This window comes from Streptomyces sp. SID12488 (genome assembly GCF_010548275.1).
In the GTDB taxonomy this organism is placed as follows: domain Bacteria; phylum Actinomycetota; class Actinomycetes; order Streptomycetales; family Streptomycetaceae; genus Streptomyces.
Genome location: NZ_JAAGLT010000037.1, coordinates 1 through 57,671 on the forward strand (window position 1 = coordinate 1; position 57,671 = coordinate 57,671).

Consider the following 57,671-nt stretch of genomic DNA (forward strand, 5'->3'; position numbering starts at 1 on the left):
CATGAGCTGGAAGTATGCGGCCCGCTCGCGGGTCAGCTTGCCGGCCCCCGGCTTCTTGTTCTTGCGGATCTCGAAGTCCATCGCACCCCTTGAACTGGGGTGTTGCAACGACCACTAGAACTCAAGCAGCTGGAGGGCCTCGGCGTATCTGTCGACAGCCCGTTCGGGGTGTCCCGTGTCGCGCGCTCCACGTGCCTGCGCGTACAGCTCACGGAAGTGCAGGAGGTCCAGTGAACGGGCGTCGACGTCGATGCGGTACCCGCCGCCGTCACCCAGCAGCCACTGTCCGGGCGCCATACGGGGCAGGCCCGGCTCGATCATCCGGCGCACCGAACCGATATGGCGCCGGATGACGTTCGCGGCGGTGGGAGGCGCGCTGCCGCCCCATAGGAGGCTCACCATCTCGTGCAGCGGCATGGGCAGGCCGGCGCTCGCCAACAGCACGGCGAGCAGGGCCTGTTGCTGCGGGGGGCCGGTGTGCAGTTCGGTGCCGGCCCGCCAGGCCCGTACCGTACCGAGTACGGCGAACCGCACCTCGGGTGCCTCGTTCTCCGCCGGTAAGAGGGGAACGGGCGGGTACGAACCGCCGCCCTCCCGTCCTGGCGTAGGCCGGCCGCTTCCTCGAACCACGTCTCCCCCATCACGCGAGCTGCCGGATGCAGGCGCGCACCGCGCCTCACCGTATCGAGTGAGACGCGTACTGGGCGTGGCAGTTGTGTTTCCCGGGCGGCGGGCGGGCCGCTCACAGACTTCTGGTCATACCCCCGTCGATGATGAAATCGGCCCCGGTCACGTTCCCCGCCCGGTCGCCGGCGAGGAGGAGAACCAGGTCGGCCACCTCCCCCGGCAGTGTGAACCGCCCTGTCACCGAGTCCCCGGCGGCCTGCTTCACCACAGCGTCCTGTGCTGTCTCCCCCGCGTGGGCGAGTGTCGCCGCGACTCCGTCCGGACCGAGCCACAGCTCCGTGGCGACCGGTCCCGGGCTCACCGTGTTGACGCGGATGCCGCGCGGGCCGACCTCTTTGGACAGTGACTTGGAGAAACTGGCCAGGGCGGCCTTGGCGGCGCTGTAGTCGATGACCAGCGGGTCGGGCAGCGAGGCGTTCACCGAGGTGACGGTCACGATGGTGCCGGCGCCGCGGTCGAGGAGGTAGGGAAGTGCCTCTCGGGTGACGCGGACTGCCGTGAGGAAGTTGATCGTCAGGGTGGTGGTCCAGTCGTCGTCGGTGACGGACAGGAATCCGCCCGTACGCGGGCGGACCGCGCCCACGTTGTTGACCAGGATGTCCAGGCCGCCGAAGCCGGCTGCGGCCCGGATGAGTTCGGCCGGGCCGGAAGGCGTGGTCAGGTCGACCTCGACCGCGCGGACCCGGCCACCGGCGGCCAGTTCGGACAGTTCGGGGCTGATGTGACGGGCACCGGCCGCCACATACACACCCTCGGCCACCAACGCCTGCGTGACGGCCAGTCCGATGCCCTTGCTCGCGCCGGTGACGACGGCGACCTTGTCGGTCAGATGCAGATCCATGGTGCTCTCCTTTGTCGGCGCGCGCGGCCCGGGGTCACGCGGTGAGGAAGGCGAGAAGGGTGTCGGTGAGTTCGTCCGACCGCTCTTCCCAGATCCAGTGGCCAGAGTTCTGGATCACCTTTCCGGTGACGTGGGTGGCGTACTTGCGCACCTGGTCGGGGACGGCCTCACCGAGGCTGTACCGGGCTCCGAGGGCCAGGACCGGCATGGTGAGCTTCGTACGGCCGTTGATCCTGTTGTCGGCCACGTCCTGGTCGAGGGTGCGGAACCACTCGAAGCTCGCGCGCAGGTGGGCGTCGTCCTTGAGGTAGTGGCCGTAGAGGACGGCGTCCTCCTGGGTGACACCGGCCTTGTTGTACTCCAGCAGGTCGGTGAAGCCCGCGACCCACTGGGTTTCACGGCCGTCGACGGCCTGTTCCGGCAGGCCGTTCTCCACGGAGAAGAAGCCGAAGTTCCAGAAACCCGGCCCCTGGGCGGTCAGGGACGGGAACTTGTAGAGGCTCTTGTCGGGGATGGGCGCTTCGCTCAGGACGAGCTTCCTGACGTCGCGGGGGTGCGCCGCCGCGTAGGCGTAGGCGACCATCGTGCCGATGTCGTGACCGACCATCCGTACGTCCTTGTCCCTGCCCAGTTGGGTCAGGAGGCCGTGGATGTCGGCGGCGAGGGTCTTCTTGTCGTAGCCGGTGGCGGGGGCATCGCTCTTGCCGGCGCCGCGCAGGTCCGGCGCGATGACGCGGTAGTGCTTGGCCAGCTCGGGCAGTTGGGCGCGCCACTCGTACCAGGTCTGGGGGTAGCCGTGCAGCAGCACGAGGGTTTTCCCCCGGCCGCCCTCGACGAAGTTGATGTCGACGTCACCGACCTTGAGTCTGCGTTCGGTGAAACCGGCGGGGATGCGCTCGCCGGGGGGCGCGGTGTGGTTCTTCACTGTCTTCGCCGTGTTGGCCGCGTTGACGACCGGTGCTGCGGGGGCCGGGGTGTCGACGACGAACACGGTGAGGGCTACGGCGGCGGCGACGGCCGTTGTGGACGCCAGCATGGACAGCAGGGCTTTCCTCATGGGGCTTCCTTCTCTGCGCGGGGACGGACTCCCGCCCGACGACGAGCGCCGCCTGACGACAAGCGTTTCGCGGCGGGAGTCGTCGTGGGCGTGGGGTTACGGGCGGGTGCTGAAGGGACCGAGCTCCCCGGCGTCGATGCGCAGCGATTCGAGCATCGCGAAGGCGTTGTCAGGGGTGAAGACGTCCACGGCGGCGAGTACGCCGGTGTACTTGGCCACGACAGGGGCCGCCGCCCGCTGTGCCACCGCGTCGAGATACGTCTTGAAGACGGCCCAGGAGTTGCCCGAGGGTCCGTACTTCTGGAAGAAGGGCGCCGGGTCTACCGCGGCCATCGCCGCACGGGTGCCGGCTTCGAGGTCGGCGACGTACCGCTGCTGGAGATCGCCGTCCGCACGGACCCCGAGGCGGCCGAGGTGCCCGCCGACGAGGGTCCGCCACGGGTACTCCATGGCCACGTCGTGCGCCTTGATCCAGGCGGGAATGTCCTGGGAGACCGCGAGGCCCTTGAACGGGACCCAGCCCGGGTAGAGCACGTCCACGACCATGAGGGTGGCCTGGCGCGGTGCGTAGACGAAGATGTTGTCGGGCGAGTGGTTCGGGCCGTGGTGGGCGAGTTCGAGCACCTCGCCGCCCACCCGCAGGACGTAGCGGTCGTCGAAGGTCTCCGAGGGCGCGGGGCGGTTCGGGTCGGCGGCGATGCGCAGCAGGCGCCGCGTCTCGGTGTGGCCGATGCGCACCACGTTCCTGCCGAAGATGGAGGAGGCCCCGATGTGGTCGGCGTGGGAGTGGGAGTAGACCAGGTGGGTCACTTTGCCCGGCCGTCCGTTCGCCCTGGTGACCTCTTCGATGGCCCGCAGCAGGTTGTGCCCGATCGTTGGCGGTGCGTCGACGAGGACTACGCCGTCACGCGTGGTCAGGAACATGGCCTGGTAGAAGGAGTCGGTGACCCAGTACAGGTTGCCCTTGATCCGGCCGACGAAGTAGCCGTCCTCGTTCGGCTTGGGGCCGACCGACGCCGCGGGGATCGCCGCGTAGTCGGGAAGGCCGTCGGGCTCGGCCGCCACCGCGATGCCGGGTAACGCCGTACCGAGAACGGCGCCGGCGCTGGGCAACGCTGCCGCGACCGCCATCCGTTTGAGGAACATACGTCGGTCGCGCGCGACCGCGTCCGTGAATCCACCAGATTGATCGGATTCAGCTGATTCGGCGGATTCACCGGATTCGACTGTCATGGAATTGCCTTTCGGAGCGAGGAACCCGAGGTTTCCGAGGTTTCCGAGGTTTCCGAGGCCGTGGAGTGCTCAGTTGCCGGTGGAGCGGGCCGCGGCGACGATCAGGTCGGTGGTGGCGTCCGGGTGCGAGAGCATGACCACGTGCGAGGAGCTCTTGACCTCGACGGTGTGGGACTTCGCTCGGGTCGCCATGAAGCGCTGGGCGGCGGCCGGGATGGCCTGGTCGGCGCCGGCGACCAGGTACCACGAGGGCAGGGTCTTCCAGGCGGGCGGGCCACTGGGTTCGCCCAGGGCGGCCAGGCTCGCGGGACGCTGGGTAGCGGCCATCAACTCGGTTTCCCGGGCGGGCAGATCTGCGGCGAAGGCCGTACGGAACTTGCGGGCATCGATGTAGGCGTCCGTGCCGGTGCCGCCACCGGGCAAGGGGAACTCGCGGGTGAGCAGACTCGTGGGCAGCAGACTGCCCGGGTACTTGCCGGTCAGGTCGAGGCCCGACTCGCCCTGCTCCGGCGCGAATCCGGCGACGAAGACCATTGCCTTGACGTTTGGGTGACCGACCGCGGCGTTCGAGATGACCTCGCCGCCGTAGGAGTGTCCGACCAGGACGACCGGCCCCGGGATGGTGGACACGACGCTGGAGATGTAGGCGGAGTCGCCGGTCAGGTCGCGCAGCGGATTCGCCGGGGCGATCACCGGATACCCGGCGCGCTGGAGCTTTGCGACGACCTTGTTCCAGCTCGACGAGTCGGCGAACGCGCCGTGCACCAGGACCACGGTCGGCTTCACCGCGTGACGGTCCTCGGCCGACGTCGACGCGGCGGTGGCGGCCTGCGAACCGGTCACGATCAGCAGGGCAAGGGCCGCCAGGGCTACGGGGGTCCTGCGCCCGCGCTTGCGCCCCGTGCCCATGCCCGTGGACGTGGTCGCAGGGCTCTCGGGTATCGCGGAGGTCGGGAATTCGGACATGGAGAATCTCCTCGGGGCGAAAGGGGTGAGATGTGCGCGAGGGAAGGGCATCGGTGCTGCCCTGTCGTCCTGCTGCCCTGCCGGTCTGCCGGTCTGTCGGGCGAGGAGGTCGGCAGGGCGGTCTCGGGGCCGACGGTGGGGAACGGCGTGATGCTGTTCCCCCAGCCGTGCCCCGGTCTGTCGCCGGTGTGGTGTGGTGTCAGAGGGACTGTTTGTCGAGCCAGGCCAGGACGGTGTCGGCGACGTCGCGCCAGCCGCTGTCGATGGTCAGCGAGTGCGCCCGGTCCGGGAACCGGAGGATCTCGGTGATCGCCTCGGAATGCCGGTACTGCTTGAGGGTCGCCCGTGTGACGGCCTCCGGCACGGTGTGGTCCTGGCCGCCCGAGATCAGCAGCAGCGGGCCGCGCGAGGTGTTGCCGGTGTCGACCTTCGCCGGCGAGTGGGGGTTGAAGTTGGCGGCGGCGGCCTCGAAGAGAGGCTTGCCGGGCGCCGGGACGGTCCACCGCTCGTAGAGCTGTTGCGACTCCTCTTCGGAGACGGCGTTGCCGAACGCGTAGCGGAACTGTTCACTGGTCAGCGAGATCGCCCGGTGCCTGTTGGCGGGGTTCTTGAACACCGGCAACGTGGCCCGCAGCGCCGACAGCGGCAAGGGCAGTACGCCCTTGATCTGCGCGGCGTCGATCGCCACCGCGGCGGCGGCCAGATCCTGGCCGAGCAGCTTCTGCGCGATCATTCCGCCGAAGGAATGCCCGACCAGGATCGGCTTGGTGTCGAGGCCGCGGATGATCGCCGCGTAGTGCTCGACGACGTCGTCGATGCCATGGTCGGCGAGGCGCTCGGGATTCGCCCGGGCCTCCTGGACGGTGTCCGGATCGCCGGGCCAGCCCGGCGCCGCGGCGTCGTATCCGCGGTCGCTGAAGAGCTCGATCCACGGTGCCCAGGACGTGGCGTGGAGCCACAGGCCGTGGATGAACAGCACGGAAGTCGAGGTGCTCATGTGGGATCCCTCTCGGGTAGCGCAGTGTTCCGGGTCATCGGAAACCTCCGTGTCCCTCAGCGGAGGCCGTGTGAACCGGGCGCCCCGCCGCAGCTCACGGTAGGTGCGGCCGCCCGGTCGCCGCCCCACGCGAACGCGTAGTCGTCGCCGGGTCCGCCGTGCGGCTGCGCCCCGAGCGAGGATGGGGGAACCTCTGGACAATCGCAATGGACCAACTCACGGTGATCCCACCACCGGCCACGCCGCCCCGGCGTCCGGTCGCCCACCTTGCCGTCATCCCACGCAGAAGCCCCGCCGCTTCCGGCGGGGCTTCTCACTTTCCATCCCGTGCCCGTCAAGGCCTACGGCCCGACCCACGACCGCACCCTACGACGGCGACCTCGACGCCCGAGGTCACCCGGTGAACCTCATCGTCTACGCCACCGTGAACGGACGCTCGTTTCACGACGACATGGATGCATCTCCATCGATGGCGACAACCACCGATCCCGACCCCTCGGCCAGATAGTCGTGTTCCGGAAAGTAGTCCACATGAAGGTGGTCGTCCCCATCCGCATCCGAAGCGAAGCCTTCGATGTTGTCGGCGAGGAGAGCCAAAGCCTCCGGTCCACCTCTGATATCGAGAGATTCACTGTCTCCGGACGACGAGATCAGGATCTTCCCGCTGACCAGTTGAAATGTCATCCACGACAACGACCTGCTGTAGGGGAACGGATCAGAGACCTTCTCGAAGGAGATCTCTCCCTGCCCACTCCGCAACTCCCGTCCCAGGGCGAGTAGTTCGGAGCGAGTTCCGGAGAGCTCCAACTCCCCGGTCGAGTCACCGCGCAAGACCTTCACTATGACGCCTCCGATTGCCATTTACGGCCAGTAGTCGCCGGGCCGAATCGTGGATGGATCGATGCCAGTGTGCGGATCCTTGAGCGGGCCGCTGGTAACCGTCTTTCCGTTGACCTGGGTCTCCAGGTTCAGATGCGGCCCCAGTTTCTGTACGTGACCGCTTCCGGGAGAGGCTGTATGTGAAGCGGGGAGCGGGCCCTTGGCCGCACTGTGGGGGGGCGGTTGCACGGGTGAGCGTCTTTTCCCTGCCTAATACTCCAGCTGTAGATCGTGATTTCGCTGGTGGGAGCCTGTGCGGGGATAGGCGCGGCCACCGCCGATCATCGTGAGTTGTGTGGACTGACGATGAGACGGTGGCCGCAGGTCACAGCATAGATCCGGCTCGATGGCGGGAGGCTTTCGAGGGCCTGATGGGACGCATAGCGGGTCGCTTCGCGAGGGTTGAAACTCGACGCAGGGCTGGGCGGTTGGTCCTGGGGCTGCTGGCGGAGCTGCCGCGCAAGAACTGCTGGACGATCGCCGAGTGGGCCGGGGAGAAGACCCCGCACGGGATGCAACACTTGTTGTGTCGGGCCTCCTGGGATGCCGACGCGGTACGTGACGATGTCCGCGACTACGTCGTGGAACATCTGCATAACGAGGACGCGGTGCTGGTCGTCGACGAGACCGGGGACGTGAAGAAGGGCGTCCACACCGCCGGTGTCCAACGTCAGTACACCGGCACCGCCGAGAGGATTGAGAATTCCCAGGTCGCGGTCTACCTCGTCTACGCGAGCCGGTGCGGACACGCTGCAGTCGACCGGGAGTTGTACATCCCGCGCTCATGGACGAACGATCCGGACCGCTGTCGGGCCGCCGGCATCCCCGAACCGGCCGTGTTCGCGACCAAGCCGGACCTTGCACGGCGCATGATCGAACGGTTCCTGGACGCGGGGCATCATGCCGCCTGGATCGCCGGGGACGAGGTCTACGGCGGCAACCCGACGCTGCGGACATCGCTGGAAGCACGCGGCATGAGCTACGTACTGGCCATCGCCTGCTCGGCCGAAGTTGCCACCGGCGCAGGCCGCATCCGGGCAGACAGCCTGGCCAAACGGCTGCCCAAGCGAGCCTGGCAGAAGCTGTCCGCCGCGGCGGGTGCCAAGGGGCACCGCTTCTACGACTGGGCCCTCATCGACCTCGCCGAACCAGGCCCGGGCCGTCACCAGATGCTGATCCGCCGCAACCGCACCACCGGCCAACATGCCTACTACCGCTGTTTCTCACCCGAACCGGTGCCTTTGGCCGAGTTGGTGCGGGTCGCCGGATCCAGATGGCGGGTGGAGGAGACCTTCCAGAGCGGGAAAGGGCTGGCCGGGCTCGATGAACACCAGGTCCGCCGTTATCCCTCCTGGGCCCGCTGGGCCACCCTTGCGATGCTCGCCCACGCCTTCCTCGCCAGCGTCCGCGCCGAGGAACACGCCCGCCGGCCCGCGCCCGATGGGCTGTTGCCGCTGTCCTGCAACGAGATCCAGCGCCTGTTCATCGCACTCATCGTCCGTCCCGTCCACGATGCGGCCCACCGACTCGACTGGTCCGACTGGCGGCGCCGCCATCAAGCCCGAGCCCGCGCCGGCCATTACCGTCGGCAGGAGACCGGTGGCCGAGTACGGCCGGCACCGTTGTCGGCCACTGTGTGATTGCAGTGCCGGATGGCTGCTACCTGGGGGACATGACTTCGTAGAGGTTCCCCGCGTCATCGGTGAAGTACAGGCCACGAGGACACAACGGGTGGTCGATCCGACCGTTGTCGGGCTCGCTGGGATCGTTGCCATAGGACACCCCGGCGGTTCGGAGCCGGTCGAGGATCGCGTCGAAGGACGACGGATCCACGTCGAAGGCCAGGTGATGGCCGACCGGATTCTCGACGGACATGAAGTCCAGCGTCAGAGAATCGTTGACCTGCACCGGCGCGAAATGCCGATCTGCACCTCGATAGTCCAGCCCCATGACGGAGGCGAAGAAGCGTGCTGCCGCCTCGTTGTCGACGGCTGGGACGATGGTGTGGTTCAGCGTGATGGACATGCTCTGCCTCTCAGTTCTCGACCGGCTGGGACAGGACGCCGTGCAGGAAGACGTCGATGAGGTCGTGCACTCCCAGCTGTGTCGACGAATCCGCTGACTCGCCTCCTACCGGCGGCCTGCCATTCCCGACGAACAGCAGACCCAGGAAGATCAGTGCTGCCTGCTCGGGAGGCAACCGCAGCGACTCCCGCTCAGGTTCGAAGAGTTCGGCCAGTGCCTCTCGCACGGGCAGGGAACCGGCCGCACGATCAGGCGGCGCCTCTGAGCTGCTGGGACGGCCACTTCGTCCCCGCCCTCCCGTCGCATGAAGCGCACCAACCACCGCGCCGACCCGGTCCAAGTGGGCATGCAGCGCAGAGGCAGCCTCGGTCAGCCGGGCAACGAGCGGCTGCTCCATGGACACCAAAGCGAGTTCATCGAGGGCATGGGCCGGGCTGAGAGCCTCCGTCACGCATGCGTCCAGGAGCTCCTCCTTGTCCGCGAAGACGCGGAAGATCGTGCCCTCCCCGATGCCTGCGGCCCGAGCGATCTGGCGCGTCGTTACCGCGCTGCCGTGCTCGATCACGAGGGGAAGCGCAGCACGAACGATCATTTCCCGGCGGCTGTCGGGGTCCATTGCCGGCGCTCTTCGCCGACTTGGTGTCGTCGTCATGGCCACAAGTATCGGAGTGAGCACTCACTCCGGTCAAGGAGTCGCCGAACGGGAGGGTGAGCTGCCCGCCCCGGCCGCCCTGCCCGACGTCTGAAGATCACGATCTACAGCTGGAGTACTAAGAGCCAGGAGTGACCCTGCTCGTGAGGCCCGGCTTGTCTTTTCAAGCCGGGCCTCACGTCGTGACGAGGGCCGTGTCGGCGGGGCGGATTCAGCACCAGCGGATGGGCTCAGCGTCGCCGCCGACACACACAGGACACGGGCTGTTTCTCGGTGCACTCGCAGAGCCGACAGCCACCGAACCCGCAGCAGCCTTCACACCAGATGGCCCGATGCCCGGCGCACAGTCCGCACGTGGCGGCAACCAAGTGCGGCAGTCGGGGTGGGGCAACCGGCCACCAGCGCGTGACCTACCACCCCGCCGACAACTTCCGGGCCCTGCAGTGGGCCGAGAAGCGCAGTGCCTCCTGAACAGTCGTCCGTGCCTGCTGCGCCGGCGTCAGCGCGCAGGCGCACACGAAGGGGGACGCCGACGGGCCAGGCAGGCGTTGGCCGCGCTGGGCTTGGCGGGCGCACAACGCGTACCGGGGGTGCGATCAGGGCCGGCCCAATGCGCGGTACTCCCACCCTGCGGCGCGCCACTGTGCGGGGTCGAGGGCGTGCCGACCGTCGACGATCCGGCGCTGGGCCACGACCGCGCCCATGGCATGCGGGTCGATCTCCCGGAACTCGGCCCACTCGGTGAGCAGCACCACCACATCGGCCCCGGCGGCTGCGGAAAGAACGTCCGTGCCGTAGTGCAGCTCCGGGTACGCGCGCCGGGCGTTCTCGATGGCCGCCGGATCGATGACGGTCACCTGTGCACCGGATTGGTGCAGGGTTCTGGCCACATCCAGGGCCGGAGCGTCACGTATGTCGTCGGAGTTGGGCTTGAACGCCGCACCCAACGCGGTCACCCGGACGCCGGCCAGTTCTCCGCCTGCCAGTTCGCGGACCAGGTCCACCGTGCGTGCCCGGCGCCGCTGGTTGATGGCGTCGACCTCGCGCAGGAAGGAAACGGCCTGGCCGACGCCCAGTTCCTCGGCGCGGTGGCTGAAGGCCCTGATGTCCTTGGGCAGGCAGCCGCCGCCGAAGCCGAGGCCGGGCTTGAGGAACCGGCCGCCGATCCTGTCGTCGTAGGCCAGCGCCTGTGCGAGACCGGTGACGTCGGCTCCGGTCGCCTCGCAGACCTCCGCCATGGCGTTGATGTAGGAGATCTTGGTGGCGAGGAAGGAGTTGGCGGCGACCTTGACCAGTTCGGCGGTGGGCAGGTCGGTGACAACCACCGGGGTGCCCTGGGCGATCACCGGGGCGAAGGCGGCGCGCAACTGCTCCTCGGCCCACTCCGATGCGATGCCGAAGACCAGCCGGTCGGGCCGCAGGGTGTCGTCGACGGCGTAGCCCTCACGCAGGAACTCCGGGTTCCAGGCGAGTTCGACGTCCGCTCCGGCGGGTGCCGTCCGCTGGACGATCTCCGTCAGCCGGGCGGCGGTACCCACCGGGACGGTGGACTTGCCGACGACCAGCGTGCGTCTGCGCAGGTGCTGGGCGAGTTCTCCCACCGCGCTGTCGACATGGCTCAGGTCCGCCGCGTACGAGTCCCGCTGCTGGGGCGTGCCCACGCAGACGAAGTGGATGTCACCGAATTCCCCGGCCTCGGCAAAGCTCGTGGAGAACCGCAGCCGGCCGGTGTCGAGGGCCTTCGCGAGCAGTTCGGGGAGGCCGGGCTCGAAGAACGGCACCTCGCCCGAGTTCAGCCGCTCGATCTTGACCGGGTCGACGTCCACGCCCAGGACGTCGAAGCCCAGGACGGCCATGCAGATGGCATGGGTCGCGCCGAGGTAGCCGGTGCCTATGACGGTCAGGCGGGGCGCGCTTCTGTGTGTGGCGTCCGAAGTGGTCACGGTGGTCTCCTGTGGTGTGTCCGGGCATGTCGGCCCACCGCACAAGCCGGTGGTGGCCTGCGGAAGCGAGGGAAAGCGTGTTGTCAGGAGGTGCAGTCGACGTTGGCGAGACCCTCGGCCACGCCGTCCGCCTTGTTGTCGCAGGTGACTGTGTTTCCGTCGGACGTGAGGTGGAAGCCGTAGCCGGGTCCGTCGACGTTCGCGGTGTTGCCCTTGAAGGTGTTGCCGGTGCCCCAGCCCTTGACGATCTGGTGGGTCTGGAAACCGTCCTCAGGGGAGTGGCTCCCCGTGTTGCCCTGGATCAGCCAGCCGTTGCCCTTCACATCGACCCAGGAGTCGTTGTTGTGGGAGCCGCTCAGCTTCGATCCGTCGAAGGTGTTGTCGATGACCTTGCCGCCGCTGGTGCCCTCCTTGATGTCGATGGACTCGGCGGTGGTGCCGCTGATGTGGTTGCCGAGCACAACGTTGCGGTCGCTCGTGTCCTTCTTGCAGTCGGTCACGGTGCACCAGTTGGATTCGGCCGTGCCGATGTAGATGCCTTCGCCGTACTTCTCGCGGCGCAGCCCGGTGGTGCGGATGGTGTTGTCCCGGACCATGTTGTCCGAGCTGAAGTTGCGCAGGTGTACGGCCTCGTCACCGATCTGTTCGACGGTGAGGCCCTGGATGACGGTGCCCACCACGCCGTCCGCCATCACGCCCTTCTGCGCGTTGCGGACGGTGAAGCCGACCAACCGCCAGTAGCTGACGCCGTTCAGGTGGAAGGCGTAGCCGTCCTCTGTGTCGCCGCCGTCGATGACCGCTCCGGAACCACCGCACAGGAAGATCGGCTTCTCAGCGGTTCCGGAGAGTTTGGTGGTGAAGTTGCCCGCGTAGGTGCCGTTGGCCAGGGAGATGCTGTCGCCGGGTTGTGCCTGGGCGAGGGCCTGTTCAAGCGTGGCGGCGTCACTCACCTTGACGGAGGCGGCCGGGCAGGTGACCGCGGAGTCGGGCACCGAGCCGCTGGTGGCCTGCGAGGCCTGAGCCTTGCCGGTGGCTGACCGGGTCGGCAGGGCTGAGGGGGCGGCTTCGGTCGGGGGCGGCTCGGTCGTCGAGGCCCTGGGCTCGGCGGTGGTGGCCCCGGCCGTCGCCTTCGGTTCCGCCCCGCCGCCACCCGCCATCGCCACGATGAGCGCGGTCAGGGCGAGCAGGAACGCGCCCGCGGCCAACCAGACGGCCGGCTGCCGGAAGCTGCTGCCCCCAGGGGCGGGCGGCGGGGTCGACGGCATGATCTGGGTGGAAGACATGGGCGGTTACTCCGGTCAGTCCGGTCGGGCAGTCGGCAAGGGGGTGCGAGGGCCAGAAGTCAGCCGGGCGGGCTGCCTGCCGGGGCGGACTGGGGAGTCAGGGCGCGCAGGGTGGTGGCCTCCTCGTCGTCCTTCGTGAACCAGCCGAGCTGAGGTGCCTGACCGACGGGGACCTCTCTGACGGCGCCGGCCAGCGACCTCTTGTCGTCGTAGGGGTGGGCGCCCAGGATTCTTCGTCCGGCACGACTGCGCCCACTGCGGGTCTGGCGTCGGCCCAGCACCGCCGAGAACAGGATGAGCAGCAGCATGCCCGCCCAGAGCATCGTCATGGGACTGGCATAGTGCCGGAACTTGACCCAGAAGGAACTGGTGTCGTGCCAGGCGAACGTCTGGTTCTGCTTGACGGTGATGCTGCCGTGGGCGCGGGTGGTGTCCACGGCGCTCGGGCCCACACCCGAGATGACGTTGTACGAGACGAGGGACTCGTCGACCGCCCCGACGAGACTGATCCCGTGATTGGCGCCGTCCTGGACGGTGTTGCCACGTATCTCGCCGACCGAGTCACGTACGTAGATGCCGGTGTCGGTGCTTTCGACGATGTTGCCGGTGATCGTCGCGGCGGTCACACCGTCACGCACCGAGATGCCCTGTCTCGACTGGCCGCTGAGGTGGTTTCCGGTGATGGCTACCTTGGTGGCGTCCTTCCGGGCCACGATGCCCATGTCGCCGCCCACGACACGGTTGTTCTGCACGCCGACGTCCATGCCACCGAAGATCTCGATGCCGTAGCGGCCGTTGTCCTTGGCCGTGCTGTCGGACACGGAGTTGGAGCCGTAACTGCTGATGGACTCACCCGAAGCCGAGGGGCCGCTGGCAAGCGGCCGGCCACTGAGCGTGAAGCCGTTGCCGCCGTTGCCCGTGGCCGTGGAGCCACTGATCCGGACCTGCTCGGTGGCACGGGCCAGCACGAACCCGTCGCCGCCGTTGTCCTTGGAGACGGTCCGCTCGACGACCGCGTTGGTGACGAACCGGTGCAGAACCACGCCGTGTTCCAGACTCCCCTGCACCGTGCTGCTGTTGAGGCTGACCCCGTTGGCACCGGAGATGAACAGGCCGTATGCGTTGCCCGTGAGGGTGGCGTGCCCGATCTCCGCCGAGACGTACGAGAGGCTGGGCACCGAGAACCGGGTGTCCGGCGTGGTCAGCGATCCGGAGGGCTGGGCCACCACGCCACCGCTGCCCGCGTCCGAGTCCGAGTCCGAGGACACCGGCGAGTCCTTGACGTTGCCGGTGTCGGGGCGGTCGGTTCCGGTGAGGCTCAGGCCGCCGGTGCGACCGCTCCAGAACCCGAGGTCACTGACCTTGGCGTACGTCATGGAGAACTGGCCGCCGATGGCACGGATGTAGGCCCGGCCGTCCCTCACGTCCGTATCCGGCTTGTTCTTCCTGCCGTCCCAGCTGACGATCCGCATGGGCGCCTGCGGGGTGCCCTCCAGGGTGAGCCGGCCGCCGAAGGACACAATGCTCACGAAACCCTTGTTGCTGCTGGCCATCCGCAAGGTCAGCCCACCGGGGTTGGAAAGCTTCAGCTTGGCGCCGGCGTTGAGATAGATGTTCTCGGTCAGCAGGTAGGAACCGTCCCGCTCGCGAACGAACGTCTGCGGGGCCAGTTGCAGCAGGTCCGAGACGGTGTAGGTGTTGCGGCGCTGGGTCAGGACCAGGGTGTAGCCGCTGCCGGTGTCCAGCCGGTACGGCGCCTTCCACTGGCCGCCCTTCAGGGGGGCGACGGCGGCCACCGCGCGGACCTGGTCCAGGCGGTGGTCCTCCGCGGCCACGAGCGCGGCCTCGTTCTCCGCGTCCGCGACGTTGACCTGTGGCTTGTCGTCTCCGTCGGCAGCCGGGGCGCCGGCCGCCGAGGCGAAGAGCAGACCGGCGGCGAGGGACAGCACTGTCGCGCCGCCCCGAAGCATCCGCAGCACGGAACCGCCGGACGAAAGGTGATGACGCGTCATGACTGCTGCACCTCCGGCCACGCGGCCGTGGCGGTCCGCGTCACGCCGCCGAGGGACGCCGAGTTCTGTCCCTCTCCGCCGATGCTGTTGCTGGTGCGGGTAAGCCAGCCCTGCTTGTTCATGGTGACGAAGGCGAACAGCTTGATCGGCAACGAGATCATGATGACGACGAGGGCCAGCACCGGCAGCAACAACACCTCCTGCGGATGTCTGCGCAGATGGGAGTATCCACGGATGCCGCGTCCCACGAGCAGCCAGATCAACACGAGGACCACGCCCCGGCCGGTCAGTTCCAGGCGGCTGAAGACCAGATACCCGAGCGCCATGCCCATCGTCACCGGCGTCAGCAGGATCTGCAGCACGGTGATCTTGGTGACCAGGGGGACACGCCAGAGCCAGCCCTTGTACAGAGCGGTCAGATAGCAGCGGTAGGAGTTCCGGCTCCAGCGCACCCGCTGCTTGACGAAGGCGCGGAACGAGGAAGGGAACATCGACATCGCCTGCGCGGAGGACTGGTGCACGGTCTTGTAACCGGATGCCAGCACCAGCCAGGTCAGCCGTCCGTCGTCGCCGGCGACACAACGCCGGCCCAGGAAGAACTCGTTCTCCAGGTTCTCCAGCACGGGCTCGATCGCGGCCCGCCGATAGCCCGCCGTACGACCGGACAGGCAGGCCACGGCGCCGGCGCGACCCATGGCCGGGACGTAGTCGTAGTAGCGAAGGTTGACCAGCCAGTCGGCGATGCGCCGCCAGATGCTGGTCCGGCGCTGGTACACGTTCTGCTGGGTGCCGACGCCGCCGACCGTGGGGTCGACGAACGGCATCTGGACTGCGGCCAGCAGGCCCGGCTCCCAGCGGGTGTCCGAGTCCACCAGCACCACGAGTTCGCTCGTCGCGGCGCGGATGCCCACACCCAGCGCCGACCGCTTGCCGCGGTGCTCGAACGCCAGCACCCGAACCCGGGGATCCTGCACCTGCGCCAGCCTGTGCAGGACCTCCTTGTCCTCCACGTCGGGCACGATGATGACCTCGGTGGGGTTCTGCGCCAGCCAGGTGTCCAGGCAGTCCACCAGGATGTCCGCGTCCTCGCGGTACGCCGGAACCACCACCGACACCGTGGTCCGGTAGTTGTTCACCACGGGCTTGGCGAACCGGGAGAGCACGGCCCGATAAAGCCACAGCGCCCATACGAATATGCCGGCGATGCCCAGCGGCATCACCTCGCGCCATGACGTCTCGGCGGTCACCGTGACTATCCATGACCAGAAATCGTCGAAGAAGCTCGACACGAACCCAGACCCCCAGCCGGAGCGTTGCCCAACACGTGGGCGAAATGCGCGATGTTCGCGGTCCAACACGGTGAAATCTAGGGCCGAAACGATCCCTCTCGGCACACGGGAAACACAAAGTTCACCTGCCACACCCACGCGACGTTCACAAGATGAGCACCCTTCAGCGAACAGACCGCCGCCGCATCGCGCGCATCAAGCCACCGCCCAGCGATCTGACTCATCGTCAAATATGCTCTGTGGTACGGAACTTACACTCACCCGGGTGAACGTCGCCCCCCTCCGCCACTTCCCACAGCCAAGCCCTCCACAGTCTTCGCGGAAGCAAATTCAATGTGATGCGCATCACATTCTCTGAACCTGAGCTGGTGAACGCATGTCACATACAGCTCACCAAACCGCCATCCCGCGCATGGATCCTGGGAAGGCCAGGAACCGAAACCCGGAACCGACGGCCGCGCCGAGCGGGAAGAGCGGCCACGGCACCGATTCGGTAGGGCATGCAATTCGCCCCAGGGCAGCGGGCGTTCGGAAGCCGAGGGTGGCCGCGCGGTCGCCGTGGTCGATCCCCACGGGAGAATGCCGCGCGCTGCCCCGGCCTTCCGCACGCATCCGCGCCACCACGGGCCGCGACTTCCAACGGGCTTCCTGAGCCGAGCGAAGAGCCCTGTCAGATCGGATCGCCGCGTGCACGACGCCCAGCTCAGCGAGCTCTGCCCGCACACCGACGACAACCGCGAAGCAGGAGACGTGACCTTCGTGACTGATACCGGCATATGCGAGGTCATCGTCATCGGCTCCGGCCCCGTCGGATGCACCGCCACTCTCTACACCCCCCGCGCCGAACTCAAGCCGCTGGCTCGCCCTGGTCGCCGTCGCCACGCGACTACGGGCGCTCCTCGGCCGACCGAAGTTCCGTCACCGCTGGGAACTGACGACAGGGTGGCTGTTCATCGGCATCGGCATCGGCGTCGGCACAATCGCCTGACACACAGGTTGTCGATCTTCTGTGTAGTGGCAACGGAGTTCACCGGAAACGCGACTGCAAGAGATCCCCGCCTTTCCTCCGGGACCCGGGACCTCATGACCCGCATCAGCGGCCTCCGGGCTCACTGCTGGAGTCCGATTCCCATACAGGCCGTTCGTCTCGACATGGCCCTCGATCAAGGCGCCATCCCCCCCCTCGCAAGGGGGATGGCGCGGTGCTGCTTCCGCTTGATGAGACCCGCGTCCGTGACATCGCCGACCTGGAAGGCAGCGAGTACGGCGGGAGCGCCATATGGCCACAGGCGCCACGGACGTGGCCCTCGTGGCCGTCCGCCCTGTCTCTTCGGCCGCCCCGGTGTCCACGCTGGTCAGCGGGGCGGTACCGAGATGCCGTCCTCACCGTCGGACGGCTTGGTGATGTCGTACAGGATGCCGACCGCGGTGCGGGCCTGCGTGGCGCGGTGTCAGTCTTCGACCCTGGTCGAATCACGCACCCAAGGCCTCGACGCCGGCATGACCCGCCTGCGTCAGTACGCCACCGCCCCACCAACACCTCCCCCTGCCCCGACTCACCCACGTCGACCCGGCCCCGTCCCGTGCAAGCCATCTACTCCAGCCGCGTGCCCTACTCCCGGTCAGTGGCAGGCAGCGTCTCGGCTCCCGCATGAACTGCTCCGGCAAGGGCCGGTCCGCCATGAAAGGCGGACCGATTAGGCGGGGGGTGGTCAGCGGTTGAGGTAGAAGCGGATGGTCGTGCCGTCCTGGGTGGTGTGGATGCGTACGAGGTCGGCGATGTAGTGGACGAGCATCAAGCCTCGGCCGCCCAACTGGTCGCGCGCTGGTGGCCGACGGCCGGCCAGCGGGTCGGTCAGCAGGCCGCGGTCGTGGACCTCGCAGGCGATCTGCTCACTCTCCGCCCAGATCCGCAGCGTCCCCGATCCACCGCCGTGCACCACGCTGTTGGTGGTCAGCTCCGCCACCGCCAGCATCAGATCCTGTAGCCGGCCGCCGGCAAGGCCCAGTTGGCCGGCTTCCTGGACCGCGAAAGAGCGGGCCTGCGGAAGTGCATCCGCGTCGAACGCCAGGTATCCCGCTCCGGGCGGGTACGGGAGTGGCTGGTTGTAGCGGGCGACAACCAGCTCGGGATCGTAGGCGTCGCTGGTGAGTTCGACGCCGTTGTCGATGACGACGGGATGGGTGGCGTAGGCGTCGGCGAGCACCTCCGGCTCCAGGCCGTCAGCGTCGTACGGGCACAGGATCGTCACGTCACGGCCGTGGAAGGCCGCGTTGATGAGAGCCTCGTGCTGGACGCACGCCGGGTACTCCTCGGCTGAACGACCGGCCCAGATCGGTTCCCCGATGATCCTCACCCGGCCAACCGGGTGAGCGTCGGCGAAGGCACGCAGCACACCGGGGATGATCCGCCCCGGATTGCGGCCCGCCTCGGTCATGTCGAGGAACGTGACCTCGGCGGCGCTCGCTCCCATCCCGGCCTTGATCAGCTCGAGGTTGGGGCCGGGAACTGCGACCGCGATGGCCTCTCCGGCGGCCAGACCTTCCACGAGGAACGGCACCGTGCCCGCCGTGTACTGCTCCTTGCCCCGGTAGAACAGCGCAGGGTGCACGAAGGGTTCACTGCTGGTGGCCGTACTCATCGCCCCGCCACCTCAATCATCGATATACCAGGCCAGAACATGTCCAGGATGCGCTCCAGCTCCGGCGGCGGACGGTCCACGACAATGCGGCCGACATCCAGCCGCTGCGCGGTGACCGCCAGCGCCGCCGCGCCGCCCACATCGATGAACATCAGGCCGGACAGTTCCACGAAGGAGACGTCCGTGTGGGCGTTCGCCAGTTCCTCCAGGGCCTGTTGCCAGGAGGAACGGGTGATCACGTTGATCTCTCCGGCGGCACGAATACCGGGGCGGCCGGACAACGGGCGGATCTCCAGCACCGGGCCACCAAGCACCGGCGCCCCTCTGTCCACGCCGTGGGAGGCATCCACCGTTCTCTCCCCTGCCTCAGGTGCCGCAGAACGGCGCTCCCCGATCTCTGCCCTTACCGTACTTAGAGAACGGCGGGCCACAGACGCATCATCGTATAGCCTGCCCGGACCCCGGGTGCCGGAGACCAGAAGGGAAGGCATCTGGCTCTCCTATGTCCGGGAGGGCACCCCGCCTGCGTGCCCAAGCACTCGGATCACGGCATTGCACGAGACTCAACCCGGCACCCGCCTGAGGATCCCCCCACAAACCGGAATCTGTGCGTATGAAAGCGGTGCGGTGGGGTAGGCGGCCCCGCATCGGCTGGCGACGGGCCAGGGCCGACCGGCAAGGGAGGGAAGCACCGATGACGGCGACCACGAGCGTCCCGACGAGGATCGACCACGCTACCGCTCAGCTACCGGAGATCGCCGATCCGCTGAAGGTGGCGCCCAAGGACGCGCGGTCGCTGTCGAAGCTGTTCTTCGAACAGCTGGCCATCCTGGAAGAGGGCACTCCCGAGTATCAGTACGCGCGCAACACGCTGATCGAGATGAACATGACCCTCGTCCGCTACGCGGCCGGCCGGTTCCGCAACCGGGGCTCCGGCGAGATGGAGGACGTCGTTCAGGTCGGCATGATCGGACTGATCAAGGCGATCGACCGGTTCGAACTTTCGCGTGAGGTGGAGTTCACTTCCTTCGCCGTCCCCTACATCGTCGGAGAGATCAAGCGGTTCTTCCGCGACACCTCGTGGGCCGTGCACGTCCCCCGGCGCCTGCAGGAAGCCCGCGTCGAACTCGCCCGCGCCACCGAAGAACTCCGCAGCCGACTGGGCCGCACCCCGACGGTCGGGGAACTGGCCGAGCTGATGAACCTGTCACAGGACGAGGTCATCGAAGCGCGCCTGGCCGCCAACGGCTACAACTCCTCCTCCCTCGATGCCGCCATCAACAGCGACGAGACCGGGGAAGCGGCGCTGGCAGACTTCATCGGCACCGAAGACGCCGCCATGGAACTGATCGAGGACTTCCACGCCCTGGCACCGCTCCTCGCCGAACTCGACGAACGCGACCGGCAGATCATCCACATGCGGTTCGTCGAAGAGCTCACCCAGGCCCAGATCGGCGAACACCTCGGCTGCTCCCAGATGCATGTCTCCCGCCTGCTCTCACGAACCCTGGCCCGCCTGCGCGAGGGCATGCTCACCACTAACTGAGCCCGACGGCAACTGCCGCTCCGCTCCCACCACTACAGGCGCACGCAGGAACGGGCCAGGTGCTGGCCCGGTTCCGATCCTCCCCATGCCGGCCTGGCCGGGCGCCCCTTCTCACGTCCGCCGAGTGCGCGGCGGTGTACGCGCCTGCGTAGTAGCGGCCCGCGGCAGGCCGGTGCGGCACGCCCGGGAGGTGCGGAAGCGGTCGAAGCCGAGGCGCAGACGACCAGCACCAGGCTGCGCACTTGGCGAGGCCGGAAGTTCAGGGTCGGCCACGAGACCATGGCGGTGCCACCCGCCGTTGCCGCCATCGCATCCGCCCAGGCTCGGCGTGACCACGGCTTGCCCGTCGGCCGCCAGCAGTTCTTTCAGCGGGGCAGCCGCGCGGACACCGAGGGAATACGCGACGCCGCCCCCTGTGGCCGGGCCGCACACAGCGGGTCAAGTGTGAGCGGAACCGCCGAACTCCCCATCGCCGCAGCCCCTCACTGAACCTGCCCACGCTGCGGTCCGAGGCCGGTTCCTGCTGGAAGTGCTGGGGTTCCCTTGCCGGCACAGGCATCGGCTCCGGACCTGACCGGACGCGTACCCGCGTAGAGACCTCTCGAGACAACCAGCCGTATGTACAGAGCGTGACACATTCCCGGACATGCTGGTGGGGGCGCACCGGCGATCAGTGCACCCCCACCCACATCTGGCGTCCTGTCGACGCGTTCTACCAGCGATACCAGCGGCCACGCTTCCCGCCCGCTCCGGTGGAGCGGGCGAGGAATCCGACCAGCCAGATCACCAGGACGATCACGGCGATCCACCACAGGGCCTTCAGGGCGAACCCGGCGCCGAAGAGGATCAGGGCGAGCAGCAGAACCAGTATCAGGGGAACCATAGTTATCAACCTCCGTCCCGCCGTGTGCCCGGACCTGATCTCTGTACACGCAGGAATTTATCTGTTTCTTATCTGCCGCTCGGGGCATCCGGTGGACTGCCCGCTCCGTGCTGCCGTGCGCGTTCCGTTACGCACCCGGGGAAGCCCGGCGGATTCTGCTGTGGCCGTCCCAGCCCACCAGCCTCAAGCTGCGGGTCATTGCCGAGACGCTGGTCGCCACGCCCGCGGGTGAGCAAGTGCCCGAGCACCTGCGGGAGCCGGCCGAGGGCGCGGATACGGTCACCGAAAGGTCGTGCACCTGCCGGCATTGGACGAGCTTTAGCGGGTAGACGCCCCACGTTGACGAGTAGGCGGCGCGATGCCTGGGGAGGTCCGACGCCGCCTCCTCGTCTCTGCGGTGAGGATCACGGTGCGCATGCGGGCGCGAACAACTCACCGGAGGCCGAAGCGCATTCGAGGAGTCCGCCGCGCAACCTGTCCAGCGGGACGACGGCGGGCGTCCCACGATGACGGCGCACCATCGGAGCCACTCCGGGATTCCTCTCGTCTCCGCCCCCTGCGCCCATCTCCTGGCGGATACGCAGAGGCGCGATGGTCAGCTCCGAGGTCCGCGCGCCCTCCGGGATCCGCTGGTCACTCTCCAAGGACCCGCTCGGATCGAAGCGGACCGTGAACGGGATGGCGTCATGCTTCTGGGCGGGTCGCGGCGCCGTGCCATGCATCGTCAGGGCTGCTCCAACAAACCGCTGCGCGCAGGGCTCTTCAGCTCAGTGCCGGGCGGTGCCGTTGACCGGGTATGTCGGAGAGGGCGATGCGGGCCGTGATGCGTTTGCCGACCGGTTCCCGCTCGATGAGCAGGTCCTCGGTGACGGCCTTGACGATCTCCAGGCCATGCTGGCCGATCCTCGCGGGATCGGTGGCCCGGGCGGCGGGCACGGCGGGGTCGCTGTCCCACACGACGACATCCACGGCATGGGCGCCGATGCGCAGCTCCATCAGGACGGGGCCGGGAGCGTACTTGAGGGCGTTGGTGACAAGCTCGCTGACCACCAGCTGGGTGAAATCCCTCGCACGATCGGACACCGGCAAGTGATGGTCGGTGCAGGCCCGGTCGAGGAAGGCGATGGCGTGACGGCGGGCGTCGGCGATGCAGCCGTCCTCTCCGTCCAGGGCGTAACCGGCGCGCATCACGGGCTCGTCATTCGGCCCGGTAGAGCCCTCACCGTCGGCATGAGATCCCACGTGTCGCCCTCACTCCCCCGTTCACGCACGCCGCCAGTACCCGCGACAACATCATCCATGCCATGAGGAATGCCGTCCGGCACCGGGTGCATCCCCACTATGACGGTGGGGCAGAATCTCCGCGTACATGCGCCCCGCCCGGGCAAGCCCTAGCACAGTTGTGAGGAGACGGTGGCTGACAACCAGAAGGCCCACCGGCCTGACCGGCTCTCCGTCGAGCGCAAAGTGGTCGACGGCGTCCGTGTCGTGACCGTGCGGGGCGAGATCGACCACGACGTCAAGGACGTCTTCAGCGAGGCCCTGCTGTCCCAGGACGGCTCGGTGGCGCCGGAGCGGATCGTGGTGGACCTCAGCGGTGTGACCTTCATGGACTCCAGCGGCATCAACGTCTTCGTCGCCGCCCACCGGCAGACGAGTGATGCGCAAGGGTGGCTGCGTATTGCCGGCGCCCAGGATCCCGTCCTGCACGTCCTGCAACTGGTCGGCCTCGGCACCGTCATCCCCTGTCACCCCACCGTCGAGCAGGCTCTGGACACCTGAACCCTTACCCGGGCCGGTCCGTGGCGGTCTGTTGACGCGAACGTCGGCGGGCCGCGTCTGGACCTGGTCGTGGGACGGTGGAAAAGTTCACAACGCTGTGCTTCGCACGGCCTGGGCTGGGTGATGTGCCGGGCGCTCGCGCGGTTCACGAGACCGATGAGGAGGGACGGCGTCATGGGCCCCCGGTGGATGTGGAGATCAGCCTGGACCGCGATGTGTTTCTGCGGACGTTGGTGCGGGAGCTGGCGACATCGTTGAAGTCGGTGATCGGTCTGGAGGAGGCATCCGGCTACATCAGTCTGGTGGGGCAGGCGGTGGGGACCGAGATCGATGAGATGTACCTCAAGGCGCTCGGCGTGGACCGGCTCTCCTCGGAGCAGGTCTCGGAGGCCCTGGTGGATCTCAAGCGGCGGATCAAGGGCGATTTCTACGTCATCGAGCAGGACGACACGAAGATCGTGCTGGGCAACCGGGCCTGTCCGTTCGCGGAGAAGGTGTTGGGTCGTGAGTCGATGTGCACGATGACCTCGAACGTCTTCGGGACGATCGCCGCTCGTAATCTCGGTTACGCCGACGTCGAGCTGCAGGAGACCATCGCCCGCGGTGACGCCGGCTGCCGCGTGGTCGTGCACCTGGTCCCCGGCGCCGGCCCGCAGAGCGGGCGCGAGTACTTCGGCGATGCCGAGCTGCCCGTCGGCGTCCCGGGCACCGGTACGGTACCTGCGTGAGCCTTAGCCTGTTCGAGGCCGTCGTCAAAACCCTGCCCGACCCCGTCATCCTGTGCGCGGGAGACAGCACGATCCTGGCAGCCAATCCGGCCGCCCGCGCCTCGATCCCTCAGCTGTGCGCGGCGCGAGCCTGTATGCCCTCACCGGGACGACGCCAGTGCCTTGCGGAGGCATCTGAACAACTGGCTGCGCAGCGGCAACCCGCTGCCGGGCGCACTTGTCCTCAAGGACACCGACGGCAACCCGGCGCGTTTCCGCTGCCACGGCGTGCGCGCCACCTGGTGGCAAGGGCCGAAGCCGGTGGTGCAGCTCAGCCTGCGCCGTCTCGACCACGCCGACCGGTTCGCTGTCCTCAGCCGGCAGGTCACTGCACTGAACCGGGAAATCGCCATCCGGCGCACCGCGGAAGCCCAGCCTTCACCCGGGCAAGGTGTCCGACCTCTTCGAGCGTCTGGTGGAGGCCGCCGGGCTACCGCCCATCCGGCTGCACGACCTTCGCCACGTCGCCGCCACGCTCATGCTCGCTGCCGGGGTCGACATCAAGATCGTCTCCGAGACCCTCGGCCACTCGGACACCCGGGTAACCCGCGATATCTACCAGGCCGTCCTGGACGACCTCGCCCGAGACGCCGCAGAAAAGGTCGTACAGCTCGTGCCTCGGGCACGGAAGCCCCTCACGGTGGTCAAAGACGCCGAGGCTGCCTCTGACCGCCCGAGGATGTCCCCTCCCCGAAAGGCCAAGGAGTCGACCGAGGAACGCTCTGCCTGAGTAAGCGATGGCGAGGAGCCACGGTCAGCGGCAATCTGACGCTATTGGTTATTCCGGGGCCTGACGTGACGTCGGCTTCAAGGCCCAGTTGTGGTCTTGAAGGCCGACGTTGTCATACGGGGTGGGTCTCAGCTCGGCACAGCGTCATGCGCGGCGCGGCTCGAATGCCGCCGGGCTCCTTCGAGCAGTTCCGTCTGCGGCAGAGCCAGAAGCTCGGCGAGTTCCGCGAGTTCTTCCCGTGTGGGGTGAACGGGCCCAGTGGCCCCGTCTTGGAGGAAGGCCCTGATGCGAGGAGTGCGAATGCCTGTGGCGTGGGCCACGGCTTCGGTACTCACGTGCTTTCGGTTCATCGCGTCTTGCAGCAGGTGGGCCAGATCGTGCATGAGTGACTCTCCTTGCCCGCGGGTGGGTCAGATCGGTGCCGGTGAGTGCCTGCCACGTGGGCCTGCCGGACCAGCGTCAGGTGCCGGCCTGTGTCGTCTTCCCTTTCTGCGTGGGTGTATGGCCCATTGCTGTCCGCACGGCGTGCCTGTCGACTGTTGATCCACATCTGCAGCGGGTACATGGATCGGCATGGCTGAAGTGGTGCAGGCTGGACTGTGGGGGTTGGTGGCGGGCTCAGCGCTGCTGCTCGGTGCCGGGCTGGGGTACGGGCTACGGGTGCCGCAGAAGGTGATCGCGAGCGTGATGGCCTTCGGGGCCGGGGTGCTGATCTCGGCGGTGTCCTTCGAGCTGGTGGGGGAGGCGTACGACCAGGCGGGGCTTGCTCCCACGGTCGTCGGCACCCTCATCGGCGCCTTCGCCTACACCGGGGGCAACGTGTGGCTGGCCCGTCGGGGAGCGCGCCACCGCAAACGCTCCGGTCACGAATGGGCTCAGGCGCAGCCCTCGGAGTCCGAGCAGGGCGGATCCGGGAGCGCGCTCGCGCTCGGCGCGCTGCTCGACGGTGTGCCGGAGTCCGCGGTCATCGGCGTCAGCCTGCTGGACGGCGGGGCGGTCAGTCTGGTGACGGTGGCGGCGGTGTTCATCAGCAACGTTCCCGAGGGGTTGTCCAGTTCGGCGGGGATGAGGAAGGCCGGCCGCAGCCGGGGCTACGTCTTCGGTGTCTGGGCCGCGATCGCCGCCGCGAGCACGGTGTCGGCCGTCCTCGGTTACACGGTGGTCGGCTCTTTCTCCCCCGCCGTGATCGCCGCGGTGACGGCAGTGGCGGCCGGGGCGATCCTCGCCATGATCGCCGACACCATGATCCCCGAGGCGTTCAACGACGCCCACCTGGCCATCGGACTGATCACCGTCAGCGGCTTCCTCGTCTCCTTCGCCCTCTCCCACACCTGACCGCTGGGGCCGAAATCCGGTAGACCGTGCGTGGTGCCGTGTGTGGCAGACGGTCCCCGAATCCCGCCCGAGGCTCTGGCCGCTGGGCGTGCGCGAGGCTCGTGAGGGTGCTCACAGGGGTGCATCTGTCGTCGCTGGTGTGGCAGTTGCTGTCCATGGAGTGGATGGGGTGGGCGACAGGGGCATTTCGACGTCATGGCGGGGCTGCCGTGCGGGCTGTGCGGCGGGCGTGGAGGGAGCCGGGCCGTGAACGCGATCTGATGGTGCAGGTCGGCAAGGCGGCGCTGGCGGCCTGTGTGGCGTGGGCGGTGGCGGGGTGGTGGTTGCAGGCGCCGATGGCGTTCGTCGCGCCATGGGTGGCGGTGGTGCTGGTGGAGTCGACGGTGTACCGGTCGCTCGCGCACGGTCTGCAGCAGGTGGCGGCGATCGCGGTGGGCACGGTGGTGGCGACGTGTGTCGCGTTGGTGCTGCCCAGCACGATGGTTGCGATGGTGGTGGTGCTTCCGGCGGTGCTGTTATTGGCGCAGTGGCGGCGGCTGGGCAGTCAGGGCATCTACGCCGCCACCGGCGCGCTGTTCGTCCTGACCAACGGGGAGGTCTCCCTGGCGACGTCGGGCGCGCGCGTCGCGGAGGCGGTGTTCGGGGCGGTGGTCGGCATCACGGTCAACGCGTTGATCCGGCCCCCGGTGTACCTGCGTGACACCCGTGCCGCTCTGACGGACGCCGCCCGCGAGGCGCAGGAGATCCTGGAGGCGGTGGCCGACGGGCTGGACGACGGTGAGTGGGACACTCACGCGGCTGGGGAGTGGCACGAGCGCGCGCTGCGCCTGGGACATCTGGTCGATCAGGCCCGTTCCGCGATCGGCTGGAGCCGCGAAAGCCTGCGGGGCAATCACCGCCGACGCGGTACTACGGAGGCCGTCTGCCCGCCGGGCAAGGCGTACGACGATGCACTGGCCGTACTGGACCATGTCGCCGTGCACACCGCAGGTGTGACCCGCACCGTGCTGGAGATCGTGAGCGACGACGGAAAGGCCGCCCGCCCCGGCCCGCGGATCGCCGGACCCTACGCCGACTTCCTGCGCCACACCGCCCGCGCGATCAATCTCTACGGCCAGACCCGCTTGGCAGGAACCGACACTGAGCAGCCCGCCGACGGGGCCCTGCGCGAGGCGGTCGAGGAACTGCATCGCAGCCTTGACGAGCTCCACCGGCGGCTGCCCGGCGCTGTGGCAGGCGATTCCGATGCGCTGGCGACGCACGGCGCGCTGCTGGCCCAGGCCCGCCGTCTGGCCGGCCAGCTCGTCCGGGACTGACATTTCCTTGTGAAGGCGGCAACGGCAGTGGTGTCGCCCCACCGCTGTCGGCCGAAGGAGGCGCCCGTTCACAGCCAGCCGTGGCGGCGGAAACTCCGGTGTAGCAGGGCGGCGGTGCCGACCATCACGGCGATGGCGAGCGGGTATCCGTACGTCCAGCTCAGTTCCGGCATTTGGATTTCGCCGCTTCGATCGTCTCCGGCGGGGTCAGTGTCGTGCCGGTGAGCACGGTCAGCACTGTGGCGGGATGTCATCCACCATCGGGCCAGCAACACTGCGGCGGTGATGGCCGCAGCGGCGAAGGCCGCCGACGGTGCGCACCATGCCGGGGGGATGCCCTGAGCCCAGGGGGACTGCGCCAGCAGGTCGGCACCGGCGAGGTTCGGCCTGCCGGTGTGCCTCACGAATGTGTTCGATCGCCTCGGTGTGGTCCGGCATGGCCCGTCCCACATGCGTCCCGGACAGCCGTCTGTCGCGCGTCACGCTGAAATGCGCCGTGCAAGGTCCACACGCGCGGCGCGCAGAGCGCGAAGCCGAAGGTGTAGGGGGTTCCCTCATGCTTCGGCCGGTCCGACACGGAACGCTGATCCGGGCAACCGGCTGCCGTGGCGGCGAACAGAACAGAAGGACACCCATGAGACGTCTCTCCATAATCCGCAACGCAGGGCGCGCAGTGCTCGCGTCAGTCATCGTCGCGGCGCCGTTGTCAGGCGGCGTCGCGCATGCCACGAATGCCGAACCGGGGCCGGCAGGCACGGCACCGATCAGCAACTCCGCCAGCGGGCCGTCGATCTCCGCCGACGGCCGCTACGTGGCTTTCGCTTCGCTGGCAAGGGATCTGGTGGCAGGCGACACCAACGGAGCGGACGACATCTTCGTGCGCGACCGGCAGACCGGCGTCATCACCAGGGTCAGCGTCGACTCCGCGGGCAACCAGGTCAACAACGTGAGCCGGAATCCGTCGATCTCCGCCGACGGCCGCTACGTCGCGTTCGAATCCACCGCGTCGAACCTGGTGGCCGGTGACACCAACCGCTACCGCGACGTATTCGTGCACGACCTGCAGACCGGTGAGACGACCAGGGTCAGCGTCGGCAGAAGCGGCGAGCAGAGCGACAGTGAGAGTTTCCATCCGTCGGTCTCCGCCGACGGCCGATTCGTCGCGTTCGACTCTTTCGCGTCGAACCTGGTGTTCGGCGACACCAACAACATCCACGACGTCTTCGTACGGGACCGGCAGACCGGTGAGACCAGCAGGGTCAGCGTCGACTCCAACGGTCGCCAGGGCGACGGCATCAGCCAACTGCCGTCGATCTCGGCGGACGGGCGTCAGGTCGCCTTCTCCTCCGGGGCGAAGACACTGTCCTTGTTCCCCGACAACAACCGCTCGGACGACGTGTTCGTGCACGATCGACTGACCGGGCGCACCGACCGGATCAGCGTCGGTCCCGGCGGCGACGAAGGCAACTCCGCCAGTCGCACGGCGAGCATCTCGGCCGACGGCCAGTACGTCGCGTTCGAATCCACCGCGTCGAACCTGGTGGCCGGCGACACCGGCGGTCCGATCGACACCGACATCTTCCTGTACGACCGGGTCACCCGGACGACGACGCAGGTGAACCTTGGCCCCGATGGCCTGGGCGACAGCAGGACCCCCAGCCAGGAGCGGACGACGCTCTCCGCCGACGGCCGCTACATCGCCTTCGTGTCCGGCGAGGACAAGCTGGTGACCGGCGACACCAACTCTAGCTGGGACGTGTTCGTGCGGGACCGGGTGACCGCCACCACGACCAGGGTCAGCGTCGCCGATGACGGCTCGCAGAGCGATGGCTACAGCTCCAGCCCCTCGATCTCGGCCGACGGCCACCACGTGGCTTTCACGACCAGCGCAACGAACCTGGGCGGTGACGGCACCAGCCGGAGGTTCAACCTGTACGTACGCGACCTCGGCAACTGAGTCGTCGGCCGCCGTGGAGGCCTCAATCACGCGCCGCGGCGGCCCACACGCCGGCCAGAGCGGTACGACCGGAGACGCCGACCTTTGTGTAGACCCGGCCCAGATGGACTTCGACGGTCTTGGGACTCAGGTTCAGCCGGAGGCCGATGTCCCGGTTGGTCAGGCCGTCCGAGGCCAGGTTGGCCATCTCGACCTCACGGGCGGTCAGATCGAATCGCTCGACGCCGCTCTCGGGCCGGGGGCCGCGCGCATTCAGGCGCCGCTCCTCGCGCGCGACCTGCGGCAGGAACAGTCGCGCGTCACACCGGGTGAACAACGCGCGGGCGGACATGAGGTGTGCACGGGCCTGGTCGATCGCCCCGCTGCCGCCGAACGCCGTCGCGGCGAGCAAGTGCGCCCGCCCGGCCTCCACGGCCACCCCGATCCGACCGAACGTGCCCGCGGCGGCGACAGCGAGCGGTGCGGCCGCCGCCGGATCCGTCGGCAGCGTGGCGATCGCGCGGGCCTGCTGTGCCATGGCGGTACGCAGCGGAAGATCGAGCCGGCCGGCCGCGACCTCCGCCCGGTCCGCCCATGCCGTGGCCGCGGCGATCCGACCGGCCGCGACCTCCGCCTCCGTGAGCATCAGGTACACCAATGGCCTGGTACGGACACCCACTGCGGGCAGCTCGGCCCCACCGCCATGGGTGAGCAGCAGGTCTATGCAGGCGTGCGGATCACCCGAGTGCAGCATCGCCTGCGCCAGCATCGCCTCGGCCTGGCCACTGCGCCAGGAACTCATGGCCGTCGCTTGGTCGTCGGCGACGATAGCCTCCTTGCCCAGGCGGATCGCCTCGGCAAGGTCGCCGCGCCAGGTGGTGATCCAGCACCCGAAGATCAACGCCATGACGCGCTGTTCCTCGCTTCCGGTGAGTTCCGCCGACTCCAGGCTGTCGTCGAAGCAGGTCGTCGCCGCCGCCAGCTCACCGAGGTAGGCATGCACCATGCCGCGGATCGCGGTCAGCAGTGCGATCTTGTGGGACTGTCTGCTCTCGCGGGCCAGTCGCAGGCCACGGCTCACGTGCCGGCTCGCCGCCGTGAGCCGGTCGGCGGAGATCTCCGACCAGCCGAGCCAGAACGCCGCGTCGATGTCACAGACCAGGTCGCTGTCGGGCAGCGCGTCCAGCAGTGCGGCCGCCTCGTCCAGCCGGTCCGCCTGCCGGTCGATGAGCGTCGCGGCCGACAACGCCGTCGCCAGCAGCATCGGATCCCCGACTTCCCGCGCGGCGGCGATCGCCTCGGCCACCCGGTCCTGTCCGTGCTCGCGCTCGACACTCTCACCGGCGACGAGCGCGACGAGCAGGACGGCCGCCGAGCGGGCGTCCACGCCTTCGACGCGTTTCCACTCGCTGTGCAGCATCGCCCTGGCCTCGGTGTAGTGCCCGAGCATCTGCTCCACCGTCGCACAGGCCCGCGCTGTCTGTGCCCGGATCTGGGTGAGTTCGGCGGGCAGGAGCCGTAGCACCTCGTACATGGTCTCCCTGGCCTGCCGCAGGTCGCCCGTCGCGCCGAGTGCCTGTGCCAGCCGGCCGAGCAGGATCAGGCGCTGTGGCGTGGCCGTCTCCGAGTCGGGAAGCAGCCGGATGGCCGCCCGCAGGAAGTGCCCGGCGGTCATCGGCGTGGTGTGCATCGTCGCCTCGGCCGCCTCGGTGAGCGCCGCGACCGCGTCGAGGTCACCGCGGACGGCGGATCGCTCCACGTGCCGGGCGAACTCGGCCGGCGGCGCGCCCCGGCTCCGGAGTGCCGACGCGGCCCGGCCGTGTGCCTGAAGCCGCCAGCCGGGACCGGCGTCCTGGTAGGCGATGCTGCGCACCAGCGGATGCCGGTACCGGAACCGGCCGGTCGCGCCGTCGAGCCGCACCAGGTCACGCTCGGCGAGCCGGTCGAGCACGGCGAGCACGGAACCTGGGTCCATTGCGGCCGTTTCAGCGAGCGAATCGGCCTCGAAGTCGTCGCCCACGACCGCGGCGGCGTGCGCGACGACTCGCTCCTGCGGGGTCAACGCGGCCAGCTCGGCGGCGAGCACCGCGCGGACCGCCACCGGGATCGCCCCGTCGGGGTGGAGCGCCGCGTCACCGACGGGTATCCCCCGCTCACCGGCCCGCACCAGGGCTTCCAGGTAGAACGGGTTTCCGCCACTGGCCTGGTAAAGCTCTTCCCGCCGGGAACGGCCCAGCCTTTCCGGCATGAGGCAGCCGGCATCGGCCTGGCTCAGCGGCGCGAGTTCCAGCAGCTCGGCCACCCCGTCGGTCGCGGCGCGGGACAGCGCGTGCCACAGCCGCAGCGACGTCTGCCGGGGCCTGCCCGCCAGTGCCAGGACCAGCCGCGCCTGGGGCGGGTGGCGCAGAAGGTGGTCGAGCAACTCGACCGAACCCTCGTCCGCCCAGTGCAGATCGTCGAAGACGAGCACCAGCCCGGACGGCTCGGCGAGCAGCTCCAGCAACGCCCGCACCGCCCGGTGCAGCCGGTACCGCTCCGCGTCGACCAGGTCGGTGGGGCCGGAGGCGGGAAGCGCCGGAAACATGGTCGCGAGAAGTGCGAGCTGCTGTTGCCCGAGGGCGGCCAGACGCTCCGTGCCCAGCTCGGCGAGCTGGTCGTCGAGCGCGTTGACGAACACACCGAACGGGATGCGGGACTCGAACTCCGCCGCGCGCCCGCTGCGGACCGTCCATCCTGCTGTGTCCGCGAGCTTCCCGAGCTCCGTCAGCAGCCGGCTCTTGCCGATCCCCGGTTCGCCGGTGACCGCGACGCACCAGGTGTCACTCTCGCCCGCCAGCACCGCGCGCAGGATCGCGACTTCTCGCGCCCGGCCGGGTAGTCCGCCGACGGGCTTCCCTCTCGCTTCGTCAGTCATTGCTGGCGTCGACTCTTTCCGTCCGCGACCAGTCGATCGTATCGACGCTCACGCGCCTTCGGAAGGCGGCCGAGCCGATCACCTCGGTCCACGCAAAGCCTCAAGAAGCCCTCAGCACACACATTCCAAGGTCAAGAAAACAAAGAAACCCCAGGTCACGGCGAGTGAGTCCTGGGGTTTCTCGGAGCCGCCTTCGGGATTCGAACCCGAGAGCTACGCATTACGAGCTCGCCAGACCGTACCCCTGGGCTGCCCTGACCATCCCTCATTTCACCGTTCTAGCAGGTCAAGCCGGGTGATGTTGGCTGAGGATCGCGGATCATTCACGGGGTTTACCGGTCCTTCCGTTCCCACCACGTTCCCAACGGCAGGCCACCGGCGGCATCCTGACGCGGAAGCAGAGGATGCTGCAGGCCACGCCGTCGCGCGATTGCCGCTCCGACGCATCACCCTTGCGACGCGAAGAGGCCCTACCCCGCTGGGGGTAGGGCCTCCGGCCGTCTACGCGCGCCCCTGTCCAGGCCGCTGCCCACAGGTTAGCGGCCCGGGCTTATCTGCGGAGCCAGTCCGTACAGGACGCTCGGCCGGATTTCGGGCTGGCCGACATAGCGGCACTCGTGCGGACAGCTGGGTGGGGTGTTCACGGGTACTACTGACGTGCAGCACCACGGCTTCCTGAAGATCTTCTCCCGGAGAACCGCCATCGCGTCCTTCGCCACTCGTCGTCTGTCTGTGTGGGGCCGTTCCGATCGAGCAGTGTCAGACGTGCCCGTTAGGGTCCCAGGCGATGGCGCCGGTCGTGGTTGGAGGCAGCATGGCAAGACAGATGCGTGAAGAAACGTTCCGCGTAGAGCAGAAGCAGCGGCGTTACGCTCCCCATGTCCGTCCGATCAACGAGATGGTCGACATCTTGCGCGATCAGGACGAGCGTGGCTGGATGCCGCATGTCGCACCCTGGCACGGGGGCGCGGAGGCTCGCGTCCTGTCCATTCTGCGGGACCCGGGCCCCAAGACGCAGGAAGGCGCCGGCTCGGGATTCCTGTGTGTGGAAAACGATGAGGCGGACGGGTTGTGGGCCGGCGGTGGCAGCGCCGTCCGGGATGGCGGGGCCGTGGATAGCGCGGAGTCCGGCGAAGCGTGCCAGTTCGTCCGTAGAAGCCCACGGCTTCCTCGGTGGGCGTGGCCAGGTCATCGAGCGGTACCGTGCGGTGCAGTTGCAGCAGCGGAGGCTCGACGGATTCGGCGACTACCCCCTTCGGGCTGCCGAGCAGCCGCACCAGGTGTGGCAACGATTCCGCCCACGGGTGTGGGTGTTGCCGCACGCAGGCCAGCCCGGACACGACGGCGCTCCGCGTGCCGGTGCGGAGGTCGCAACGGCACGCGGAGCTGGTTTCGGAGATCGTGACCCGAGCCGCTTCGTCAGCTGACGGAGAACTGGCTGAAGTTCGCGGTGCCGATGGTTCCGGCGTGGGCCGTGGAGAACATGCCCGCGTCGAGGGTGGTGTTCGCGCCGGTCAGTGTCGCGGTGCCGACGGTGGTCCAGGTGGTGCCGTCGGCCGAGTAGGAGCCGGTGACCGACGTACCGCTCCTGACCAGGCGGAGCCAGACCGGGGCGACGGCGGCGGTTCCGGTCTTGAGGACGTTGGTGTCGAGGTAGCCGTCGCTGTTGGAGTCGTACGACAGGGCGATTCCGCTGGCGGGGGTGGCGGCGAGGACGAGGTACCCGGTGGACGAGCCGGCGGAGGCGATGTTGTTGCGCAGCATCAGGCCGGCTTTGGCCCAGCCGTTGGTCGTGTCCTGGCTGTCGACGTGGACGGTGACGGTCGAGGACGTTACAGCTGCCCCCGTCCGGTAGGCGGCGGAATACTCGTCGTCGTACTGCGCGCCGGAGCGCCACACGTCGATGCCCGCACTGGTCAGGGAGGTCACTCCGCCGCTTTGGCTGACGGCCGCCGGAATCGAGCTGTAGGCCTTGTAGGGAGAGGTGACGATCTGCAGGTTGCTGAAGGTCGCGCTGCCGGGGGTGGTGCTGTGGGCGGTGTGGATGACGCCGGCGTCCTGGGTGGTCGCCATGGACGGCAGGGTGACCGTCGAGCCGACCTGGGTGAAGGTGGAGCCGTCGGTGGAGTAGTAGGCGGACACCGTGGTGGCGGTACGGGTGAGCCGCACCCAGACCGGCGCCTTGACGGTGGAAGCCGTGGAGGTGAGCTGGTCGAGGTAGCCGTCGGCGTTGGAGTCCCATTGGAAGCTGACGCCGTTGCTCGGGGTCGCCGTCGCGACCGCGTATCCGGCGGAGGAGCCGTTGCCCGTGAGGTCGTTGCGCAGGACGACGCCGGCCTTGGCCCAGCCGTTGGTGTTGTCCACGTTGTCGACCCGGGCGGTCACCGAGGTGCCGTTGACGGCCGAATCGGCCTGGTAGACGGTGCCGTAGGCGTCGTCGTGCTGTCCGCCGGTGCCCCAGATGTCCGCGCCCGCGTCGGTGATGGTGAATCGGCCGCCGCCCTGGCCGGTGTTGGCCGGGGTGGAGGAGTAGGCGCTGTAGGGGGAGCTGACGGGGTCGGTGGTCAGCGGACGGTACAGCGGCTGGATGCCGGCACTGTCCATGACCGCCTTGGCGCCCGACGGCCAGTTGCCGTTGCTGACGACGACGGTGCCGCTGACGACGTCACCGCGGCCGTTGGTGTTGGTGATGTCCGCGGAGTTGTTGTTCGTCCAGTTGTCGGTGAGGGTCAGGGCGCCGGTGTTGTTGGTCGAGCTGCTGTTCTCGTGGCCCCATTCGCCGGTGTTGCGGAAGACGTTGTTGGTGTCCGTGAAGTTCCGGGAGCCCTCGTCGTGGTAGAAGCCGAAGTAACCGGCGTTGCTGTGGCAGTAGTTGCGTTCGAAGGTGCTGCCCGGTGACGCCGACAGGGTGTACATGCAGCCACCGTCGTTCATCTGCTGCATGAGGTCGTGGATGTAGTTGTCGGTGACGTGGTTGTTGGCGGCGGTGGTCGCGGTCGTGTAGGTGGGCTGGTAGTTGTACAGGCCCCGGTTGACGTAGTCCTGGCTGCCGCCGATGTCGTTGGTCCCCCAGCCGTAGCCGATGGTGAGGCCGGAGTAGGGCAGGTTGTACACCTCGTTGTGCGAGACGGTCGCACCGTTCACGTAGGTGACGAGGATGGCCGACATGTCGCGGTATTCCAGCGCCACGTCATGGATGAGGTTGTTGCTCAGCGTGATGTTCCGGTTGGTCATCCGGCTGTCGCTCGGGTGATGCGCGTCCGCCTGAACGCCGCCGACGACTATGCCGCCGCCCGCGTCCTGGGTGAAGACGTTGCCGGTCGCGGTGACGGTGTCGGCGCCGAGTCCCACTCCGGTGGTGTGGGCGTTGGCGTCGTTGCCGATGCCGAGGCCGCTCTGTCCGAGCTGGGTGAACCGGTTACCGGTGAACGTGATGTGGTCGGCGGCCGAGACCTGGACGGCGGAGGGCATCTGGTCCCAGTGCGGGCGTGTCGCCTCGAAGAGCGGGCAGCCGCTCTGGCAGGAGGTCAGCGCGTCCGACGGGCGGTTCCAGGTACCGGAGATGTAGGCGCCGGTCTGCTGGCTGGCGTAGCCGCCGGTGGTGGGGTCCAGCCAGCTGGTGCCCGAGAACTGCAGTCCTGAGAAGGCGATGTGGGTGGCCGGGGACGAGTACGTCCCTCCCACGCCGATGAGCGACTCCAGCTTCGGAACCTCGACGTCGGCCGTCCTCATGTCCTGCCCGGAGAGCGGCTTGTAGTACAGGGTTCCGGTAGCGGTGTCGAGGTACCACTCACCGGCCGTGTCGAGGAACTCGTAGGCGTTCTCGATGTAGAGGGGGCCGGACCGGTAGGGGTTGGTCAGGGTGTCGTAGCCGAACGTGTTGTTGTTCCACGAGGGCTGGTCCATCGTGATGGTGCCGCTGCTGATACCGGTCACCGGGGCGTAGCGGTCGGTGAAGGATCCGATGCCGTGGATCTCGGTCCGGCCGGGCTGCGCGAGGCTGTTGAGGTAGCTCAGCGAGCTGCTGGTGAACGTGTAACCGCTGGTGGTCGCGGTCAGGTCCGAGCGGGTGAGCGCGGTGCGGGCCCTGGTGGCCAGGACACCGTCGACGGACAACTGGCGCGTGTCGAAGCCGGTGCCGACGTTGCTCTTCCAGATGTTCTTGGCCGAGTCCTGCACCGCCCAGCCGGTCGCCTTCTGTGCTCCGGTGATGACCGGGTGGGCGCCGAGCGCAGCCTTCCAGGTCACTGTGAAGCTGCCTGTGCCGGAGTCGGCGGAGGTGAAGCTGAGCGGTGCCGTCAGCCGGTAGGTGCCGTCGGCGAGCTCGACGGTGATGTCGGCCGTCATGGAGCTGTTCAGCGCCCGCACGTTGGTCTTGGCCTGAGTGATGGAGCACGGCTGGCTCGCGGAGCACGTGGTGCCGGAGCCGCTCGGCGAGACATACAGCGTCGTGCCGGCCGCGAAGGCGGGCCCGGCCTGGACAAGGACCGTGGCCGTCGAGGCGGCGAGTACGGCTGCTGTGGCCAGCCATGATCTGAGCCGGCGGGGAACCGAGGGACGAATGCGGGTTGTTCGCACGTGACACCTTCCGGGTGGTTCAGGGAGCCTGCGGTGCCCGTCTCGGGCAGGAAGAGCCCAGAGGCACAGGAGGGGAAGGGAAATTTGGCTGTAACATTAGACGTCATATGAATTTCGTCAATAGATCCCGCGCATGGACTTGACCGGAGTCCGCCGGAGTCGCCCCGGGCATGCGAACGCCCCCGGCCTGATCGGCTCGGGGGCGGGGTCGGTGCGGGTGCTCTCAGGAGGCGGGCCGGCCCAGGAGCCGAAGGGCTCAGGAGGAAGCGGGGGAGCTCACGTTCGGCAGGCGGCGGCGGCTCCACGCGGTCTGGATATGTGCCGCCATGGCCCGCGCGGCCCCGTCGGGGTCCCGGGCCAGCAGACACTCGGCGACTTCGCGGTGCTCCTCGTTGGCCCGCTCACACGCGGTCGCGTCCGGTGTGCCGTTGTACAGGAACGTCGTACGCGCCTGGGCGTGCAGAATCCGGATGATGGAACGGCCGAGCCTGTTGTGGGACGCCTGAAGGATCCGGTCATGGAAGGCCACATCCGTCTCGATGAAGCGTGCCGGGACGGCGGTCTCCTCGTCGAGCCGGGCGAGCAGCAGCCCGATGGCCCGCAGGTCGTCGTCGGTGGCCAGCTCCGCCGCCTGGGCCGTCATCTGGGCCTCAAGCGTCGACCGGATGTCGACCAACTGGTCGAGAACGACGAGCTGGTCGTCGTGCCGGACGGTCGCGGCGAGCACCACGGGGTCGAGCAGGTTCCATTCCTCGGGCGGGGTGACGCTGGTGCCGTAGCCCTGCCGAGCGAGGACCAGACCTTTGGCCTCCAGGGACTTGACCGCCTCACGGATGGTGATGCGGCTGACACCGAACGTCTCGCAGAGCTCGGGTTCCACCGGCAGGGTCGAGCCCGGAGGAATGACGCCCGACACGATCGAGTCGGTCAGGCTCTCCATGACGGCCTGCGCCAGCCGGGCCGGACGCTTGGGCCAGGGCTTGAGAACGGGCGGCTCACCTGCTCTGCCGGCGCTGTCCTTGGCCATGCGTGTCCCCCTTGCTGATGCGGATGACGGCGAGTCTACTGCTCGGGACTTCTTGACAGCATTCGTATGACGACTTATGTTACACGAAAATTTCGCAGCAGTACTTCCCGCTCCAAGGGGTGCAAGCCGTGCGCATTACCGAAGTCGAGTGCCATCCGGTCCGGGTGCCGGGAGCCAGTCCGCCCTTCGTCTGGCGGGACGGACTCCTCGGCAGCCCGTCCGAGGGCGAGGCCTCGGTGCTGCGTATCTGTACGGACGAAGGCGTCGAGGGAGTCGCGATGGCCCCCCGCCGGGGCAGCGGGGTCATCCTGGCGGACCTGCTCGACCGCGTGCTGCGCAAGGAGCTGGTGGGGCAGGATCCCCTCCAGCGGGAATGGCTCTGGCACCGCATGTGGGAGCTGGACCGCACGGAAGAGCTACCGCTCTACCTGCTCGGTCTGGTCGACACAGCACTGTGGGACCTGGCCGGACGGCTCGCCGACCGGCCCACCTGGCAGCTGCTAGGCGGATACCGCACCTCGATACCCGCCTACGCCTCCACCGTCACCTACTCCTCGGTCGAGGAGTACCTGGACATCGCCGACCAGGCCCTGGAGCTCGGCTACCCCGCCATCAAGCTCCACGCCTGGGGTGACGCCCGCCGCGACGCCCGCCTGTCGGTGGCTCTGCGCGAACACGTCGGGGACGACATCCCGCTGATGTTCGACGGGTCGGCGGGCTTCGACCTCCCCGACGCCATCCACCTCGGGCACGCCCTCTCGGACGCCGGCTACCTCTGGTACGAGGAGCCGATGAGGGAGTTCAGCATCACCGCGTACAAGCGTCTCGCCGACGCGGTGGCCGTTCCCCTCCTCGTGGCCGAGACCTCCGACGGGGCACACATGAACTCGGCCGACTTCATCCAGGCCGGCGCCGCCACCTTCGGAGTTCGCGCCTCCACCCAGCTGCGCGGCGGCTTCACCGGCGCGATGCGCACCGCCCACCTCGCCGACGCCTACCGGCTGCGCGCCGAGGTGCACGGACCGGAGATCCCCAACCGGCACCTGTGCATGGCCATCTCGAACACCACTTACTACGAGTCCCTGGTCATGGGCAACCCCATCAGCCGCGAAAGTGGCATCGACGCCCAGGGTCTCGTCCACGCACCGACCGGTCCGGGCGTCGCCCTCCCCGCGGGCCTGGACTACCCCACCGTCCTTCAGGAATTCGTCGACAAGGAGACCGTCACCCCACCCCGGGCCTGATGTCCGGAACCCCAGGCCCGACCGCCTGTCCCGAACACCCCGAGCACCACGAGCACCACGAACGCGGCGCCACTCACCGCTGTGCGCCATTTCCCAAGATCCGAGGTCAGTCATGAACAACGACGTTCCGGTTTCCTCCCGCCGCCCGCTCAGACACACAGCCGTCGCCGCCCTGGGCGCCGTCTCCCTGCTCGCCCTCGCCGCCTGCGGCAGTGCGGACCCCACCCCCGCGGCATCCTCCTCCCCGGCGGCCTTCAAGCCCGTGACCCAGGAGAAGGACAGTGAGATCACTGTCTGGGCCGACGCCGGCCGCGTGCCCGGCGTGGAGGCCTACCAGAAGGCGCACCCGGACGTGAAGATCAAGATCGTCACGTACAGCGGCGACGCCAACGGCGCCAACGACCTGCAGACCAAGGTCCAGCTGTTCGACCGGACCGGCAGCGGCTGGCCCGACGTGGCCTTCAGCGCCAACGTCAACGACGGCAGCTGGGCCGCCCAGGGCAAGACGCCCTACGCCGCGCCCCTCGACAAGGGCCTGGTCCCGGCGTCGACCCTGAACGGCTTCGCGTCCGGCGCCCTGAACCCCTGCACGTTCAGCGGCGGCACCCACTGCCTGCGCAACGACCTTGCCCAGAACGTGCTCTGGTACAACAAGAAGCTCATGGACAAGTGGGGCTACACCGCCCCGACCACCTGGGAGGAGTACCAGGCGCTCGGCGAGAAGGTCGCCAAGGAGCACCCCGGATACCTGGTCGGAACCGCCGGGGACGCCTGGACCCCTGAGGTGTACTTCTGGGCGAGCCAGTGCACCGCCAGCACCACGACCGGTGCCAGGAAGGTCACGGTGGACCTCCAGGACGCCAAGTGCACCCGGATGGCCAAGCTGCTCGACACCCTGATCGCCAAGGGCTCGGTCTCCAAGGACACCGTCTTCAGCGCCGGGTTCATCAAGAACCAGGCGGCCAAGGTCCTCATGCTCCCCGGCCCGTCCTGGTACGGACAGGTGCTCTTCAACTCCACGTTCAAGATCCCCAAGGGGCAGATCGCCGCCGCCGCACCGCTGAAGTTCGAGGGCGACGACAAGAACTACACCGGCAACGTCGGCGGTGGCCTGTGGTTCGTCTCCTCCCACAGCAAGAACCTCAAGGCCTCCTCCGACCTGGTCACCTGGATGACGACCTCGAACGACTACCAGGCCACCGCGGGCACCTACCCCGCGTACAAGCCCGCGGCCACCAAGTGGCTCGCCGGCCAGCTGGACACCGGCTACTTCGCCAACGACATCGGGCCCGCCTTCGAGGAAGCCGCGGAACTGATCTGGCCCGGCTGGTCCGCCACCCAGTACAGCCAGGAGGCGATCTACTCCTCCACCGTGATCCCGGCCCTGAACTCGGGCAAGACACTCACCGACACCCTGGGCACCTGGCAGACGGCCATCACCGACAAGGCCAAGTCCCTCGGATACACCGTCAACTAGCGAAGCGGACCGATGACCACCCACCTCGCACCGGAGCGGAGCGGCCGCCGCGGCGGCCGCTCGGCCCGCAACCCGGCCGGACGCGCCGGATATGTCTTCGTCTCCGGCTACGTCCTCCTCCTGCTCGCCTTCGGCGTCCTGCCCACCGGTTACGCGGTGTGGCTGGCACTGTCCAACTCCCAGAACCAGCTCGTCGGGATCGGCAACTTCACCCGGACGTTCAGTGACTACCGCTTCGGGCCGGCCTTCCTCCACATCGGCCTTTACCTGGTGATCTGGCTGGCCAGCCTGATGATCCTGGTGGTGCTGCTCTCCCTGATGCTGCACGGCCGTATGCGCAGGGCCTCCACCACCCTGCGGTTCCTGTTCTACCTGCCGGGCGCCCTCGCCGGGGTGGCGAGCGTCCTGCTCTTCCTGATCCTCCTCGACCCGGCCGCCAGCCCCGTCGGCTGGCTGCTCAAGGCCTTCGGCTGGGAAACCCTCGCCCAAGTCAACGCGCCCGGCCACCTCCCCGTACTCTTCACCGTCATCGCCTTCTGGACCGGGGCCGGCGGCTGGATCGTGGTCATGTACGGCGCGCTCAACAGCATCCCGGACGAGATCCTGGAGGCCGCCCGCATCGACGGCGCCAGCACGCTCCAGATCGCCCTGCGCATCCAGATCCCGATGATCACCAAGTGGATCGCGTACATGCTGATCCTGGCCTTCGCGGCCGGTACCCAGCTCTTCGTCGAGCCACAACTGGTCTCCCTCGCCAGCTGGGGCATGATCCCCGACAGCTGGTCACCGAACCAGCTCTCCTACCAGTACGCCTTCCAGGCAGGCGACTTCAACGGCGCGGCGGCGCTCTCCGTCGACCTCCTCATCCTGGGCCTCGCCTGCGCGGCGCTCGTCGTCTTCCGTACCGGCCTGTTCGACAGGGACGAAGAATGACCACGGCCCCCACGACCCCGGCTCCCACGACCAGAGCCCGCCGAACCCCGCCGCGCCACAGCGCCGGCGACCGCACCAGCCCGAGGAAGCCCATGCGCCGGACGCGCCGCCCACGCTCACTGGCCGCCCGGCTGGCCTGGCTCATCGTCATGGGCGTGGCCGTACTGTTCTTCTGCGTGCCGGTGGTGTGGCTGCTGCTGGCCACGACCAAGACCGACGGCCAGATCGTCCGGGACAACCCGTTCTCCTTCGGCTCCCTCACCGCGATCGCCGACGCCTGGCACCATCTGTACGCCTTCCAGGACGGCGCGATCCTCACCTGGCTGAAGAACTCGGTGCTCTACACGTTCGGCGCACTGGCCATCACCCTCGTGACGTCGATCCCCGCCGGGTACGGGCTGGCTCTCACCCGGTTCATCGGGCGACGGATGCTGCTGACCATCACCATGCTCGTGATGCTCATGCCGACGGCCGCGATGGTGCTGCCCCTGTACCTGGGCATGAACGCCGTGCACCTGGACGGCACGATCTGGTCGGTGATCCTGCCCTTCTCCTTCTTCCCGTTCGGGGTCTACCTCACCTACATCTACTTCTCCTCCAACGTCCCCTCCGACCTGCTGTCCGCCGCACGGATCGACGGCTGCTCGGAGTGGCAGGTCTTCCGGCTCATCGCGATGCCACTGGCCAAGCCCGTGATCGCCCTGGTCGGGTTCTTCAACTTCGTCGGCAACTGGAACAACTTCTTCCTGCCGTTCGTGATGCTGCCCGACAGCTCCCAGTACCCGGCGCAGGTGGGACTGAACAACCTGCTCTCCGCCTCGCCGCTGTTCAACACCTCCAGCGGCGCGGGCAACCAGATCATGCGGCCCGAACTGGCCCTGGCGACCCTCGTCACCATCGTCCCGGTCCTGATCGTCTTCCTCTTCTCCCAGCGCGCTCTTGTGGCCGGCATGCTCGCCGGCGCGACCAAGGAGTGAGGCCCGGATGACCCAGGTGAAACGCCTTGCCCAGACGATCCGCCTGCGGCCCGAGCACCGTGAGCTATATCTGCGGCTGCACTCCGCGGTCTGGCCGGGCGTCGAGGCCGCGCTGCGGGCCGCGAACATCCGCAACTACAGCATCTTCCTGCGCGAGGACACGCTGTTCGGCTACTTCGAGTACCACGGCGACGACTTCGAGGCCGACATGGCCACGATCGGCGCCGACCCCACCACCCAGGCCTGGTGGAAGCTCACCGACCCCTGCCAGGAGTCCTGGGCCGATGCCGGCACCGGGGGCAACTGGTCCGACCTGACCGAGATCTGGCATCTGCAACCGTCGCAAGGAAACACCCAGTGAAACTTCTACGAGTCGGCGCGCCCGGCGAGGAACGACCCGCCGTCCGCACGGAGGACGGCCGGCTGCTCAACCTGTCCTCCGTGACCTCCGACATCGACGGTGCCTTCCTGGCCTCCGAGGACGGTGTCGAGCGGGCCCGTGCGGCGATCGCGGCGGGAAGTCTGCCCGAGCTGGACCCGGACGGTCTGCGGATCGGTACCCCTCTCGCCCGCCCCGGCAAGATCGTCTGCGTCGGGCTGAACTACCGCGACCACGCCGCCGAGACAGGCGCGGCGATCCCCCCGCGGCCGGTGGTGTTCATGAAGGACCCGGGCACGATGGTCGGGCCGTACGACGAGGTGCTGATCCCCCGCGGCTCCATGAAGACCGACTGGGAGGTCGAGCTGGCGGTCGTCATCGGACGGCGGGCCCGCTACCTCGACGGTCCTGAGGCCGCGCGGGCCGTGATCGCGGGGTACGCGATCAGCCACGACGTCTCCGAGCGCGAGTTCCAGCTGGAGTACTCCTCACAGTGGGACCTGGGCAAGTCCTGCGAGACGTTCAACCCGCTCGGACCCTGGCTGGTGACCGCCGACGAGGTGGGCGATCCGCAGGATCTCGGACTGCGTCTGAGCGTCAACGGCGTGAAGCGGCAGGACGGCCACACCAGCGACATGATCTTCACGGTCGGCCACATCGTGTCGTACCTGAGCCAGTACATGGTCCTGGAGCCGGGCGACGTGATCAACACCGGCACTCCCGCGGGCGTGGCCCTCGGCCTGCCCGGCACCCCCTATCTCCGCCCCGGCGACACCGTCGAGCTCTCCGTCGACGGCCTCGGCGCCCAGCGCCAGACCTTCGGCCAAGCGTGAAAGGCGCCCCCGTGAGCAAGTCGAGCAACCTGAACAGCTTGAGCGGCCTGTCGGGGCTCAAGGCCGTCGTCACCGGCGGCGCGTCCGGCATCGGGCTGGCCACGGCCCGGATGCTGGCCGACCACGGCGCCACGGTGGCCGTCCTCGACCTCGCCCCCTCCGGTGTCCCCGATCCGCTGATCGCCTTCAAGGCCGACCTCGGCGACGACACCTCGGTACGTGCCGCCGTGGAGGCCGCTGCCGGGCAGCTCGGTGGCCTGGACATCCTGGTCAACAACGCGGGCATCGGCGCCGTAGGGACCGTCGAGGACAACCCGGACGCGGAGTGGCACCGCGTCCTCGACGTCAACGTCCTCGGGACGGTGCGCACCACGCGGGCCGCCCTGCCCTATCTGCGGCGCTCGTCACACGCGGCGATCGTCAACACCTGCTCCATCGCGGCCACCGCGGGACTCCCCCAGCGCGCCCTGTACTCCGCCAGCAAGGGCGCCGTGCTGTCACTGACCCTGGCGATGGCCGCGGACCATGTCCGTGAGGGCATCCGCGTCAACTGCGTCAACCCCGGCACCGCCGACACACCTTGGGTGACCCGGCTCCTGGACGCCGCCGACGACCCGGAGGCGGAACGCGCCGCCCTCGACGCACGCCAGCCCCTGGGCCGCCTGGTCACCGCGGACGAGGTGGCGGCGGCCGTGGTCTACCTGGCGAGCCCCGCTGCGGCCTCCGTCACCGGCACCGCCCTCGCTGTCGACGGTGGCATGCAGGGACTCCGGCTGCGCCCGGCGGCCGGCTCATGAGAACGACCACGCTGGGCACCACCGGCGTCAGGGTCACCGAGCTGTCGTTCGGGGCCGCCGCCATCGGCAACCTCTTCCGCCCGGTCACCGACGAGGCCGCGTACGACGCGGTGGACGCAGCCTGGGACGCGGGCGTACGCACCTTCGACACCGCCCCGCACTACGGACTCGGCCTGTCCGAGCGCCGCCTGGGCGCCGCGCTGCACGACCGCGACACGTACACCGTCTCCACCAAAGTCGGGCGACTGCTCGAACCCAACCCTGAAGGCGGCCGCGGCGACGATCTCGCCAACGGCTTCGCCGTGCCCGACACCCACCGCCGAGTCTGGGACTTCAGCTGTGACGGAGTCCTGCGCTCCCTGGAGGCGAGCCTGGACCGCCTCGGCCTGGACCGGGTGGACATCGCCCTGCTGCACGACCCGGACCACCACGCCGAGCAGGCCCTCACCGAGGCCTACCCGGCGCTGGAACGACTGCGCGCCGAAGGCGTCGTCAAGGCGATCGGCATCGGTGTGAACCAGTGCGCGCTCCCCGCCCGCTTCCTGCGCGAGACCGACATCGACGTGGTGCTGCTCGCCGGCCGCTACACCCTGCTGGAGCAGGAGGGCCTCACGGAGGTACTGCCCGAGGCCGCCGCCCGTGGCCGGAGTGTCATCGTCGGCGGAGTGTTCAACTCGGGTCTGCTCACCGACCCCAAGCCCGGGGCCACGTACGACTACGCGCCCGCCCCACCGCACGTACTCGACCGGGCCCTGCGCATGAAGGCGGTCACCGAACGCCACGGCATACCGCTGCGCGCAGCCGCTCTGCACTTCCCGCTCGGCCATCCGGCGGTCGCGAGCGTTCTGTCCGGCGCGCGTTCCGCCGACGAGGTCCGCGACACGGTGGACCAACTGCGGCGAACGGTACCGGCCGCACTCTGGGACGAACTGCGCGCCGAGGGACTGCTGCCCCCACACGTACCCGTCCCAGCCGCCACACCGGAGTCGTCGGAGTGACCGCCATGGACACGGAGGCGAACACCGCCGAGGGCGTCATCGACGCACACCACCACGTGTGGGACCTCTCCGTCCGTGACCAGGACTGGATCACCGGACCCGAACTTGCCCCGCTGCGCCGCGACTTCGCGCTCGCCGACCTGGAGCCCGAGGCTCGTGCCGCAGGTGTCAGCGCGACGGTCCTGGTCCAGACGATCGACGTTCCGCAGGAGACGCCCGAGTTCCTGGCCTTGGCCCGGGACAGCGACCTGGTGGCCGGCGTCGTGGGCTGGACCGACCTGACCTCCCCGGGTGTCGCCCGCGCACTCGCTGCGCTGCGGGAGGGTCCGGGCGGCGAGTACCTGGTCGGCATCCGCCACCAGGTGCAGGGTGAGGCCGATCCCCGCTGGCTGGTACGGCCCGACGTGCTGCGCGGTCTCGCCGCGGTGGCCGAAGCCGGGCTCGTGTACGACCTGGTCGTCCGGCCCCACCAGCTCGCGGCGGCCCAAGAAGCCGCCCAACTGCTTCCCGGCCTCACCTTCGTACTCGATCACGTGGGCAAACCCCCCATCGCCACGGGTGAGTTGCGGCCGTGGGCGGAAGCGGTGCGCCTGCTGGCCTCGCTGCCCAACACCGTCTGCAAGCTCTCCGGCATGGTGACCGAGGCCGACTGGGACGGTTGGAGTGTCGAGGATCTACGGCCGTACGCGGACACGGTGCTGGACGCCTTCGGTCCGCGACGGCTGATGTTCGGCTCCGACTGGCCAGTCAGCCGACTGGCCGCCACCTACGCCGAAGTCATCGCCGCCGCACGGGAGTTGACGGCCACCCTTCATCCAGCCGAACGCCACGAGGTCTTCACCCGAACCGCCCTGCGGACCTACGGCCTGACCGTCACCGGCTCCTCCCAGGCCGATCAGGAAGCACCATGCGCATAGCTCTCTTCATCACCTGCTTCAACGACATGATGTTCCCCCGCACCGGCCGCGCGGTGACCGAACTGCTCGAACGGCTCGGCCACACCGTGGAGTTCCCACAGGGCCAGACCTGCTGCGGCCAGATGCACTTCAACACCGGCTACCGCCCCGAGACCCTGCCCATGGTCCGCCGATTCGCGGAGGTCTTCGCGGGTTACGACGCCGTGGTCACCCCGTCCGGCTCCTGCGCGGGCATGGTCCGCGACCACCACCGGGTGGTGGCCGCCCAGTTGGGGGACCCCGTGCTCGCCGAGGCGGTCGAGCGGGTGGTGCCGACGGTGTACGAGCTGTCGGAACTCCTCGTCGACGTCCTCGGCGTCACCGACGTCGGCGCGCACTTCCCGCACCGGGTCACCTACCACCCGACCTGCCACTCCCTGCGCATGCTGCGCGTCGGCGACCGGCCGCTCAGGCTGTTGCGCGCGGTGAAGGGCATCGACCTGGTCGAACTGCCGGACGCCGAGTCCTGCTGCGGCTTCGGCGGCACCTTCGCGCTGAAGAACGCGGACGTCTCCAACGCGATGCTGGCCGACAAGATGCGCCATGTCCTGGACACCGGTGCCGAGTACCTGAGCGCGGGCGACAACTCCTGCCTGACGCACATCGGCGGCGGCCTGTCCCGGCTGCGTACCGGCGTCGGCACGATGCACCTGGCCGAGATCCTGGCCTCCACGGAAGGGAACGTACGGTGAGCGGCGCCGACAACGTCGTATGGCTGGGCACCCCGCCCTTCCCCGAGGCGGCGCGCACCGCGCTCGCCGACACCCGGCTGCGCGCGAACCTGCGCCGGGCCACCGGCACCATCCGGGACAGGCGGCTGGCGGTCACCGCCGAACTCGACGACTGGGAGGACCTGCGGGAGACGGCGGCAGCCCTCAAACGCCGCACCCTGCGCCACCTCGACCACCATCTCCTGCGCCTGGAGGAGACGGTCACCGCCGCCGGCGGCACGGTCCACTGGGCGGCGGACGCGGCCGAGGCGAACGCCATCGTCACGCGGCTGGTTCAGGCGACCGGCGAGAGCGAGATCGTCAAGGTCAAATCGATGGCTACCCAGGAGATCGGCCTCAACGAGGCACTCGCCGAAGCGGGCATCCGCGCCTACGAGACCGATCTCGCCGAACTGATCGTGCAGTTGGGCGGCGACCGGCCCTCACACATCCTCGTACCGGCAATCCACCGGGGCCGCTCCGAGATCCGCGAGATCTTCCGGCGGGAGATGGGGAAGTGGGGCCGCCCGGCCCCCGAGGGACTCACCGACGACCCACGCGACCTGGCCGAGGCGGCCAGGCTCCATCTGCGGGAGAAGTTCCTGCGGGCCAAGGTGGCCGTCTCCGGGGCCAACTTCGCCGCCGCCGACACTGGCACCGTGGTGGTCGTGGAGTCGGAGGGCAACGGGCGGATGTGCCTGACCCTGCCGGAGACCCTGATCACCGTCATGGGCATCGAGAAGGTCCTGCCCTCCTTCGCCGACCTGGACATCTTCCTCCAGCTGCTGCCCCGCTCGTCCACGGGCGAGCGCATGAACCCGTACACCTCGCTGTGGACCGGCGTCACCGAGGGCGACGGACCGCAGGACTTCCACCTGATCCTCCTCGACAACGGCCGCACCGCGACCCTGGCCGACGAGGTGGGCCGCCAGGCGCTGTCCTGCATCCGCTGCTCGGCCTGCCTGAACGTCTGCCCGGTGTACGAGCGCACCGGCGGCCACGCCTACGGCTCGGTGTACCCCGGCCCGATCGGCGCGGTACTCACCCCACAGCTCGTGGGCGTGGAGAACGCGGCCTCGCTGCCCTTCGCCTCCACCCTGTGCGGGGCCTGCTACGACGCCTGCCCAGTCAAGATCGACATTCCCGAGGTGCTGGTCCATCTGCGGGCGAAGTCCGTGGAGGCCAAGCGCCGGGACCGGCTGCTGCCCACCCCGGAGGCGCTCGCCATGAAGGCCGTAGGCGTAGTGCTGTCCTCCCCGAGACGGCTGGCAGCGGCCCAGCGACTCGCCGCTCTCGCCGCCCGGCTGGTGGCCCGCGACGGCCGGATCGGCGTCCTGCCCGGCCCCTTCGCTCGCTGGTCCGGCACCCGTGACACCCCCGTACCGGCGCGCGAGTCCCTGCGCGCCTGGTGGCGACGGACGAGAGAAGAAGGCCGTACGACGACGGAAGGCAAGGGCCGATGAGCGGCCGCGACACCGTACTGGGCGACATCCGGAGCGCACTGGCCGACGTGCCGGGCTCCGAGACCCCCGACGACGACCCCGTCCCGCACGATCCGCACTCTCACCAGCCGGCACCGGACGTCGTCGAGCTGTTCATCGAACGCGCCGCCGACTACCGAGCCACCGTCGTCCGTGTTCAGGCGTCCGACGCCGTGGCCGCCGTGGCCCGCGCTCTGACACGCACCGGAGCGAAATCCCTTGTGGTGCCCCCGGGTTTCCCCGAAGACCTGGTACCCGAAGGCCCCTGGTCCCGGCTGCAGGACACCCCACCGCTGACAGTCCGACAACTCGACGCGACGGACGCCGTACTCACCACCGTCGCCGCAGCGATCGCCCTCACCGGCACGGTCGTCCTCAACAGCGGGCCCGGACAGGGACGCCGCGCGCTGACCCTGCTGCCGGACCAGCATGTCTGCGTGGTCAAGGCTGACCAGATCACCGCCGACGTACCCGAGGTGATGAGCCTGCTCCACCCGCACCGGCCACTGACCCTGATCTCCGGTCCCTCGGCCACCAGCGACATCGAACTCGACCGCGTGGAGGGCGTACACGGACCGCGAACGCTCGACATCATCGTGATCGCGGACGAGTAGGTCCCGGATACCGGACTGTCCATTCGGACGGCGTGGCCCGGCATCCGCACGTCATCTTCGGCGCCCGCGTCGCCCGCGTCCGTACGGCGGTCGGTTCAGGCGCGGGCCGGAGGCGCCGACGGCCCGCTCGCAGGACCGCGGAAGACATCACGGGGGCGGGCGCCGGGGGCTGTTCGCCGGGTTTCCCCAGGAGGGGCCTACTGCCCGGGATGGAGACCCAGCCAGCCGGGGGAGGGGTCGCCATTGACCTCGCCGACGTACAGGGTGAGTTGCTGGCGGAAGCGTTCGGCGAGGGCGCGGTCTGACATGAAACGCTCGAAGCCCTGGAGGTTGGCGTTCGGGTAGTCCCAGATGGGGCGGTAGCCGGCGGGGGCTTGACGTCGGTGCGGACCGACCACATGTAGAAGTCGCTCTGGGTCTGCTTCGACAGCCGCCGGTTTAGGTACAGCTTGGCGGCGGCCGGGTACCGAGCGGGAACGAGTTCGACGGAAATAGACCCGCACCACAACCGCGGCTCTGTGCGGCGCCGCCGCTCCTTCGCGCGACGCCACAGCCTCGGCGGCCCCCGGTATTCACGGGCCAGCAGCCGCTCGGCCACCTGCCGGCGCTCCTCATCGGCCGGCTCACAGGCGCGGGGATGCCGGAGTGCCCGCATACAGGCACGTGGTGCTGAACTAGGCCCGCACGCCTCATACCGGCCCGCTGATCACGACCACGGACAGGCCCAGAAGAACCGTCGCCCCGGTCCAGCACAGCTACCGCGCCCGACAAGGCGTCCACGCACACACCGCGCGTCCTTTCGGGCCGTTTCCTGTACGGGCCGTTTCTCCCCGCACCCGGCCGGGCGGCAGCCCCGTGCCCCAATGGCCGCGCAGCACCCTGACCGCCTGTCGCCATCGCAGGGAACGTGTGCTCAATTGGCTTGAATTCCATGGTCACTCGAAAGAGAAGACCCCAACTCCCAGGCCCGACTCAGGATTCACCTTGGAGACGCGTTCGGGTTTCGAACTGGGGACCTACGCATTGCGATGCGCAAGACCACCTTTGCCAATTCGGGTCCCATTTGGTTCCCATATGGCCTTCAAACCCACCCCAGGGGGCAGTGATTTAGACCACGATCTGGTCAAGGGAAAGGAAAAACCCCAGGTCACGGCGAGTGAGTCCTGGGGTTTTCCGGAGCCGCCTTCGGGATTCGAACCCGAGACCTACGCATTACGAGTGCGTTGCTCTGGCCAGCTGAGCTAAGGCGGCGCGCTGTCCACACCATGGTGCGGTCAGCAACGTCGGCAAGTCTACACAGTTTCCGGGGGTGCTCCGCACACCCCCGGAGCCCTCCCCAGAGGCCTCCGCACAAGCGCCCGCCCCGCCTCTACGAGCAGCGTTTTCCCTCCGCCGGAGGGGTTCCCCGGAGCAGATACGCATCGATCGCGTCGTCGATGCAGTCACTGCCCCGCCCGTACGCCGTGTGGCCGTCGCCCTCGTACGTCAGGAGGCGGGCCGAGGAGAGCTGGCGGGAGAGGGACTGGGCCCAGCGGTACGGGGTCGCCGGGTCGCGGGTCGTGCCGACGACCACGATCGGGGCGGCGCCCTTCGCCTCGATGCGGTGCGGCTCACCCGTCGGCCGGACCGGCCAGTACGCGCAGCTCAGGGAGGCCCAGGCCATGACCTCACCGAAGACGGGGGACGCCTTCTCGAAGGACGGCAGCGCGTCGCGTACCTGGTCGGGGGTGGCGTACGCCGCCGGAAGGTCGAGGCAGTTCACGGCCGCGTTGGCGAACATCAGGTTCGAGTAGCGGCCGTCGGCGTCGCGCTCGTAGTAGCTGTCGGAGAGCAGCAGCAGGCCCGCGCCGTCCTTGTCCCGCATCGCCGAGGTCAGCGACTCGCGGAGTTGCGGCCAGGTGCTCTCGTCGTACATCGCGGCGATCACGCCGGTCGTGGCGAGGGCCTCGCCCAGCTTGCGGCCGTCCGCGTCGCCGGCCGGGACGGACGACGTGTCGAGGCGGTCGAAGAACGCCTTCAGGTTCGCGCCGACCTTCCCCTCCTCCGTGCCCAGCGGGCAGTCCCGCTGCCGTACGCAGTCCTTCGCGAACGCGTCGAAGGCCGTCTCGAAGCCCGCCGTCTGGTCGAGGTTCAGCTTTCGCGCGGGCAGGGAGGGGTCCATCGCGCCGTCCAGGACCAGCCGGCCAACGCGGTTCGGGAAGAGCCCCGCGTACGTCGCCCCGAGGAACGTGCCGTACGACGCCCCGACGTACGTAAGCCGCCGGTCGCCCAGCACCGCCCGCAGGATGTCCATGTCCCGGGCCGCCTCCACCGTGGACACGTGCCGCAGCAGGTCGGCCGAACTGCTGCCGCAGCCCTCGGCGAACTCCTTGTACGCGCCGACCAGTTGGCCGGTCTCCCGTTCATTGTCGGGAGTCGTGTCTGTCTGCGTGTAGGCGTCCATCTCGCGGCCGTCGAGGCACTCGACCGGCTCGCTGCGCGCCACCCCGCGCGGGTCGACCGCGACCATGTCGTAGCGCGCGCGGACCTCGGCGGGATAGCCGATCCCGGCGTACGCCTGCAGGTACCCGACCGCCGAACCGCCCGGCCCGCCCGGGTTCACCAGCAGCGAGCCGAGCGGCTTGCCTGTCCCCGTGGCCTTCTTGCGGGAGACGGCCAGCTTCACGTCACCCTCGGCCGGAGCCGCGTAGTCGAGGGGCGCCCTCATCGTGGCGCACTGGAAACCGGGCGCACCGCACGACCGCCAGCTCAGCTTCTGCGCGTAGTACGACGCGAGGCCCGTCGGCGTCACCGACGAACTCGCCGCACTCGTCGAACTCCCCGTGGAACAGGCGGAGACGAGCAGCGCGGCGGCAGCGAGCAATGTCCAGGCCTGACGAGGTGTGCGCCTCATATGCATTCAGCGAGCGTAACCCTGTGAAACCGTCCGAATACTCTCCGCCCACAACATGACTCGTACGGGTTACGCCTGGTACGGGTTACGTGAGTTACGAGTTGTCGTCAGCCCGCTCTCAGTGCCAGCGTCATCGCCTCCACCGCCAGCAGTGGTGCCACGTTGCGGTCCAGGGCCTCGCGGCACGCGGCGATCGCGTCGATGCGGCGGAGTGTCGACGCGGGTGAGCCGGCGCGGGCCAGTCGCTCCAGGGTGTCCTCGGCCTCCGCGTTGGCGATCGCCAGGCGGGAGCCGAACTGAAGGGCGAGAACGTCGCGGTAGAAGCCGGTGAGGTCGATCAGGGCCAGGTCGAGGGTGTCGCGCTGCGTGCGCGTTCTCCGACGCTTCTGCCGGTCCTCCAGCTCCTTCATCACGCCCGCCGTGCCGCGCGGCATCCGGCCGCCCTGGGCCGCGCCCATCGCCTGCTTCAGCTCCTCCGTCTCCTTCACGTCGACCTCCTCGGCGAGCTGCTTGGCGTCCTCCGACGCCGAGTCGATCAGCTCCTGGGCCGCCTTCAGACAGCCGCCGACGTCCTCGACGCGGAGCGGCAGTCTGAGGACGGCGGCCCGGCGCTCCCGGGCCCGCGCGTCCGTGGCGAGGCGGCGGGCGCGGCCGATGTGGCCCTGGGTGGCTCTGGCCACGGCGTGCGCGACGTCCGGCTCGATACCGTCCCGGCGGATGAGGATGTCGGCCACCGCTTCCACCGGCGGGGTACGCAGGGTGAGGAGACGGCAGCGGGAGCGGATCGTGGGCAGCAGATCCTCGATGGACGGGGCGCACAGCAGCCACACCGTACGCGGCGCAGGCTCCTCGATGGCCTTGAGCAGGACGTTGCCCGCGCCCTCCGTGAGGCGGTCCGCGTCCTCCAGGACGATGACCTGCCAGCGTCCGACAGCCGGTGAGAGCTGGGCGCGCCGGACCAGGGCACGGGTTTCCTTGACGCCGATGGAGAGAAGGTCGGTGCGGACGACGTCCACGTCGGCGTGCGTGCCCGTCAGGCTGGTGTGGCAGCCGTCGCAGAAACCACAGCCGGGGACTCCGCCGAGGGCACGGTCGGGGCTCACGCACTGGAGGGCGGCGGCGAAGGCGCGGGCCGCTGTGGACCGGCCGGAGCCGGGCGGGCCGGTGAAGAGCCAGGCGTGCGTCATCTTCGACGCCTCGGGCTGGGGCTCGCCCGCGGCGACTGCGGTGACCAGGGCGTCGGCATCCCGCGCGGCGGCCTCCAGCTGCGCGCTCACCTTCTCCTGGCCCACCAGGTCGTCCCACACCGGCATGGGAACACCGCCCTTCCCTCACACCTTGTCGGTCATACCGCTTCGTCAAGCCGCTTCGTCGCGCCGTTTCGTCACGGCTTGCCTCGCGAAGTCCATTGTGCGGGTCCCCACTGACAACGGGTTCCCGCTGAAGGGCTCCCACCGGCAACGGGCCGGCCTCAGCGGCGCCGCCCGCCCCGTCCCCGGCCCTCGTCCCGGTCGTCGTCCGCGTGTGCCCCGAACAGTTCGTCGGCCAGCGTCGGCAGGTCGTCCAGCGGAGTCTCCTCCGCCCAGTCGGAGCGCGGTCGCCGACGCGGGGTGCCATCGGCGTCGAGCTGGGGCAGCTCCCGCGTACGGTCCTCTCCGCCCCCGGACTGCCTCTCCTCTTGCTCGTCCCGGAAGAACCCCGGCGGCACGCGATCCGCGGGCGCCCTGTCCCGCCGACCCGCGCTGTCGTCCCGTACGGCAGGCAGCACCGCGGTCTCATCGGCCGCACCCGGCACCACGGGTGGCAGCACGGCCGTCTCGTCGGCGGCTCCCGAAGGAACCGGCGGCAACACCGCGGTCTCGTCCGCCGCGCCCGGCACCACAGGCCGCAGCACAGCCGTCTCATCCGCCGCCCGCGAAGGCACCGGCGGCAGCACCGTGGTCTCGTCGGCCGCGCCCGAAGGAACCGGCGGCTTCTGGAACTTGGCCGTCACCTCGGAATCGGAACCCCCGGACCGACCACCCCCCGCCGCACCGGACCCCGCAGCCCCAGCCCCACCTGCGCCCGTACCCGTACCCGTACCCGTACCCGAAGCCGCGCCGGCACCCGAAGCCGAACCCGCTCCCCCAGCATCAGCCGCCGAAGCCACCGCCGCCGCTGCGGCAGCCGAAGCCGCGGCAGCAGTCGCGGCAGCGGCAGCCGCCGCCTCCGCGAGTCGCCGCCGCTCGGCCTCTGCCCGGACCAGCGCCTCCTCGGCCTTCCGCTGCTTCTCCAGCCGTCGTTGCTCCGCCTCCGCGTGCAGCCGCGCCTCCTCCTCGGCCTGCCTGCGTCGGCGGTCCTCGTCGGCCTTGCGGCGGGCCTCGGCCTCGGCTCGGGACTTCTCTTCCGCGAGCAGGCGTACCCGCTCCTCCTCGGCGCGGCGGCGCGCGTCCTCGGCCCGCTGCCGGGCTTCCTCCGCCTGGCGTTCGGCCTCGCGGCGCTGCGCCTCTTCCAGCTCGCGGCGCTTGCGCTCCTCCTCCTCGGCGCGCAGCCGGGCCAGCGTCTCCTGGCGCTCGCGCTCGAGGCGCTCCTCCTCGGCCTTGCGCGCGGCCTCTTCCTCCGCCTTGCGCCTGGCCTCCTCCTCGGCCGCCTTGCGGGCCTCCTCCTGGGCCTTCACCTCGGCCTCGGAGAGGGGCAGCATCAGGTCGAGCCGGTGGCGGACGACCGTTGTGACGGACTCGGGCTCCTGCGCCGCGTCCACGACCAGATAGCGGCCCGCGTCGGCGGCGGCCAGCGTGAGGAAACCGGACCGCACGCGCTCGTGGAACTCTGCCGGCTCCGACTCCAGCCGGTCCGGCGCCTCGGTGAACCGCTCGCGGGCGGCCTCCGGGGAGACGTCCAGCAGGACGGTCAGATGGGGGACGAGGCCGTCGGTCGCCCAGCGCGAGATGCGCGCGATCTCCGTCGGAGAGAGGTCCCGGCCGGCGCCCTGATAGGCCACGGACGAGTCGATGTACCGGTCGGAGATGACGATCGCGCCACGCTCCAACGCAGGCCGTACGACCGTGTCGACGTGCTCCGCGCGGTCCGCCGCGTACAGCAGCGCCTCCGCGCGGTGCGACAGGCCGGCGCTCGACACGTCCAGCAGGATCGACCGCAGCCGCTTGCCCACCGGGGTGGCCCCCGGCTCGCGCGTGAGCACGACCTCGTGGCCCTTGGCCCTTATCCACTCGGCGAGCGCCTTCGCCTGCGTGGACTTGCCCGCCCCGTCGCCACCCTCCAGAGCGATGAAGAAGCCGGTCGAGGCGAGTGCCTGCGCGGGGTCGTCGCCGCCGCGCAGCGCGTCGCGCAGGTCGTGCCGCAGGGGTACGCCGGAACGGTCGTCGACCTTGGCGAGGACCAGCGCGGCCACCGGCAGCAGCAGCGCGCCCACCAGCATCAGCGTGAACGCCGCGCCGCCGTGTGCGAACACGAACTTGCCGCTCTCCAGACGGTGCGGGCCGATGAGGGCCGCCACCAGGGGAGCGATCAGCGCGGCCAGCGCCACGGACACCCGTACGACCGCGTGCAGATGCTCGGTCAGACGGGTCCGCCGCTGGTCCTCGGTCTCCTGGTCGAGCAGCGTGTGGCCGGTGTTGGCGGCGACGCCCGCGCCGATGCCCGCGAGCCCGATGATCAGCAGCACCGTCGTCACGTCCGGGACCAGCCCCGCGGCGAGCAGCGCGACCCCGGTGAAGGCGACGGCCAGCGCGAGCAGTCGGCGCCGCGACAGCGCCACCAGCACCTTCGGTGCCGTACGGATTCCGATGACCGTGCCACCGGTCAGCACGAGGACCAGCAGCCCGAACGTCACCGGGCCGCCGCCCAGGTCCTTGGCGTGCAGGACGGCCACGGAGACGGCCGCCGCGACCGCGCCGGAGACGGCCGCGCAGGCCAGGACGAGCAGCGGGATCGCGCCCGTACGGCCCGTGTCGGCGGCCGTGCCGTACTTGGGGCGGCGCAGGCCTTCGAGCGGTGACCGCGCGCGGGGGGTGCGCGCGTCGGGCAGTTCCAGGGCGGTGAGCACGGACAGCGAGGCGGCGAACAGCCCGGCCGCGACATACGACCCGAAGGCCGCCTGGTGCCGGCCGAACCAGTCGATCCCGGTACCCAGCAGGTTGTTGACCAGCGCGGCGACGACGAGCGCGGCGCCCGCGAGCGGCAGCGCGACGAAGGTCGTACGCAGGGAGAGGCGCCGCAGGGCGTCCATGTGGTCCGGCAGCGGACGGACCGTGGCCCCCTCCGGGGGAGGCGTGGGCAGCAGCGCGGGCGCCGCGCTCTCCCGGCACACCGTCCAGAAGCGCTCGGCGACTCCGCTCACGAAGGTGGTGACCAGAAGGACGGCGAGGGCGTTCTCCGGCGTCCAGTCGATCCACAGGGGAGCGATGATCATGAGTATGGTGCGCAGCCCGTCGGCACCGACCATGGTCCAGCGGCGGTCGAGCGGGCCCTCTCGCGAGGTGAGCGACGTGAGCGGGCCGAGCAGGACGGCGCCGAAGAGCAACGTGGCCAGAACACGTGCCCCGAAGACGGCCGTCACGGCGAGCGCCACGCCCCGGTAGCCGCCGCCGAACGAGCCCTCGGAGACGGCCGCCTGCAGGACGAGCACCACCAGGACCAGCAGCGCGAGGGCGTCACCGACACCGCCCACCAGCTGCGCGCTCCACAGCCGCTTCAGCTGGGGCCGGCGCAGCAGGGCGCGGACGGCGCGTTCGCGGGAGTCCGCGACCAACGCGTCGTCGGGGGCCTGGGGGGTGGCCGTTGGCTGCTCTGCTGGCGTCATGCTTTCAGCCTATCGGCAGCCACCGACAGCTCGAAGTGGCCGTCCGGACATGCGACCGCCCCGACACCTGATAGTGGCGGGGCGGTCGTTTCACGAAGCCCTCGTGACGGCGAAGTGAAGATCGGTCACCGCACTCGGTAGCGAGCGCTCACCGGCGTTCACCGGTGTCGTCGCGACCGACGGACTCACTCCTCGCCCGTGCCCGTGGCCCTCGCGGCGGTCGCCTTCTTGGCCGGAGCCTTCTTGGCGGCCGTCTTCTTCGCGGTGGTCGTCTTGGCGGCCGTCGTCTTCTTGGCGGCGGTCTTCGTCGTAGCGGCCTTCTTGGCGGGGGCCTTCTTCGCCGGAGCCTTCTTCGCGGTCTTCTTGACCGGCGACTTGGCACGCTTCTCGGCGAGCAGCTCGTAGCCGCGCTCCGGGGTGATCTCCTCGACGCTGTCGCCGGAGCGCAGGGTCGCGTTGCTCTCGCCGTCGGTGACGTACGGGCCGAAGCGGCCGTCCTTGACGACCACCGGCTGTCCGCTGACCGGGTCGGTGCCCAGTTCCTTCAGCGGTGGCTTGGCGGCGGCCCGGCCACGCAGCTTGGGCTGGGAGTAGATCTCCAGCGACTCTTCGAGGGTGATCGTGAAGAGCTGGTCCTCGGTCTGCAGGGACCGCGAGTCCGTGCCCTTCTTGAGGTAGGGCCCGTAGCGCCCGTTCTGCGCGGTGATCTCCACGCCCTCCGCGTCCTTGCCGACGACCCTGGGCAGGGACATCAGCTTGAGCGCGTCCGCCAGCGTCACCGTGTCCAGGGACATCGACTTGAACAGCGAGGCCGTGCGCGGCTTGACGGCGTTCTTGCCGGTCTTCGGGGTGCCCTCGGGGAGCACCTCGGTGACGTACGGGCCGTAGCGGCCGTCCCTGGCGATGATCTGGTGGCCGGACTGGGGGTCGGCGCCCAGCTCGAAGTCGCCGCTCGGCTTGGCGAGCAGTTCCTCCGCCAGTTCGACGGACAGCTCGTCGGGGGCGAGGTCCTCCTGCACGTCGGCGCGCTGGTGGTTCTCGGAGTCCTTCTCGCCGCGCTCGATGTAGGGGCCGTAGCGCCCGACGCGCAGCATGATGTCGTTGCCCACCGGGAACGACGACACCTCGCGGGCGTCGATCGCGCCCAGGTCGGTCACCAGCTCCTTGAGACCGCCGAGGTGGTCCCCGTCGCCGTTGCCCGCCTCGGCCGCGCCGCCGACGGCCGGAACGGCAGCGCCGTCGGTGCCCACGCCGAAGT

General features: G+C 69.2%; 44 protein-coding genes, 1 tRNA gene and 3 pseudogenes (1 of these 48 running past the window's edge). 20 read left to right on the forward strand and 28 right to left on the reverse strand.

Annotated elements, in window-relative coordinates:
* Positions 1 to 114: 114 nt before the first annotated feature.
* The 7 genes from G3I56_RS37055 to G3I56_RS37085 all read right to left on the reverse strand — a co-directional run bounded on the left by G3I56_RS37055 (position 115) and on the right by G3I56_RS37085 (position 6,642).
* Positions 115 to 534, reverse strand: coding sequence for a hypothetical protein (locus tag G3I56_RS37055; RefSeq protein WP_164416916.1), 420 nt, complete (start codon positions 532 to 534; stop codon positions 115 to 117).
* A gap of 208 nt (positions 535 to 742) precedes the next feature.
* Positions 743 to 1,528 carry an oxidoreductase gene (locus tag G3I56_RS37060; protein WP_164416918.1) on the reverse strand — a complete coding sequence of 262 codons (786 nt, stop codon included), beginning with the start codon at positions 1,526 to 1,528 and terminating at the stop codon, positions 743 to 745.
* Between the two features lie 34 nt (positions 1,529 to 1,562).
* Entirely contained in the window at positions 1,563 to 2,585 is a 1,023-nt protein-coding gene (locus tag G3I56_RS37065; protein WP_239135324.1) for an alpha/beta hydrolase, read from the reverse strand.
* Positions 2,586 to 2,681: 96 nt separating this feature from the next.
* The gene (locus G3I56_RS37070; RefSeq protein WP_239135325.1) at positions 2,682 to 3,716 is read right to left on the reverse strand and encodes an MBL fold metallo-hydrolase; all 1,035 of its coding nucleotides are present in this window, start codon (positions 3,714 to 3,716) and stop codon (positions 2,682 to 2,684) included.
* Between the two features lie 171 nt (positions 3,717 to 3,887).
* A complete protein-coding gene (locus tag G3I56_RS37075) occupies positions 3,888 to 4,784 on the reverse strand; it encodes an alpha/beta hydrolase (RefSeq protein WP_239135326.1) in 897 nt (298 codons plus the stop codon).
* Positions 4,785 to 4,983: 199 nt separating this feature from the next.
* Positions 4,984 to 5,781 (reverse strand): alpha/beta fold hydrolase, encoded by a 798-nt coding sequence (locus G3I56_RS37080; RefSeq protein WP_164416921.1) that lies wholly within the window; start codon positions 5,779 to 5,781, stop codon positions 4,984 to 4,986.
* A 441-nt stretch (positions 5,782 to 6,222) separates the two neighbouring features.
* The gene (locus tag G3I56_RS37085; protein WP_164416923.1) at positions 6,223 to 6,642 is read right to left on the reverse strand and encodes a hypothetical protein; all 420 of its coding nucleotides are present in this window, start codon (positions 6,640 to 6,642) and stop codon (positions 6,223 to 6,225) included.
* A gap of 389 nt (positions 6,643 to 7,031) precedes the next feature.
* On the opposite strand from G3I56_RS37085, the gene G3I56_RS37090 reads away from it, so the two are divergent.
* Positions 7,032 to 8,300: an IS701 family transposase gene (locus tag G3I56_RS37090; protein WP_164416925.1), complete on the forward strand. Its 1,269-nt coding sequence runs from the start codon at positions 7,032 to 7,034 to the stop codon at positions 8,298 to 8,300.
* Between the two features lie 19 nt (positions 8,301 to 8,319).
* On the opposite strand, the gene G3I56_RS37095 is transcribed toward G3I56_RS37090, so the two are convergent.
* The 8 genes from G3I56_RS37095 to G3I56_RS37130 all read right to left on the reverse strand — a co-directional run bounded on the left by G3I56_RS37095 (position 8,320) and on the right by G3I56_RS37130 (position 18,805).
* The gene (locus G3I56_RS37095) at positions 8,320 to 8,685 is read right to left on the reverse strand and encodes a VOC family protein (protein ID WP_164416927.1); all 366 of its coding nucleotides are present in this window, start codon (positions 8,683 to 8,685) and stop codon (positions 8,320 to 8,322) included.
* A gap of 10 nt (positions 8,686 to 8,695) precedes the next feature.
* Positions 8,696 to 9,301, reverse strand: a complete 606-nt coding sequence (locus G3I56_RS37100; protein WP_239135327.1) for a TetR/AcrR family transcriptional regulator — start codon at positions 9,299 to 9,301, stop codon at positions 8,696 to 8,698.
* Positions 9,302 to 9,933: 632 nt separating this feature from the next.
* Positions 9,934 to 11,280, reverse strand: coding sequence for a UDP-glucose/GDP-mannose dehydrogenase family protein (locus G3I56_RS37105; protein WP_164416932.1), 1,347 nt, complete (start codon positions 11,278 to 11,280; stop codon positions 9,934 to 9,936).
* An 83-nt stretch (positions 11,281 to 11,363) separates the two neighbouring features.
* Positions 11,364 to 12,563 carry a right-handed parallel beta-helix repeat-containing protein gene (locus G3I56_RS37110; protein ID WP_164416934.1) on the reverse strand — a complete coding sequence of 400 codons (1,200 nt, stop codon included), beginning with the start codon at positions 12,561 to 12,563 and terminating at the stop codon, positions 11,364 to 11,366.
* A gap of 59 nt (positions 12,564 to 12,622) precedes the next feature.
* Positions 12,623 to 14,575 (reverse strand): right-handed parallel beta-helix repeat-containing protein, encoded by a 1,953-nt coding sequence (locus tag G3I56_RS37115; protein WP_203691565.1) that lies wholly within the window; start codon positions 14,573 to 14,575, stop codon positions 12,623 to 12,625.
* Positions 14,572 to 15,822 (reverse strand): glycosyltransferase family 2 protein, encoded by a 1,251-nt coding sequence (locus G3I56_RS37120; RefSeq protein ID WP_343240166.1) that lies wholly within the window; start codon positions 15,820 to 15,822, stop codon positions 14,572 to 14,574. Before G3I56_RS37120 ends, G3I56_RS37115 begins: the two co-directional genes overlap by 4 nt.
* A 1,754-nt stretch (positions 15,823 to 17,576) precedes the next feature.
* Positions 17,577 to 18,506, reverse strand: coding sequence for an anti-sigma factor RsbA family regulatory protein (locus tag G3I56_RS37125; RefSeq protein WP_203691567.1), 930 nt, complete (start codon positions 18,504 to 18,506; stop codon positions 17,577 to 17,579).
* Complete coding sequence (locus G3I56_RS37130) at positions 18,503 to 18,805, reverse strand: STAS domain-containing protein (RefSeq protein WP_343240167.1); 303 nt, start codon at positions 18,803 to 18,805, stop codon at positions 18,503 to 18,505. Before G3I56_RS37130 ends, G3I56_RS37125 begins: the two co-directional genes overlap by 4 nt.
* 395 nt (positions 18,806 to 19,200) lie before the next feature.
* On the opposite strand from G3I56_RS37130, the gene G3I56_RS37135 reads away from it, so the two are divergent.
* Positions 19,201 to 20,052 (forward strand): RNA polymerase sigma factor SigF, encoded by an 852-nt coding sequence (locus G3I56_RS37135; RefSeq protein ID WP_164416940.1) that lies wholly within the window; start codon positions 19,201 to 19,203, stop codon positions 20,050 to 20,052.
* Between the two features lie 712 nt (positions 20,053 to 20,764).
* Here G3I56_RS37135 and G3I56_RS37140 read toward each other — a convergent pair.
* Complete coding sequence (locus G3I56_RS37140) at positions 20,765 to 20,935, reverse strand: hypothetical protein (RefSeq protein WP_044472719.1); 171 nt, start codon at positions 20,933 to 20,935, stop codon at positions 20,765 to 20,767.
* A 762-nt stretch (positions 20,936 to 21,697) separates the two neighbouring features.
* Complete coding sequence (locus G3I56_RS37145; RefSeq protein WP_164416942.1) at positions 21,698 to 22,177, reverse strand: ATP-binding protein; 480 nt, start codon at positions 22,175 to 22,177, stop codon at positions 21,698 to 21,700.
* Between the two features lie 171 nt (positions 22,178 to 22,348).
* On the opposite strand from G3I56_RS37145, the gene G3I56_RS37150 reads away from it, so the two are divergent.
* The 3 genes and pseudogenes from G3I56_RS37150 to G3I56_RS37160 form a co-directional block, all read left to right on the forward strand.
* On the forward strand, positions 22,349 to 22,717 hold the full coding sequence (locus G3I56_RS37150; RefSeq protein WP_164416944.1) for an STAS domain-containing protein: 369 nt from the start codon (positions 22,349 to 22,351) through the stop codon (positions 22,715 to 22,717).
* Positions 22,718 to 22,902: 185 nt separating this feature from the next.
* Entirely contained in the window at positions 22,903 to 23,445 is a 543-nt protein-coding gene (locus G3I56_RS37155) for a methanogen output domain 1-containing protein (protein WP_164416946.1), read from the forward strand.
* Between the two features lie 415 nt (positions 23,446 to 23,860).
* A pseudogene (locus G3I56_RS37160) lies at positions 23,861 to 24,214 on the forward strand (tyrosine-type recombinase/integrase); the annotation flags it as partial.
* Between the two features lie 128 nt (positions 24,215 to 24,342).
* On the opposite strand, the gene G3I56_RS37165 reads toward G3I56_RS37160, so the two are convergent.
* Positions 24,343 to 24,597 carry a helix-turn-helix domain-containing protein gene (locus tag G3I56_RS37165; protein WP_164416948.1) on the reverse strand — a complete coding sequence of 85 codons (255 nt, stop codon included), beginning with the start codon at positions 24,595 to 24,597 and terminating at the stop codon, positions 24,343 to 24,345.
* A 190-nt stretch (positions 24,598 to 24,787) separates the two neighbouring features.
* On the opposite strand from G3I56_RS37165, the gene G3I56_RS37170 reads away from it, so the two are divergent.
* Positions 24,788 to 25,549 carry a ZIP family zinc transporter gene (locus tag G3I56_RS37170; RefSeq protein ID WP_164416950.1) on the forward strand — a complete coding sequence of 254 codons (762 nt, stop codon included), beginning with the start codon at positions 24,788 to 24,790 and terminating at the stop codon, positions 25,547 to 25,549.
* A 155-nt stretch (positions 25,550 to 25,704) separates the two neighbouring features.
* Positions 25,705 to 26,865, forward strand: a complete 1,161-nt coding sequence (locus G3I56_RS37175) for an aromatic acid exporter family protein (RefSeq protein WP_164417040.1) — start codon at positions 25,705 to 25,707, stop codon at positions 26,863 to 26,865.
* 68 nt (positions 26,866 to 26,933) lie between these two features.
* Here G3I56_RS37175 and G3I56_RS37180 read toward each other — a convergent pair.
* Positions 26,934 to 27,038, reverse strand: a pseudogene (locus tag G3I56_RS37180) (magnesium transporter CorA); the annotation flags it as partial.
* A 461-nt stretch (positions 27,039 to 27,499) separates the two neighbouring features.
* Between G3I56_RS37180 and G3I56_RS37185 the strand changes: the two are divergent.
* Positions 27,500 to 28,822: a PD40 domain-containing protein gene (locus G3I56_RS37185; protein WP_164416952.1), complete on the forward strand. Its 1,323-nt coding sequence runs from the start codon at positions 27,500 to 27,502 to the stop codon at positions 28,820 to 28,822.
* Positions 28,823 to 28,844: 22 nt separating this feature from the next.
* Here the strand turns inward: G3I56_RS37185 and G3I56_RS37190 are convergent, their stop codons facing one another.
* The 3 genes from G3I56_RS37190 to G3I56_RS37200 all read right to left on the reverse strand — a co-directional run bounded on the left by G3I56_RS37190 (position 28,845) and on the right by G3I56_RS37200 (position 37,320).
* Complete coding sequence (locus G3I56_RS37190; RefSeq protein ID WP_164416954.1) at positions 28,845 to 31,715, reverse strand: LuxR family transcriptional regulator; 2,871 nt, start codon at positions 31,713 to 31,715, stop codon at positions 28,845 to 28,847.
* 1,419 nt (positions 31,716 to 33,134) lie between these two features.
* Positions 33,135 to 36,293: a DUF1349 domain-containing protein gene (locus G3I56_RS45170; protein ID WP_164416956.1), complete on the reverse strand. Its 3,159-nt coding sequence runs from the start codon at positions 36,291 to 36,293 to the stop codon at positions 33,135 to 33,137.
* Between the two features lie 256 nt (positions 36,294 to 36,549).
* Positions 36,550 to 37,320, reverse strand: coding sequence for a FadR/GntR family transcriptional regulator (locus tag G3I56_RS37200; protein ID WP_164416958.1), 771 nt, complete (start codon positions 37,318 to 37,320; stop codon positions 36,550 to 36,552).
* A 128-nt stretch (positions 37,321 to 37,448) separates the two neighbouring features.
* Here G3I56_RS37200 and G3I56_RS37205 point away from each other — a divergent pair, with 128 nt between their 5' ends.
* The 12 genes from G3I56_RS37205 (at position 37,449) to G3I56_RS37260 (ending at position 48,719) form a co-directional block, all read left to right on the forward strand.
* The gene (locus G3I56_RS37205) at positions 37,449 to 38,564 is read left to right on the forward strand and encodes an enolase C-terminal domain-like protein (RefSeq protein ID WP_164416960.1); all 1,116 of its coding nucleotides are present in this window, start codon (positions 37,449 to 37,451) and stop codon (positions 38,562 to 38,564) included.
* A gap of 112 nt (positions 38,565 to 38,676) precedes the next feature.
* Positions 38,677 to 40,041, forward strand: coding sequence for an ABC transporter substrate-binding protein (locus G3I56_RS37210; RefSeq protein WP_164416962.1), 1,365 nt, complete (start codon positions 38,677 to 38,679; stop codon positions 40,039 to 40,041).
* A gap of 12 nt (positions 40,042 to 40,053) precedes the next feature.
* The gene (locus G3I56_RS37215) at positions 40,054 to 40,974 is read left to right on the forward strand and encodes a sugar ABC transporter permease (RefSeq protein WP_164416964.1); all 921 of its coding nucleotides are present in this window, start codon (positions 40,054 to 40,056) and stop codon (positions 40,972 to 40,974) included.
* A 92-nt stretch (positions 40,975 to 41,066) separates the two neighbouring features.
* Positions 41,067 to 41,951, forward strand: coding sequence for a carbohydrate ABC transporter permease (locus tag G3I56_RS37220; RefSeq protein ID WP_164416966.1), 885 nt, complete (start codon positions 41,067 to 41,069; stop codon positions 41,949 to 41,951).
* A gap of 16 nt (positions 41,952 to 41,967) precedes the next feature.
* Positions 41,968 to 42,312, forward strand: a complete 345-nt coding sequence (locus tag G3I56_RS37225) for an L-rhamnose mutarotase (protein ID WP_343240173.1) — start codon at positions 41,968 to 41,970, stop codon at positions 42,310 to 42,312.
* Positions 42,309 to 43,163 (forward strand): fumarylacetoacetate hydrolase family protein, encoded by an 855-nt coding sequence (locus tag G3I56_RS37230; protein ID WP_164416970.1) that lies wholly within the window; start codon positions 42,309 to 42,311, stop codon positions 43,161 to 43,163. Before G3I56_RS37225 ends, G3I56_RS37230 begins: the two co-directional genes overlap by 4 nt.
* A gap of 38 nt (positions 43,164 to 43,201) precedes the next feature.
* Complete coding sequence (locus G3I56_RS37235; RefSeq protein WP_164417042.1) at positions 43,202 to 43,960, forward strand: SDR family oxidoreductase; 759 nt, start codon at positions 43,202 to 43,204, stop codon at positions 43,958 to 43,960.
* A complete protein-coding gene (locus tag G3I56_RS37240) occupies positions 43,957 to 44,958 on the forward strand; it encodes an aldo/keto reductase (protein ID WP_164416972.1) in 1,002 nt (333 codons plus the stop codon). The genes G3I56_RS37235 and G3I56_RS37240 overlap by 4 nt, the downstream gene beginning before the upstream one ends.
* 5 nt (positions 44,959 to 44,963) lie before the next feature.
* A complete protein-coding gene (locus G3I56_RS37245) occupies positions 44,964 to 45,875 on the forward strand; it encodes an amidohydrolase family protein (protein WP_164417044.1) in 912 nt (303 codons plus the stop codon).
* Positions 45,866 to 46,606 (forward strand): (Fe-S)-binding protein, encoded by a 741-nt coding sequence (locus G3I56_RS37250; protein WP_164416974.1) that lies wholly within the window; start codon positions 45,866 to 45,868, stop codon positions 46,604 to 46,606. The genes G3I56_RS37245 and G3I56_RS37250 overlap by 10 nt, the downstream gene beginning before the upstream one ends.
* Positions 46,603 to 48,087 (forward strand): LutB/LldF family L-lactate oxidation iron-sulfur protein, encoded by a 1,485-nt coding sequence (locus tag G3I56_RS37255; RefSeq protein WP_164416976.1) that lies wholly within the window; start codon positions 46,603 to 46,605, stop codon positions 48,085 to 48,087. The genes G3I56_RS37250 and G3I56_RS37255 overlap by 4 nt, the downstream gene beginning before the upstream one ends.
* On the forward strand, positions 48,084 to 48,719 hold the full coding sequence (locus tag G3I56_RS37260) for an LUD domain-containing protein (RefSeq protein WP_164416978.1): 636 nt from the start codon (positions 48,084 to 48,086) through the stop codon (positions 48,717 to 48,719). Before G3I56_RS37255 ends, G3I56_RS37260 begins: the two co-directional genes overlap by 4 nt.
* Positions 48,720 to 48,916: 197 nt before the next feature.
* Here the strand turns inward: G3I56_RS37260 and G3I56_RS37265 are convergent.
* The 6 genes and pseudogenes from G3I56_RS37265 to topA all read right to left on the reverse strand — a co-directional run.
* Positions 48,917 to 49,191 (reverse strand): annotated as a pseudogene (locus G3I56_RS37265) (ABC transporter substrate-binding protein); the annotation flags it as partial.
* Between the two features lie 705 nt (positions 49,192 to 49,896).
* Positions 49,897 to 49,970: transfer RNA gene (locus tag G3I56_RS37270), tRNA-Thr, on the reverse strand.
* A 118-nt stretch (positions 49,971 to 50,088) separates the two neighbouring features.
* Positions 50,089 to 51,618 (reverse strand): alpha/beta hydrolase, encoded by a 1,530-nt coding sequence (locus tag G3I56_RS37275; protein ID WP_164416980.1) that lies wholly within the window; start codon positions 51,616 to 51,618, stop codon positions 50,089 to 50,091.
* Positions 51,619 to 51,719: 101 nt separating this feature from the next.
* Complete coding sequence (locus G3I56_RS37280; protein WP_164416982.1) at positions 51,720 to 52,925, reverse strand: DNA polymerase III subunit delta'; 1,206 nt, start codon at positions 52,923 to 52,925, stop codon at positions 51,720 to 51,722.
* Positions 52,926 to 53,083: 158 nt separating this feature from the next.
* Positions 53,084 to 56,413 carry a dTMP kinase gene (tmk, locus tag G3I56_RS37285; protein ID WP_164416984.1) on the reverse strand — a complete coding sequence of 1,110 codons (3,330 nt, stop codon included), beginning with the start codon at positions 56,411 to 56,413 and terminating at the stop codon, positions 53,084 to 53,086.
* 185 nt (positions 56,414 to 56,598) lie between these two features.
* On the reverse strand, positions 56,599 to 57,671 hold the end of the coding sequence (topA, locus tag G3I56_RS37290; RefSeq protein ID WP_164416986.1) for a type I DNA topoisomerase. Its footprint extends 1,783 nt past the window's final position; 1,073 of the gene's 2,856 nt are visible here — the last part of the coding sequence; its start codon lies off the right edge, out of view; its stop codon occupies positions 56,599 to 56,601.

Bases quoted from the DNA above. Each gene is read 5' to 3' on its own strand.
- G3I56_RS37250 (WP_164416974.1), top strand. From the start codon at position 45,866: ATGCGCATAGCTCTCTTCATCACCTGCTTCAACGACATGATGTTCCCC.
- G3I56_RS37220 (WP_164416966.1), top strand. From the start codon at position 41,067: ATGCGCCGGACGCGCCGCCCACGCTCACTGGCCGCCCGGCTGGCCTGG.
- G3I56_RS37060 (WP_164416918.1), bottom strand. From the start codon at position 1,528: ATGGATCTGCATCTGACCGACAAGGTCGCCGTCGTCACCGGCGCGAGC.
- G3I56_RS37125 (WP_203691567.1), bottom strand. From the start codon at position 18,506: ATGAGTACGGCCACCAGCAGTGAACCCTTCGTGCACCCTGCGCTGTTC.
- G3I56_RS37175 (WP_164417040.1), top strand. From the start codon at position 25,705: ATGGAGTGGATGGGGTGGGCGACAGGGGCATTTCGACGTCATGGCGGG.
- G3I56_RS37135 (WP_164416940.1), top strand. From the start codon at position 19,201: ATGACGGCGACCACGAGCGTCCCGACGAGGATCGACCACGCTACCGCT.
- G3I56_RS37185 (WP_164416952.1), top strand. From the start codon at position 27,500: ATGAGACGTCTCTCCATAATCCGCAACGCAGGGCGCGCAGTGCTCGCG.
- G3I56_RS37280 (WP_164416982.1), bottom strand. From the start codon at position 52,925: ATGCCGGTGTGGGACGACCTGGTGGGCCAGGAGAAGGTGAGCGCGCAG.
- G3I56_RS37140 (WP_044472719.1), bottom strand. From the start codon at position 20,935: ATGGTTCCCCTGATACTGGTTCTGCTGCTCGCCCTGATCCTCTTCGGC.
- G3I56_RS37095 (WP_164416927.1), bottom strand. From the start codon at position 8,685: ATGTCCATCACGCTGAACCACACCATCGTCCCAGCCGTCGACAACGAG.
- G3I56_RS37170 (WP_164416950.1), top strand. From the start codon at position 24,788: ATGGCTGAAGTGGTGCAGGCTGGACTGTGGGGGTTGGTGGCGGGCTCA.
- G3I56_RS37210 (WP_164416962.1), top strand. From the start codon at position 38,677: ATGAACAACGACGTTCCGGTTTCCTCCCGCCGCCCGCTCAGACACACA.
- G3I56_RS37115 (WP_203691565.1), bottom strand. From the start codon at position 14,575: ATGACGCGTCATCACCTTTCGTCCGGCGGTTCCGTGCTGCGGATGCTT.
- G3I56_RS37090 (WP_164416925.1), top strand. From the start codon at position 7,032: ATGGGACGCATAGCGGGTCGCTTCGCGAGGGTTGAAACTCGACGCAGG.
- G3I56_RS37080 (WP_164416921.1), bottom strand. From the start codon at position 5,781: ATGAGCACCTCGACTTCCGTGCTGTTCATCCACGGCCTGTGGCTCCAC.
- G3I56_RS37215 (WP_164416964.1), top strand. From the start codon at position 40,054: ATGACCACCCACCTCGCACCGGAGCGGAGCGGCCGCCGCGGCGGCCGC.
- G3I56_RS37110 (WP_164416934.1), bottom strand. From the start codon at position 12,563: ATGTCTTCCACCCAGATCATGCCGTCGACCCCGCCGCCCGCCCCTGGG.
- G3I56_RS37190 (WP_164416954.1), bottom strand. From the start codon at position 31,715: ATGACTGACGAAGCGAGAGGGAAGCCCGTCGGCGGACTACCCGGCCGG.
- G3I56_RS37075 (WP_239135326.1), bottom strand. From the start codon at position 4,784: ATGTCCGAATTCCCGACCTCCGCGATACCCGAGAGCCCTGCGACCACG.
- tmk (WP_164416984.1), bottom strand. From the start codon at position 56,413: ATGACGCCAGCAGAGCAGCCAACGGCCACCCCCCAGGCCCCCGACGAC.
- G3I56_RS37240 (WP_164416972.1), top strand. From the start codon at position 43,957: ATGAGAACGACCACGCTGGGCACCACCGGCGTCAGGGTCACCGAGCTG.
- G3I56_RS37245 (WP_164417044.1), top strand. From the start codon at position 44,964: ATGGACACGGAGGCGAACACCGCCGAGGGCGTCATCGACGCACACCAC.
- G3I56_RS37275 (WP_164416980.1), bottom strand. From the start codon at position 51,618: ATGCATATGAGGCGCACACCTCGTCAGGCCTGGACATTGCTCGCTGCC.
- G3I56_RS37085 (WP_164416923.1), bottom strand. From the start codon at position 6,642: ATGGCAATCGGAGGCGTCATAGTGAAGGTCTTGCGCGGTGACTCGACC.
- G3I56_RS37200 (WP_164416958.1), bottom strand. From the start codon at position 37,320: ATGGCCAAGGACAGCGCCGGCAGAGCAGGTGAGCCGCCCGTTCTCAAG.
- G3I56_RS37070 (WP_239135325.1), bottom strand. From the start codon at position 3,716: ATGGCGGTCGCGGCAGCGTTGCCCAGCGCCGGCGCCGTTCTCGGTACG.
- G3I56_RS37065 (WP_239135324.1), bottom strand. From the start codon at position 2,585: ATGAGGAAAGCCCTGCTGTCCATGCTGGCGTCCACAACGGCCGTCGCC.
- G3I56_RS37100 (WP_239135327.1), bottom strand. From the start codon at position 9,301: ATGGACCCCGACAGCCGCCGGGAAATGATCGTTCGTGCTGCGCTTCCC.
- G3I56_RS37260 (WP_164416978.1), top strand. From the start codon at position 48,084: ATGAGCGGCCGCGACACCGTACTGGGCGACATCCGGAGCGCACTGGCC.
- G3I56_RS37165 (WP_164416948.1), bottom strand. From the start codon at position 24,597: ATGCACGATCTGGCCCACCTGCTGCAAGACGCGATGAACCGAAAGCAC.